This window comes from Tateyamaria sp. 7Alg 36 (assembly GCF_059882455.1).
Genome location: NZ_CM187613.1, coordinates 3,439,293 through 3,496,449, shown reverse-complemented (window position 1 = coordinate 3,496,449; position 57,157 = coordinate 3,439,293). Strand labels below are relative to the sequence as shown.

Below are 57,157 nucleotides of genomic sequence, written 5' to 3'. Positions count from 1 at the left end.
CAGCTTGGCCACCTCGTCCGGTGTCAGTTCGCCATCGCCATCCGCGTCCAGCCCCATATCCGAGAAGATCAGCAGCGAATAAAAGTCGTCATAGCTCCACTCGACCTCGACCCCTTCAAAGGTGCCATCGGCGCTGACCACAGCGCGCAAGGTCGTGTCGATGAAGATATGCGGATGCGCCTGCCCCGTCAGGGGCGCGGCAACCAGACCAAGGGCCAGCAAATGGGAACGCATGTTTTTCATGAGATTGATGTAGCGACGCACCCCGTTCCACTCAACCCCGCTTGGCAGAAATGCGCGCCTTGCCGCTGCCCCCGAATGGCGCCCTTTTGGCACCCTGCGTCACGGGTGGGGTTAAGGGTTGTATGAAGCCGCGTCTGTGGCACACTGACCGCGTAGATAGTGACCGCTCGGGCGTTGGAGAGCACTCAGGAAAATACGTTTTGCGCAGAAGGACAAGATTATGGCTTCCCCCTTTACCCCTCCGTTGGCTGCGGCCGCTGTAACGGCACTGGTCGCATCCGGTTCGGCCCTTGCGAACCCCATTGACAAGATCCGCCCCGACGCCCCTGCCCTTGCGCCCTTTGGCACTTATCCCATCGGGGTGCAGACCCTGACAACAGTGATCCCTGACAGCATTGACGTGCTGAACGTGAAGGGCACGAATGTGCCGCGCTATGACCGCCCGCTGACGCTCGAAGTCTGGTATCCCGCCGCCCTTGGCACGGTTCAGGGCGGAACCTATCAGGCAATGCTGCGCGACGGCATGACCGAGGTAACGCTGACAGGCCGCGCTGCACGGGACGCGGAACCGGCGAGTGGTGCACGCTTTCCACTGGTGGTGATCAGCCACGGCTATCCCGGCAACCGTTTTTTGATGAGCCATCTGGGCGAGAACCTTGCTTCCAAGGGTTATGTCACGGTGTCGATCGACCATACCGACAGCACCTATTCGGATCAGGCGGCGTTCGGATCGACCCTGCTGAACCGTCCACTGGATCAGGCGCATGTGATCGACCATATGGCACAGCTTGACGGTCCGTTGGGCGAGATTGTGGACGCCGACACCACAGGCGTGATCGGCTATTCCATGGGCGGCTATGGCGCGCTGATCTTTGGCGGTGCGGGGGTAACGCAGGCCTCCACCGAATACAGCTGGGGCACGCCCAACGGGCTGCTGTCGGCCCATATCGCCGGATCGGACAGCCACGAGGCGCTGATGGACCCGCGTGTCAAAGCGGTGATCGCCATCGGCCCGTGGGGCAACAATGCGGGGTTCTGGGATACCGAAGGGCTGGCAGGCATGCGCGTGCCACTGATGTTGATGGCGGGCAGTGCCGATGACGTATCGGTCTATGACGCGATGCGCGGTATCTTTGACGGCACCACCGGCACCGACCGCCACCTGCTGACCTTTGATGATGCCAACCACAATGCCGCCGCGCCGATGCCCGCCCCTGCCGAGGCTTGGCTGCCCTCGGCCAAGCCGGACGTGGTGCCCTTTGACCATTATGCCGACGCGGTCTGGGACACGACGCGCATGAACAACATCGCCCAGCATTTCGCGACCGCCTTCATGGGGCAGCATCTAAAGCAGGACAGCGACATGGCGCCCTATCTTGACCTGATCGCGGACTCCAACAAGGGCGTGATGGCACTGGCCGAGGACGGCACCCCGACCGAGGACCACACCTATTGGACCGGCTTTGCCCCCCGCACCGCCAAGGGGCTGCGGTTTGAAACCAAGGCCAAGGGCGAATGATGCGCGTTTCGCAACGCGATCTGAACGGGCACAGCTTTACGATCCGTGAATGGGGGGCCGAGGGGCTCCCCAAAATACTGATGCTGCACGGTTTTCCCGAATATGGCGGCGCATGGGACGGGCTGGCGACACGGCTGTCGGTCAGGTTCCACTGCATCGCACCGGACCAGCGCGGCTATGGCCAAAGCTATGCGCCCGACGCGGTCAAGGACTATGCTATGTCCGCCCTTGTCATGGATATGGCCGCGCTGATCGGGGATGACGCACCGCTGATCGTCATGGGCCATGATTGGGGGGCCTCAGTCGCCTACGGGCTGGCGATGTTTCGCCCCGACCTTGTCAGCCGCCTGATCATCGCCAACGGGGTACATCCCGTCCCTTTCCAGCGCGCTATGGCCGCAGGCGGCGCGCAATCGCAAGCCTCGCAATATATCAACACGCTGCGCGAGGACGGGTCCGAAGACCGCTTTGCCGCTGACGATTTCGCACGATTGATGAAACTGTTCTCGGCCAAGATGAACCTCGACTGGCTGTCGGGCGACGCCCTTGCCGCGCAAAAGGACATCTGGGGGCAATCGGGCCTGCGCGGCATGATCAACTGGTATCGTGCCTCGCCGCTGGTGGTCGCCGATCCGGGGCAGCCGGTGGACATGCCCGACCTGCCGCTGGACAGGTTGATGGTGCGCTGCCCGCACCTGCTGATCTGGGGGGATGGGGATACGGCATTGCTGCCCGTTTCAACCGAAGGGCTAGAGGAGTTCGCGCCCGATCTGACACGCGCCGCTGTGGCCGATGCCGATCACTGGCTGATCCACCAGCAACCCGATGCCATTGCCACGATCATCCGCGACTGGCTGTAGCCGCTGCAAATAGGAAGGCGCCCGATCAACGGGCGCCTTACCTGAGTTTCCGTGTTAGCCTACGTTGCGATCAAAACGCGCGCTGCGGTGATAGGCCTCTGCCACCGTTTGCGGGGGAAAACCCGCCACGTTGATCCCAGCCGGACCTCTTGGGCAGTCAATGACGCGGAAATAGTCATTCACCTTGCGAACACTGCCGTAGAACGCGCAGGCCTGCGCATCGGAGACATAGGGCGCGACAAGACATTGCTGGCCCTGATCCCAGTCCGCCGGCATGCCGACGCGGTGTTCTTCGGTCACTTGCAGGGCCGAGACCGAGCGCAAGAGTTCATCAATACTGCGACCTACGTTGATCGGGTACTCGTAACTCATCTTGATACGCATGCTGGGATCCAGAATGAAGGTCTTGCGGATCGCAAAGTCCGCGCCTTGCTTGGGGTGGATCATGCCGAACGCGGCACTCAGCTTGCCGTCTTTGTCCTCGATGGTGGGGAAATCGATATCCAGCCCCGACTCGGCGCTCAATTCGTCTTCCCAGCGGGCGTGGTTAACGGCCTGCTCACAGCAGAACCCCAAGACCTTTACACCAAGCGCTTCGATCTCGTCCTTGAGCGCCGCGATCCCCATCCATTCCGTCGCGCTGACGGCGGATTTGGTCGACGGGTGGCTCATCAGAACGGTCCAGCCGCCTTCGGCCCAATCGTGGAAGTTGATATGCCCTTGGGTCGAGTTTGCGCTGAAGTTCGGAAAGATATCGTTGATCTGCGGCAACCAGCTGACAGAGCGGTGATATCCCGCGGGAAACTGTATTTTCCCTGAGGTTTCGTTGTGGATGAAGTACTCGACGGGGCTTCTTTCGAACAGTTCCTTAAATTGCATTTTCTGTGACCTTGTGGAGGTGGGGCGGGAGGAGTTTGGAAGGAATTTCCCGCCGTGATTGTTTCTTGCTGAACGGGAAATAAGGCAGGAATGTGTCCAACCACTGATAATTTATGGGAAAAATTAACTTTTAACCTGCGGAAAAATTAACCTTTACACACGCATAAAGTGTGGGAATAGGCGGATTTTCGCCGTAAAATCAAACGTTTGTTAACCTTAACATCCCAATGAGCAGCCAATTGGGGCACTTTTATGCGCTCGGGTTTGATGCCATAGTGAAAACCTAATGAACAAAAAACGAGCAGCTGCCATGACCGATCTGTTGAGCGGAGCCGCCAAAGCCTCCGAATATGATGCCTCCTCGATTCAGGTTCTCGAGGATATGGAGCACGTCCGCCTGCGCCCCGGCATGTATATCGGCGGCAAGGACGACCGCGCGCTGCATCACATGGTGGCCGAGATCATCGACAACTCGATGGACGAAGCGGTCGCAGGCCACGCCACATGGATCGAGGTCGAGCTGCACGAAAACGGCCATGTGTCGGTGCGCGATAACGGGCGCGGCATCCCGACCGATCCGCACCCCAAGGATCCCAGCAAGTCCGCGCTCGAAATCATCTTTTGCACCCTGAACGCGGGCGGCAAGTTTTCCGGCGATTCCTACCAGACTTCGGGCGGTCTGCACGGGGTCGGCTCTTCCGTGGTCAACGCCCTGTCCGATCACCTGCGCGTCGAGGTGGCCCGTAACCGTGAACTCTATGCAATGGAATTCTCGCGCGGGTTGCCGCAGGGCAAGCTGGAGAAAGTCGGCGCAGCCCCGAACCGGCGCGGCACTGCCGTCACCTTCCACCCTGATCCTGACATCTTCGGCTCGCTCAAGCTCAAGCCTGCGCGCCTGTTCAAGATGGCGCGGTCCAAGGCCTACTTGTTCTCCGGCGTTGAAATCCGCTGGAAGACCGCGATCACCGATGGCGACACCCCGACCGAGGCGACATTCCACTTCCCCGGCGGTCTGGCCGACTACCTGACCGAAGTGATGGCCGGTGCGACCACCTATGCTGACGCGCCCTTTGCGGGGTCGGTCAGCTTTGAAAAGTTCAAGGTACCGGGCAAGGTCGAATGGGCGATCAACTGGACCCCTGCCCGCGACGGCTTCATCCAATCCTATTGTAACACCGTCCCCACGCCGGAGGGCGGCACCCACGAGGCCGGTTTCTGGGCCGCAATCCTCAAGGGCATCAAGGCCTATGGCGAGTTGGTCAACAACCGCAAGGCCAGCACCATCACCCGCGAGGATCTGACCACAGGCGCCGGTGCGCTGGTGTCCTGTTTCATCCGCGAGCCGGAATTCGTCGGCCAGACCAAGGACCGGCTGGCCACTGTGGACGCACAGCGCATGGTCGAAAACTCGGTGCGCGACCACTTTGACAACTGGCTGGCGGCAGACACGAAATCCGCCGGTGCGATTCTCGACTTTCTGGTGCTGCGCGCAGAAGAGCGCCTGCGCCGCCGTCAGGAAAAGGAAACCGCCCGCAAGACCGCGACGAAAAAGCTGCGCCTACCGGGCAAGCTGGTGGACTGTTCGGCCACCAACCGCGAAGGCACGGAACTGTTCATCGTCGAGGGTGACTCGGCTGGCGGGTCGGCCAAAATGGCGCGCGACCGCAAGACCCAAGCCCTGCTGCCCCTGCGCGGCAAGATCCTGAACGTGCTGGGCGCTGCCTCGTCCAAACTGGGCAGCAACGCGGAAATCTCGGACCTGACACAGGCGCTTGGTGTCGGTCTGGGCGCAAAGTTCAATCTGGACGACCTGCGCTATGACAAGGTCATCATCATGACCGATGCGGATGTTGACGGCGCGCATATCGCCGCCCTGCTGATGACGTTCTTCTTTACCCAGATGCGTCCGATGATCGACGGCGGCCACCTCTACCTCGCCTGCCCGCCCCTGTTCCGCCTGACCCAAGGCGCAAAGCGTGTGTACTGTCTGGACGAGGCCGAAAAGGCGTTGCACATGGAAAAAGGACTGGGCGGCAAGGGCAAGATCGACGTGTCGCGATTTAAAGGTCTGGGCGAGATGGACGCCAAAGACCTCAAAGACACCACCATGAACCCCGCCACCCGCAAACTGATCCGCGTGTCCGTGGACGATGACGAACCCGGTGAAACAGGCGATCTGGTCGAGCGTCTGATGGGCAAAAAGCCCGAGATGCGATACCAGTACATTCAGGAGAACGCACGGTTTGTGGAGGAGCTGGATGTTTGAGGGGAATGACCCGCACCACTCTTCCTAATAAACTGTGAATACAGCAGGCTTATTTTTCCGTTTGTAGCCCCCGACCGCGGGTCGGAGGCCGTATTGCATTTGATCCAGTGGATCAAATGAGGCCGCAGAGGGTCGCTAGACCCCGGGGGTGACGCAGTCGCCCCCGCCCATGGGGGCGCCTCTCATGCATTGCTGTGCAATGCAATTCCGGCCCCACGATAGCATAGCAATCGTTCGGGTCGGGGGCGGCGAAAACGCGAGGCGTTTCCGCTGAGTTGGGATCAATCGTTTATTAGAAATCAAAAGGGGGTATCAAGGGCCGCACCGCTAACCCTCTCGTGCGTTTCTGCGAAACACCCTGCCGGGTCGACGCGCCCGCGCAGCGGGCGCTTGGAAAAACGGGGGCTTTCGCCCCCGCCTGCACTCAATAACCAATAGTGTACTTGTTACCAAAACAACTGGACCAATACTGCGTCCGTATTGCTCCAATGTATGCCGCGCGAATAGTTAACAAGTCGTAACCCAAAAAAGGCATCATTAGGGCTATCTCTAAGCGGCCTCCCGCCGATGGGCTGCGTTCTGGGACAAGAACGCGCCATAGCAGCTTGATCCAACGGGATTTCTAACCCCTACTGAGGCGATGTATCTGCGCGCCTTTCTTCTATTAACCTTTCTGGCCACGTGCGGCCGTCCCATGACCGAGGCGGAAGTGGCCTTTAGTGCGACGATCCATGGCAGCGCGCTGGATACTTCAAAGGTGCGGCTGGTGGACGGTGCACCGACGCGGGCGGTGACCTTCCGGCGCAAGGCGCGGCCCCGCACCACCTGTCGCGAGTTGATCGTGCCCCCACCCAAGGACGAGATCGTCACCGCCAAGCCCGCCGCCGTAACCCTGTGGCAGCATGTGCTGTTCGACAAGGACTGGTATCTTGACGATTACGTCCCCGCCTATCCCGACCAGATCAACCTTGTTGCGGCCATGCTGCTGGCGCATGAGTTGACCCATGTCTGGCAGTGGCAGAACCGCAAGACCACCGGATACTCGCCCCTGCGCGCCGCCACCGAACACCAGTTCAGCGATGACCCCTATCTGTTTGAAATCGATAGCGACCGGCGCTTTTCCGAGTTCGGCTTCGAACAGCAGGGCTCCATCGTGGAGGAGTTCGTATGCTGCCGTGCGCTGGCCCCCCAAGCGCCGCGCACCAAGCGTCTGCACAGCCTGATTTCGCAGGCCATGCCGGTTGCCAAGCTGCCCCAGTCGCGCCAACATGACGTGCGATTGCCGTGGGATGGTGTCGAATTGAACGGCATCTGCGGCTGACCCCGACATAAGGACATAACGATGGCGCAATATGCACTGATCATGCTGCTGGCAGGGATCGGAATTCCGGTGCTGGCCGCATTGAACGCGGCCCTTGGCACGCGGCTGGGCAACCCTGCGGCGGCAGCGGCGGTGCTGTTTCTGGTGGCGATGGTGGCCTCTTGCCTCGTCTTTGCGGCGACCGGCGGGCATGGGTTGGCGCGGCTGGCGGCGGCGCCGAAACACCTGTTGCTGGCTGGGGTGCTGGTGGCCTTTTACGTGCTGTCCATCACCTATATCGCGCCGCATTTCGGGATCGGGAACGCGGTGTTCTTTGTGCTGTTGGGCCAGTTGATCAGCGCCGCCGCCATCGACCATTTCGGCCTGTTCGGCGCGCAGCCCGCAGCCCTAAGTGCGGCGCGCATGGGCGGTATCGCCCTGATGGCAGCAGGGGTCTGGCTGACCCAACTCGCCTGAACGCGGCTCAGTCCAGCGCGGCGAGCGCACGGGCCTGCGCCCACGCCTCGCCATCCACCTCTGCCGGATCAGACAGCACACGCCCCTGCCCGGGCATGCGGCTGCCCGCATCGGCTTGCACCATCTCGGCCAGTGCGCTCAGGCGGTCGGCAAAGTCCGGCGAGGTGGTCGGGTCGATCAGGATATAGAACTGCCCCAAATCATGCGGTGGCCCCTCGGGCGCTTTCAGCGGCTTTACATCGCGGCTAAGCACGCCGCCCGTCATGCCCGCGGCCAGCAGTTCGGCCATCAGGCCAAAGCCCCAGCCCTTGTACCCGCCCATCGACACGAGCGACCCTGCCAGCGCCGCCTCGGGATCAGTGGTCGGGTTGCCATCGCGATCCAGCGCCCAACCTTCGGGGATCGACGTGCCCGCCGCCTTGGCCATGGTAATCTTGCCCAAGGCCACGGTGGTGGTGGACTGATCGAACTGCATGGCCAGCCCGCCCGCCCCGTCCGGCACGGAAAAGGCAATCGGGTTGGTGCCGATCATGCGCGTCTTGCCCCCTGGCGGTGCGACAATGGGTGATGCGTTGGTCAGCCCGATGCCCATCAACCCCGCACGCGCGATCTGTTCGGTGAAATAGCCCAGCGAAGTGCACGTATGCGCATGGCCCACGGCCAGCGTCGCCACCCCGTACTGGCGCGCCGCATCCAGTGCGGGCGGCAACCCGTAGGCAAAGGCAGGCTGCGCAAAGCCCATGAGCGCGTCCACATGGATGGCCGCCGGTTTGGGCGCGGTAACCACAGGCACCACATCGCCCTGCACCCGCCCCGATTTCAACTGCGCGCAATAGCTCTCAAGATAGTACAGCCCGCAAATCCGGTTGCCCGTCGCCTCGGCCACGGCCACGGCGCGCGCCACCTCGGCGGCGGCAAAAGCCCCCGCGCCGTGGCGCATCAGGGCCGCCTGCACGGTGCGTTCAATCTCGGAAAGGGAAACAGATGTCATGGCGATGTCCTTGGCGCTGTGGGCCGCGCAGGATCAAACCGCGCCCTTCAGTCAGAACAAACACAACGGCGCGGGTCAAGCAGTGGTGGAGGTGCCCGCAGCCTCGATCCGGATCAGGGACAGGTCGACAGGATCGCTGAGCCCCGCCAACAGGATGCTGCCGCCCGATGACAGGGACACAAGGATACCGTCCGCCGTCGCCGTCTGCCCAAGGATAATCAGCGTGCTCGGATCCGCCGCTTCGATCACCAGCGCGTCGGTAGTTTCGTCATAGTCCCTGACCGTGACCACCGCGTCCACATCGGCGCGCAGGGCAAACGTGTCCGCGCCAGCGCCCCCCGTAGCCACATCGCCCGCCCCCAGCACCAGCGTGTCATCACCGGCACCGCCATCCAGCAGGTCGATCTGTTCATCCGACGCCGTCGCCGGATCCGCCCCTGTCGCAAACAGCAGGTCATCCCCGTCGCCACCCGTCAGCGTATCCGCGCCATCACCACCGGCGAGCGTGTCATCCAGTGCCCCGCCCGTGGCGCTGTCATCGCCGCCGCCCATGAACGCGTTCTGCGCCGTATTGGCAGGTGGCGCGGCCAGCGTTTCGCCCTCATCCGTACCGGCGAAATTCGCGACTTCCGGCGCGGCCTCTTCGATCTCGGACGGTAAGGTCAGAAAGCTTATGGCGCTGTCGGGCAATTCGGCGGTCAGTCCCGTTAATGTTACGGTTGCGCCGCTGTCGAGTGTGATCAGCAAGCCTGCCTCGGTCACTTCTTGGCTGGTGACTGCGATGGCGCCGTCTTCTTCCTGTTCGATGACCAGCAGGTCGCTCGCCACATCGAAATCGCTGATCGTGATCGCGCCGTCTTCTTCGTCGCGCAGGCGGAAGGCGTCCGCCCCGTCGCCACCCGTGCCCAGATCGCCGTCAGAGAGGTACAAAAGGTCCGCGCCCTCGCCCCCCAGCAACGTGTCGGGCGCATCGTCAAAGGGATTGTCGGCATCCGCGCCGTCCAGCGTGTCGTCGCCCGCGCCCCCGCTCAGCAGATCAACACCCGCACCGCCCAGCATCACATCATCGCCGTCGCCACCCGCCAGCGTGTCATCGCCCGATAGGCCGCTAATTGTGTCGTTAAGCGCGGAGCCCAGCAGATCATCGCCCACATCCTCTTTGCCGGTTACCGCCTCTCCGGTCAGATCGGGGTCGCCGGTTTCCTCGCCCGTATCCTCGTCTTCGACCGGATCGTACGAGGACGAGCCAAAGGCCCCGATCAACGGGGCAAGCGAGATCAGCAGCAAGGCGACAATCTGGGACATGGGGCAGGCTCCTGCACGTGGCGCACGTTAACCAAGATTAATAGCACAAGAGAAAGGCGCGCCCTATCGCAGAACGCGCAACACAGTGTTTCCACAGCGCAGGACAGCAGTTTAGACGGTGGTCAACTGCCCCGCATCCAGCCGCAAGGTACGGTCCATCCGCGCCGCCAGTTCAAGGTTATGCGTCGCGATCAGGGCCGACAGGCCGGTGTCACGCACCAGCCCCATCAGCGCGTCAAAGACCTGATCGGATGTGGCCGGATCAAGGTTGCCCGTCGGCTCGTCCGCCAGCAACAGCCGTGGCGCGTTGGCCAAGGCGCGGCAGAAGGCGACGCGCTGCTGTTCACCGCCCGACAGTTCGGCGGGACGGTGATCGGCGCGGGGGGCGACCCCGACACGGGCCAGCAGCGCGCTCGAACGCTCGCGCGCCTCGGCCTTGCCGACACCATTGGCCAGTTGCGGCAGGGTCACGTTTTCCAGCGCGCTGAATTCGGGCAGCAGGTGGTGGAACTGATAGATGAACCCCACATCCGAGCGCCGCGCCAAAGTGCGCCGCCGGTCGGACTGGCCGGTCATGTTTTGCCCACCCAGCGTGACCGATCCCGCATCGGGCGTGTCCAGCAACCCCGCAATATGCAACAGGGTCGACTTGCCCGCGCCCGAAGGGGCCACCAGCGCGACAATCTCGCCCTCCCCGACGCTCAGGTCCACACCGCGCAGCACATCCACCTGATTGGGTTTGCCCGCGTTGTAGGTTTTGGTGATGCCGCTCAGCGCCAGAACAGGATCGCTTGCTGGATTACTCATAGCGCAACGCCTCCACCGGATTCATCCGCGCCGCCCGCCGCGCCGGAAAGATGGTGACCACAAAGGACAGGCCCAGCGACAGGATCACCGCGCTTAGGACATCCGACAGGTTTAACTGCGCAGGCAGCGCATAGATGCCGCGAATGGACGGATCCCACACACCGCCCCCCATCACGTAGTTCACAAAGGAAAACAGCGGATCAATGTAGATCGCGAAAAGGCAGCCCAGCACCACGCCCATGGCCGTTCCGATGATACCGGTGAACGCCCCGCAGATGAAAAACACCCGCAGGATCGACCCTTCGGTCAGTCCCATCGTGCGCAGAATGCCGATATCGCGGCCCTTGTTCTTCACCAGCATGATCAGGCCCGACACGATGTTCATCGCCGCAATCAGCACAAGGATGGACAGGATGATGAACATCACGTTGTCCTCGACCTCAAGCGCGCGCAAGAACCCGCCCGACGAATCCCGCCATGTCCAAAGCTGCGCGCGCTCGCCAGCCGTTTCAAGCAAGGCAGGCGCATAGCGGTCCACCTGTTCGGGGTCTTCCACCATCACCTCGATCTCGTCCACGACGCCTTCGCGGTTGAAAAAGCTTTGCGCCTCGGCCAGCGGCAGATAGACCCGCACACGGTCAATGTCATAGCGCCCCGCCGAGAAGATATAGGTGACCTCGTAGGCGTTGATGCGTGGCGAGGTGCCAAAGGCGGTCTTGACCCCGTTGGGCGAGATCAGCTTGATCCGGTCGCCCACCTGCGCGCCCAGTTCCTGTGCCACGCCCGACCCGATGGCGACGCCCTGATCGAACCGTGCGATGTCGCCCTGCGCGGTTTCGGGGTCCGCGATGCGCGGCAATCCGGCAAGGTTTTCCGCCGTCATGCCAAAAACCTGAACGCCAGTGTTGCGGCTGCGCAGGTTCGCCATCACCTGCCCGCGCACCAAGGGGGCCACCCGTGTCACGCCGTCAATCCCGCGCAACGCCTCGGCGCGCGCGTCATAGTCGGAAATGGTGCGATCAATCCCGCCCGTCTCGGTCACCTCGCCGATCTGGTACACGGTGACATGGGCATTGGCCCCAAGGATCGTATCCACAAATTCCGCCCGAAAGCCCGAGCGCACTGAAAGCGTGGCAATCAGGGCGAACACCGCCAATGTGATGCCGATCAGGCTGATCCACGTCATGGTGCTGACGCCGCCCTCGGCGCGGCGCGCACGCAAATAGCGCCACGCGATCATCCATTCAAACGGGGCAAAGGGGGTGGTCTGGCGCGCCATCTATGGCTCCTGCTCGGGACTTTGCCCACAAGTGGCGGGCACACGGGCCAAGGTCAAGCCCCCGAGCCTTGCGCGGCCGTGCGCCGGCGGCGAAACGGCCAGACCAGCAGGCGCATCCCCGCCCATGTGGCCAGCAATCCCGCCAGAAATCCGGAGCCGCCAAAGATCATGCCCGCCATGTTGACCGGCACCGCAGGTTCATATGCTTTCAGCGCGGCGCGTGCCACGTCACCATCGCTCAACCGTGCGGCGTGATAGGCGCGCATGAACGGCCCCGCGCTTTCCAGCACCTGCAAATCCTCGCGCAGGGCGTCATAGCGGGCAAAGGTGCGGGTCATGTCGGCACGGCGCGCCTCAAGAAACGGCGCGCCCTGCATCTGCTCCAGCGCCTCGGCACGGTCCAACCCTGCGCGCTGCGCCGAGGTGTCGAAATCCGCCACCACTTCGGCCAGCGCATCCACAGCGCCCCCCAGACGCTGGGTGTATTGCTGCGAGAACTCGGGAAATTGCGACGCCCCCGCCCCGCCAAGCATCCCTCCGGCCAGCACCAGCACACGTAGGATCATGGCGCACCGCCAAGGGCCGCAGCGGCCAGCGCACCGTCAAGTTGCGCCATCACGTCCCAATCGACACAGCCGTCCCACAGCGCAAGTGCCGCAACACGCCCGTCCCAGATCACCGCGAAACTGCCCGCATCCATCCGGCGCGGAAAACACAGCGCGCCGAAATGCCAGAAGTTGTACCCGCCCCGAAAGGCGCGAAACACCATGCCCATCCCGTAATAAACGCCCGGCGCCATCTCCACATGCGGCAGCGCCATCGGATCGCGGCCAATCACGCTGTCGGGGCCGAAATGCGCCGTCAGGAACGCCAAATAGGCCGACGGTTCCGCCACCAAACCACCCCATGGCTGCATCGCACCAGAACGCGGGCTGGGCGCGATGTCCTCCGAAAGGTCCAGCGCCGCCTTGCAATATTCGAAATAGGGCTGACCCGAGACCGCCTCAATCACCAACCCCAACAGCGCATAGTTTTCGTTGTTGTAGAAAAACGCCCCATCCGCCGTATCCCCAGCGCCGCGCGCATTGACCGTCTTCAGCACCTGCGCGCTGAAATGCCCCGCCCCGTCCGGCGCCTTGTCCAGCCAGCGCGGCATCGCCTCTTGCGTCGCATCCGGTGTCAGGCCGGAACTGTGGGTGATCAGCGCCGCAATGCTCACATCCGGCGCATCGCCAAGGATATCGGGCAACCGGTCCGACCAGAACAGCCGCCCGTCTTGCACAAGGTGATGCACACAGACGGCAGTGATCAACTTGCTTACACTGGCCAGTTCACCACGGGACGCCACGGCATGCGCCTGCACATCCCACGCACCATCTGCCCCGCGCACGCCCGTGGCCAACTGCCCCGACAACGCGCCCTGCGACAGCCAGTGGTCAAACGCCCCCTGCACCGCGCCATGCACGTCCTCGGCACGCGCGGGCAGCGCCAGCAGTAGCACCGCCAAAATCGCCCCCGCATGCCGCATCTGGTTAGACCTCCGCGTAAATCTCCACGATGCGCTTCAGCGCCTCTTCAGGCGGCAGTTCCTCGCTCTGGCCCGTGCGACGCGAGGTCAACTCGACCACGCCGTTCTTCAGACCACGTGGCCCCACGGTGATGCGCCATGGCAGACCGATCAGGTCCATCGTCGCGAACTTGCCACCGGCACGCTCGTTGCGATCATCATAGAGCGGCTCCAGCCCCAGTACGCTCAACCCTTTATACAGCACCTCGCAAGCTGCATCTGCTTCTGCATCGCCCTGTTTCAGGTTCACGATCCCGCAGTGATACGGCGTCACGCCCTCGGGCCAGATGATGCCATTGTCATCATGGTTCGCCTCGATGATCGCACCCAACAGGCGCGACACGCCGATCCCGTGGCTGCCCATATGCACAGGCACAGGTTTGCCATCGGGGCCCTGAACAGTTGCATTCATCGCGTCGGAATATTTGGTCCCGAAGTAGAAGATCTGCCCGACCTCGATACCCCGCGCCACGCGGCGACGCTCTTCTGGGATCGCATTGAACAGGGCCTCGTCATGGGTCTCGTCCGTGCGCGCATAAAGGTTGGTAAACTCCTCCATCACGCCGGCACATTGCGCGACATCGTCGTAATCAATCTCGCGATCGCCAAAGGTCAGGTCCGTGACCGCACTGTCATAGAACACTTCCGACTCGCCTGTTTCGGCCAGCACAAGGAACTCGTGCGTATCATCGCCGCCAATCGGGCCGGAATCGGCACGCATCGGAATCGCCTGCAAGCCCATCCGCTCGTAAGTGCGCAGATAGCTCACCAGATGGCGGTTATAGGAATGCAGCGCATCCTCTTTGGTCAGATCGAAGTTATAGCCGTCCTTCATCAGGAACTCGCGGCCCCGCATGACGCCGAAACGCGGACGGATCTCGTCGCGGAACTTCCACTGGATCTGGTAGAGGGTCAGCGGCAGGTCTTTATAGCTGTTCACATGGGCGCGGAAAATGTCCGTGACCATCTCCTCGGCTGTGGGCGTAAACAGCATGTCACGCCCGCCGCGATCCTTGATGCGCAGCATCTCGTCGCCATAGGCGTCATAGCGCCCGCTCTCGCGCCACAGATCGGCGGACTGGATGGTCGGCATCAACATTGCCATGTGACCGGCCCGCGCCTGTTCCTCATGCACGATGTTTTCCAGCTTGCGCAGCACTTTGAACCCCAAGGGCAGCCACGAATAAATGCCGGCACTGGATTGCTTGATCATCCCCGCGCGCAGCATCAGACGGTGGCTGACAATCTGCGCCTCACTGGGGTTTTCCTTCAGAACAGGCAGAAAATAACGGCTCAGACGCACGGATGACACTCCTTTGAAATCGACACCCTGATTAGGGCAAAGCCCCGCGCCCCGCAACGCCCCATCTCTTTGGGTTCCAAATACCTCGGGGGAGGCCGCAAGGCCGGGGGCAGCGCCCCCATCCCAGACTGTAATGCGCGCAGCGCTCCGTTTTCGCGGCGCTCAATCGCGCAGGGGTCTTGAAGCCACGGCCAAAACCCCGCATCTGTAGGCAAACCGCAGCTTTCTTCCGGAGACCCCATGGCCCTGCCAGTGCGCGAACAGTTCAAATATTGGGGCGCGGCGGCGGCGGTGTTTTTCCTGTTGCTCTACGCGCTCGGGGATCAGCTCTTGCCCTTCTTCCTCGGGGCGGCCGTGGCCTATTTCCTTGATCCGGTGGCCGACTGGCTCGAAGCGCACGGGTGCAGCCGCGGCCTTGCCACGGGGATCATCACCGTTACGGCCATTCTGGTCTTTGTCATTCTGGTGCTGCTGGTCATTCCGACGCTGGTGCAACAGGCAGTGCAACTGTTCAACGCCGCGCCTGAAATCGCGCAGAATGTGGGGACTTTCCTTGCCGAACGTTTCCCCAGCTTGCTGGATGACGATTCCACCGTGCGCAAATCGCTGGACGCGTTGGGCCAGACGATCTCCGAACGCGGCGGCGCACTGCTGAATTCGGCGCTGACCTCGGCGGCAAGCCTGCTGAACATCCTTGTGCTGTTTGTCATCGTGCCAGTGGTGGCGGTCTATATGCTGCTTGACTGGGACCGCATGGTGGCGCGCATCGACCGCCTGCTGCCCCGCGACCACGCCCCCACCATCCGCCATCTGGCCAAACAGATCGACGCGACGCTGGCCGGCTTCATCCGTGGCATGGGCACGGTCTGTCTGATCCTCGGGGCCTATTACGCGGTGGCGCTGATGCTAGTGGGGCTGCAATTCGGCCTCGTGGTCGGCTTTGTCGCGGGCCTGCTCACCTTTATCCCTTATGTCGGCGCGCTGGTCGGCGGCGCGCTGGCCATCGGGCTGGCCCTGTTCCAGTTCTGGGGCGAATGGGCGTGGATAGCCGCCGTCGCGGGCATCTTCATGCTTGGCCAAGTGGCCGAGGGCAATTTCCTGACCCCCAAACTGGTGGGCGAAAGCGTCGGGCTGCACCCCGTCTGGCTGATCCTGTCGCTGACCGTGTTCGGCGCGCTGTTCGGCTTTGTCGGGATGCTGGTCGCGGTGCCGATGGCGGCCTCGCTTGGGGTAATCGTGCGCTTCCTGATCCAGCAATACCAGCACAGCCGCCTTTATACCGGCCTGTCACACGATCAAAAAGACGAGGCGCAGGGGTAGTCGTGACCAAACAACTCGGACTGGACCTGCCAGCGCAAAACGCCTGGGGGCGCGATGACTTCATGGTTGCGCCCTCGAACGCGCTGGCCTTGGCAATGATCGACAGCTGGCCCACATGGGAAAAGGGCAAGCTGGTCCTGAGCGGCCCCAAGGGCGCGGGCAAGACCCACCTGACCCACATCTGGGCCGATGCCACTGGTGCGCGGATCATCAATGCATGCGACCTTGACCCCGACACCGTGGATACGCTGGCCACAGGCCCCGTCGCGGTCGAGGACGTGCCCGACATCCGCGACGCACCACAACAGCAAACCGCCCTGTTCCACCTGCACAACCTGCTGCACGGGTTGCGCCACCCGCTGCTGATGACGGGTGCGGCAGCACCGTCGCACTGGGCCATGACCCTGCCCGATCTGCAAAGCCGCATCGACGCGGCGGGCAATGCCACCCTTGATCCCCCAGATGACAGCCTGCTGGCCGTGGTGCTTGCCAAGCTGTTCAACGACCGCCAACTGACACCGCGCCCCGACGTGATCCCCTATCTCGTCAGCCGGATGGAGCGCAGCTTTGACGCGGCACGGCGCATTGTCTCTGCCCTTGATGCCGCCAGCCTTGCGCAGAAAAAACCCGTCACGCGGCCCCTCGCCGTTCTAGTGCTGGACAATGACCTGTCCGGCGAAGGATAGTCGTCACTTAACTTTCATATTTGATCGCCATACCCCCGCCATGACCAACGCCGATTTCCTCGCCTCGCCCTTCCCCGACGCCATTGATCTGCCCGATGTGGACACCGCGGGGCCGGGACGGTTTTTCAACCGCGAACTCAGCTGGCTGGGCTTTAACTGGCGCGTGCTGGAAGAGGCCGAGAACCCGCGCGTTCCGCTGCTTGAGCGGTTGCGCTTTCTGTCGATCTCGGCGGGCAATCTCGACGAATTCTATACGGTGCGGGTCGCGGGCCTGCGCGAACTGGCGATTGCGGGCAACACCACCCCTGCGGCGGACGGGCTGTCGCCTGCCGAACAACTGGTGTTGATCAACGAAAACGCCCGCGCCCTGCTGCGCGAACAGCAGCGTGTTCTGGCCGATCTGCTGAACGAGATGGAAGTCGCGGGCATCAACGTTCTCACCCGCGACGAACTCACCGAAGAAGACCTCGCCTATCTCGAAGAGGTGTTTCTGGCCGAGGTGTTCGCGGTTCTGTCGCCACTGGCAATCGACCCCGCGCACCCGTTCCCCTTTATCCCCAACACCGGCTATGCGCTGGCGCTGCAGATGGAACGGAAATCCGACAAGCGCGTCTTGCAGGCCCTGCTGCCCATTCCCGCCCAGATCGACCGTTTCATCGCCCTTCCGGGGCCGGACCAGCGTTTCCTGCCGCTTGAGGAACTGTTGATCGTGCACGTGCCCAGCCTGTTCCCCGGATACAAGCTGAAGGCACATTTCGAATTCCGCGTGCTGCGCGACAGCGACCTCGAGGTCGAGGAAGAGGCCGAAGACCTCGTGCGGGAATTCGAGGTGGCCCTGAAACGGCGGCGGCGCGGCGAGGTTGTGCGCCTGACCCATTCCGCGGGCGCGCCCGAGGCGCTGAAATCGGTCATCATGGAAGAACTCGGCGTCAGCGAGGCCGAAGTGGTCGAGGTGAACGGCATGATCGGCCTGTCGGACCTGTCCGCGCTGGTGCTCGACAACCGGCCCGACCTGCTGTGGCCCAGCTTCACCCCGCGCGTGCCCGAACGGGTCAGCGACTTTGACGGTGATATGCTGGCCGCGATCCGGCAAAAGGACATGCTGCTGCACCACCCTTACGAGACGTTCGATATGGTGGTCCGGTTCCTGCAACAAGCGGCGCGCGATCCCGATGTGGTGGCGATCAAGCAGACGCTGTACCGCACTTCGAAAAACTCTCCCATCGTCGAGGCGCTGTGCGAAGCCGCCGAAGACGGCAAATCCGTCACCGCGCTGGTGGAACTCAAGGCCCGCTTTGACGAGGCCGCCAATATTCGCCAGTCGCGACGGCTGGAACGGGCGGGCGCGCATGTGGTGTACGGGTTCCTCGACCTCAAAACCCACGCCAAGATTAGCACTGTGGTACGCCGCGAGGGCAAGAAACTGGTGACCTACACCCACTTCGGCACCGGCAACTACCACCCTGGCACGGCGCGTATCTATACCGACGTGTCGCTGTTCACCTGCGATCCGAAACTGGGGCGCGACGCCACCAAGGTATTCAACTACCTGTCGGGCTATGCCCCGCCCGAGGGGCTGGATAACCTCGCCATCTCGCCCACCACACTGAAACCGCGCCTGCTGGAAATGATCGCCGCCGAGGCGGATCATGCCGCCAATGGCAAACCGGCTGAAATCTGGGCCAAGATGAACTCGCTGATCGACGCCGAAGTGATCGACGCGCTCTATGCCGCCGGACAGGCAGGCGTAAAGATCAGCCTTGTGGTGCGCGGCATTTGCGGCCTGCGCCCCGGTATCAAGGGCTTCTCGGAAAACATCCGCGTCAAATCCATCGTCGGGCGGTTTCTGGAACATTCGCGCATCGTCTGTTTCGGCAACGGCCACGGGTTGCCGTCGAAAAAAGCGCGCGTGTTCATCTCGAGCGCGGACTGGATGGGCCGCAACCTGAACCGCCGCGTGGAATCGCTGGTCGAGATCGACAATGCCACCGTGAAGGCACAGATCGTGTCGCAGGTCATGGCCGCCAATCTGGCCGATGTCGCCCAAAGCTGGGTGATGGCCCCCGATGGCACATTCACCCGCCCACCACTGGCCGAGGGCATGTTCGCCTTTAACTGCCATCGCTTTTTCATGGAAAACCCGTCGCTTTCGGGGCGCGGCTCTGCCGGTGCGTCGGACGTGCCGAAACTGACCCATACCGAAGACTAGGGCCATGGCGCACGGGGTCAGCGCCGCATTGACCCCGTGCACCCGCTGGTCCATCACTGACTTAAAGACAACGGCACCACGGGGGCTCTATGAGCGCATCGGTCAAACCGCAAAACGACACAGGTCTGTTTGACCGCCCCCTTTTTGCAGATGCATCGGCCCGCGCCCTGTCGCGAGTGGGCGTTGTCGATGTGGGATCGAACTCGGTCCGGTTGGTGGTGTTTGACGGCGCGGCACGCTCGCCTGTCTATTTCTACAACGAAAAGATCATGTGCGCCCTTGGCGCGGGCCTGTCGGTCACGGGGCACCTGAACCCGACGGGCCGCGTGCGGGCGCTAAACGCGCTGCGCCGGTTCCAGCGGCTGGCCGAGGGCATGGGCCTTGCCGACCTGACCGTGGTCGCCACCGCCGCCGTGCGCGATGCCAGCGATGGCGCGGATTTCCGTGCGGATGTGCTGCGCGAAACCGGCCTGACCGTGCGCATCATCGACGGGCGCGAAGAGGCGCGGCTGTCGGCCCAAGGGGTGTTGCTGGGCTGGCCCGGATCCTACGGGCTGGTCTGCGATATTGGTGGGTCGTCCATGGAACTGGCCGAAATCTCGGGCGGGATCGTCGGGCGGCGCGAAACCTCCGACCTTGGCCCGCTCAAGCTGCAAACGATGAAAGGCGGCAAGAAGGCCCGCACTGCCTTTATCAAGGACACGATGGCCAAGCTGGAAAACGCCCTTGGCAGCCAGCGCGACCGCCTGTTCCTTGTGGGCGGGTCGTGGCGCGCCATTGCCAAGGTCGACATGCACCGGCGCGGCTATCCGCTTCAGGTGCTGCACGAATACCGCATGTCGCCCAAGGCGGTCCGCGCCACCGCCAAATACATCGCCGAACATGACGATCACGAGGCACTGCGCGCCGATTGCGGGATTTCGTCCACGCGTATGGCGCTGGTCCCGCTTGCCGCCGAGGTGCTGGTCCGGCTGGTCAAGACGTTCAAGCCCAAGGATATCGCCGTCTCAAGCTATGGCATCCGCGAAGGGATGCTGTACGAACAGATGCCCCAGAAACTGCGCGACCGCGATCCGCTGATCGAGGCGTGCTATTTCGCGGAATCCAAAGACGCCCGCATGCCCGGTTTCGGCAAATCCCTGTTCAAGTTTATCGAACCGCTGTTCAAATCCGCCCCGTTCGCGCGCAAGCGTCTGATCAAGGCCGCCTGCCTGCTGCACGACGTCAGCTGGCGCGCCCATCCCGATTACCGCGCCGAGGTCTGTTTTGATAACGCGACCCGCGCCAACTTGGGCGGGCTGAAACACTCCGAACGTATCTTCCTCGGGCTGGCGCTGCTGCACCGCTATACCAACAAGCGCGAAGGCACCCATTTCGAAGACCTCTATGATTTGATCGACTTCAAAATGCAGAACGACGCCGAAATCGTGGGCAAGGCGATGCGTTTCGGCGCGATGCTGTGGATGGAGAAAGACGCCAATATGGGTGAATTCCGCTGGTTCCCCAAAAAGCAATTGCTGGAACTGCACCTGTCACCCCGTGCCATTCCCTTGTTCGGTGAAGTGGCCGAGGCGCGGCTGAATTCCCTTGCCGCGTCGCTTCAGGCCGAGGTGAAGGTCAAGGAACGCCGCCGCTAGATCTCGATTTGCTCGCCCGCGTCGGGAACCGGTTTGGCGGGCGACGGTGCATCCGGTTTGCGGCGGATGATAATGTCGCCGTTCTCCAACATCTCGGGGGGCGCATAAACGCTCCAGTCCTCGACCTGCTCCAGCAGATCGCGCAAGGCAGGGCCCATTTGCGCGGTGAACGCGTCAAGCGCGGGGCCGAATTTCTGCGCCAGCCCTTCAAGCTCGTCCAGCGCCGGTTCCATGTCCTTCAGGAACCCGTCCAGCAGCATCTGCATGCCGCGTTCGATCAGGCTCAGCCCTTCGTCGGGCGCGCGGTCCTGCGCCACCACGGGCTGCGCCACGGCAAGAAAAACAAGGGTCAGGGCGGTTTTCATAGACGTCATATGGGGCCGTCCAGATCAATATCCAAGGTCACCGGAAAATGGTCCGACGCGGTCACCAGCGCATCGCGCAAGGCGGGGTTGGCCCAGCAGTCGGGATCGTCCAGCGGGTGCCAGATGCGCCAGCGTGCGCTGCGCGCCGCAAGGTCCGGCGACACCATGATATAGTCCAGAAGCGCCTGCAAATACCGCTTTTCCGGCCTGATCCAGAACCGCGCCGTGGTCGGCATCGCCCCAAGGCGGCGCTGCAGACCCAGCCGCGCATGGGGATCGAACAGGGCGCGGTCCTCGGTGCCCATAATAATCTCGACAGAGGAACGCCCGAACAGGTTTTCGTATTCATCCAGTCCGGGACCATCGTTCAGATCACCCATCAGCATCAGCGGCGTACCCGCATCCAGCAGCGCATCGATCCGGCCCCGCAGCCAGATGGCTTGGGCCAGTTGTTTGCGCCGGTTCGCGATCGAGATGCGCAAAACCTCGTCCCGCGAGGTGGCGCCATGCGGTGCCTTCGATTTCAGATGTGCGCCGATGATGCGAAAGGCAAAACCACCCTTGGTGCGCACGGCCAGTTCCAGCGGCGGCTTGGAAAAGCGCACCTTGTCCATGGTCGCATCCACATCCAGATCAATGGCAAATTCGCCATCAAAGGACGGCACATTTTCGTGCACCTGCGGATCATGCGCTACGTCCAGAACATCAGGATCATACAGCAGCGCGATTTCCTGCTGTGTGTCATTGGCAAACCCGATCACCGCCTTGCGCGCACGCAGCCCTGCATGGGCGGCAAAGCTTTCCAGCGCAGGCACGGCGCTGCGTTTGCGGCTGGTATCGGGGGCCTCGATGATCAGGACCGCATCCGCATCCATCGCGCCAAACACGGTGCCAAGGGCCGCGATCTGGGCCGCGCGGGAGATGTCATAGCGCGCCGACCAGCCATCATCGTTCAGCAATCCCCCCGCATCGTCAAACAGGCTGTTCATCCATTCGACATTGTAGGTGGCGATGCGCATCAGCTATGCGCGCTCTGGATGTCGTCCCATGCGCGGTTGATGTCGATCATCCGCTTTTCGGCCAGCCGCACGGCCTCTTCCGGCACGCCACGGGCCATCATAGCGTCAGGGTGGTTCTCGCGCACCAGCTTGCGCCAGACGGTGCGCGTATCCTCAAGCGGGGTATCGGGGCTGACCCCCAGCACCGAATAGGGGTCCGGCACCGCGTCGGGTACGAAACGCGCACGCAAGGCGCGGAATTCGGCGTCGGGAATGTCGAAAATCTGTGCGACCTGCTCAAGGAAAGCATCCTCGTTCGGGTGATAGAAACCGTCGGCCATGGCGATATGGAACAGCCCCTCCATCAGGTCGGTCAGGGTTTCGGGTTCGTCACGGAACATGGAATGGATGCGCGTCGCATAGTCCCTGAACCCCGCGACGTCCTGCCGCGCAAGGTTGAAGACCCGAGCAGCACCGGCCTCGTCCTCGGCGGCGATGTGGAACACGTCGCGAAAGGCGGTCACCTCGTCGCGGGTCACCTGCCCGTCCGCCTTGGCCATTTTCGCGCCCAGTGCGATCACCGCAATGGCAAAGGCCACGCTGCGTTCCGGCGGGGCGCGCAGGCGGTCAAAGACGGCTGTCAGCCCTTCCCCTGCGGACAGGGCGGCAAGCGCGTCGGATATGCGGGTCCAAAGTGACATGGGACCATTTTATAGGCCAAGGCGCGGCGCGATGTTAGGGCTATCCGCCCCTCATAACCGCTTTTGCATCAGGATAAGGTCCAGCCACTGCCCCGCCTTGCGCCCCACCTGCGGCAAATGCCCGACACGGTCAAAGCCAAGCGCGCTGTGAAAGGCGACCGCGTCCGGATTCGCGCCACTGATTCCGGCGACCATGATGTGATGGCCCGCCTCGCGTGCCTGCCGCTGCAATGCCTCAAGCAGCGCACGCCCCTGCCCCTGCCCGCGGGCGCGCGGATCAAGGTGGATCGTATGTTCGACCGTCGCGCCATAGCCCGGACCGCCGCGAAACGCGCCATAGGTGGCAAAGCCGCCCTGATCCGGCAGCAGCAACACAGGGCGCGCGTCGATCATCGCCTCGATCTCGGCCTGTGACTTGAGGTCGGTGGTAAAGGTGATGAGCGTGTCGGCAATCACCGTGTTCCACAGGGCCGCGATCCACGGGGCATCAGACGACTGCGCGGGACGGATCACAGGCTGCGCTCTCCGTGCGGGGTGTCAAAGACCGCGTTCATTGCGACAGGCCCCACCTCGACCGAAACGCGGGGATCGTTCAAGTGGCGCGTGACGGCCTGCAAGGCGGAATCGGGGTGGACCAGCGTCAGCCGCTTCAACACCGCGCCCGTGGGGGTAAGCCGCGCGGCGGGATGTACGCCCGCTGGCCATTCGATCAGCGCGGGCCACAGGTTGTCACAGGGCGTCGTGCCCGCCGCCGATACCGCCATGCGCCAACTGAGCGCGCCACGGCTAACCGCAACGGGCGCGCCAACGCCGTCGGGCATGTCGCGCAAGGCGGCGTCCATATCCGTGACCGCACAGGCCCAGTTCGACAGGCGCGCAGGCCCCGCGAACCGGTCAAGGTCGTACCAGCGCGGCCGCGCAGGCGGTGGTGCGTCGGGATCGGGCGCAATCGCTTCAAGATACAGCCCATCGCCCAAGCCCATCAGCGCGTTATGGGTGTGAAAGACACTATGCGCGCCCCCCGCCTGCATGGGCAGGCCAAGCGCCTCTTCCACAGCCGCCTGCGCCTCGGCCAGTGTCTGGCCGCCCACGACAAGGTGGTCAAACAGCACCCGCGTTACCCGCGTGCGCTGCGCAACAGCGTCAGGATGTCCTGCGCGGCGGCGGGAATGTTCGTCCCTGGCCCGAAGATCGCCTTGACCCCTGCGTCATAGAGGAACTGGTAATCCTGCTGCGGGATCACGCCGCCGCAGATCACGATGATGTCTTCGGCATCTGCATCCTTCAGCGCCTGAACAAGTTGCGGCGCGAGGGTCTTGTGCCCCGCCGCCTGACTGGAAATGCCGATCACGTGCACATCGTTGTCCACCGCGTCCTGCGCGGCTTCGGCGGGGGTCTGGAACAGCGGGCCAACATCCACGTCAAAACCGATATCGGCAAAGGCGGTCGCAATCACCTTAGCGCCGCGATCATGCCCGTCCTGCCCCATCTTCACCACCAGCATGCGCGGGCGGCGGCCTTCTTCCTCGGCAAAGGCATCCACCGATTTCTGGATCGCGGCAAAGCCTTCGTCGCCTTCATAGGCAGCACCATAGACGCCCGCCAAAGTCTTGACCTCGGCGCGGTGACGCCCGAACACTTTTTCCATCGCCATGCTGATCTCCCCTACCGTGGCGCGGGCGCGTGCCGCCTCGACCGCGAGTTCCAAAAGGTTGCCATCCGACGCCGCCCCTGCCCCAAGCGCATCTAGCGCGGCCTGACAGGCGGCTTCGTCACGGATGGCGCGGATTTTTTCCAGCCGCGCAATCTGGCTGTCGCGCACGGCGGCATTGTCGATATCCAGAATGTCGATCGGGTCTTCTTTATCGAGGCGATACTTATTCACGCCCACGATCACCTCGTCGCCCTTGTCTATCAGCGCCTGACGGGTGGCGGCGGCCTCTTCGATGCGCAGCTTGGGCATGCCAGAGGCAACGGCCTTGGTCATGCCGCCCATCTCTTCGACCTCTTCGATCAGCTTCCACGCGGCCTCGGCCAAATCATGGGTCAGCTTTTCGACATAATAACTACCCGCCAGCGGATCGACGACATTGGTCACGCCCGTTTCATTTTGCAGGATCAACTGGGTGTTGCGCGCGATGCGGGACGAAAACTGCGTCGGCAGGGCAATCGCCTCGTCAAAGGAGTTGGTGTGTAGCGACTGCGTGCCGCCCAGCACTGCCGCCATCGCCTCGTAAGCGGTGCGCACCACGTTGTTGTAGGGATCCTGTTCGGACAGGGACACGCCAGACGTCTGACAATGGGTGCGCAACATGGATGATTTCGGGTTCTTTGGTTCGAATTCCGACATGATGCGGTGCCACAGCAGGCGCGCGGCCCGCAGCTTGGACGCCTCCATGAAAAAGTTCATGCCAATGGCGAAAAAGAACGACAAACGCCCCGCGAACGCATCCACATCCATGCCGCGCGCAATGGCCGCGCGCACATATTCGCGCCCGTCAGCAAGGGTGAACGCCAGTTCCTGCACTAGGTTCGCGCCCGCTTCCTGCATGTGGTAGCCCGAGATCGAGATGCTGTTGAACTTGGGCATCTCCGCCGAAGTATAGGCGATGATATCCGCAATGATCCGCATGCTCGCCTCGGGCGGATAGATGTAGGTGTTGCGGACCATGAATTCCTTGAGGATGTCGTTCTGGATCGTGCCGGACAGCGCCTTACGGTCCACGCCCTGTTCCTCGCCCGCGACGATGAAACTGGCCAGAATGGGGATCACCGCCCCGTTCATGGTCATCGATACCGACACCTTGTCCAGCGGGATGCCGTCGAACAGGATTTTCATGTCCTCGACACTGTCGATGGCGACACCGGCCTTGCCCACATCGCCCTGCACACGTTCATGATCGCTGTCGTAACCGCGGTGCGTGGCCAGATCGAAGGCGACCGAGACACCCTGCTGGCCCGCCTCAAGCGCGCGACGGTAAAAGGCGTTGGATTCCTCGGCCGTGGAAAAGCCTGCATATTGCCGGATCGTCCATGGACGGCCCGCATACATCGTGGCCTTTACCCCCCGCGTGAACGGCGCCTCACCGGGGATAGAGCCGAGGTGATCGACGCCTTCAAGATCTTCTTGGGTATAAAGCGGAGCGACATCAATGCCTTCCAGCGTTTTCCACGTCAGATCCTCGACCGGTTTGCCTCGCAATTCGCCTTCAGCAAGGCTGCGCCACGCGTCTTTCTTCGATGTCATGTCCTTGTCCTTTTGTCATTGGGCCCATCGGCAGGGTTTGCCCCGCGCTTTTATGGTCCAGATCCTCTGTCAAAGTGGCCAACCCGTCCGCACCGGCGATCAGCCAGTGCATGTCGTCGGCATAGTTTTCGCGCAATTGCGCCCGCGTGGCGGCGTCAAACGGAGTCCAGCGCCCCGCGCCATCGGGCACCTGATCGGGGTCTTCGCCCCTGTCGGCAAGAATGGCGCGCAGGGTTGCCGCATCCGGCGCACGGTTCAGCCATTCGGGCGCGCCATCGCGCGGCGTGTCTAGTCCTGTGCATGCCGACACCACCGCATCCGCCCGCCCGATGGCCCGTTCGAACGGGATGACCACGATCCGCGCCTTCGGAGCGGCGCAGGCCACATCGACAATCACGTCCTGCCATGTACGCCGCGCCGCCGCGATATCGCGGCAGGCATCCGCATCCGGCACACAATGGCCCCGCGCCACGCCATAGCTGATCGCGGACCCCCAATAGGCATCCAGCCCGCGCACCGACAGCACCACCGTGTCAACCTGCCCGTCAAAGGCATGGACATAGCGCGACAGCCGCTGTCCGATATCGCGGTAAAGCCGTCGCGTGCGGATGTTCAGCCGGACCGAGCCCATCATATTCTCTTCGCTCACCAGCAGCGCGCTGGCCCCGTTGCGGGCGGCCTTGTCCATCTGCAACAGGATACGGCCCCGCGCGCGCCGTGCCGCGTGCAGATCAAGGTGGGGGGCGGGCTGGATTCCGGCAAACAACCCCTTGCGCGTACGCGCCGGCCCCCAATAGGCAAGCCCCGCATCCCGCAAGTCCCCCCGATGCCGATGCACATAGGATTGCAGGCTGGTGGTTCCGGTACGATGCGCGCCAATATGCAAAATAACTTTCATGTCCGCCCTTTTTGCTGCCCTATAGGGCGACGGGCGCATCGGACAGCGACGCGCCGTGACACAGGCTGGCACGCAAGGCCTTGAAGAGCGATTAAAGCTAAAAATGATGTGATGGGCCGTCGCAATCGGGTGAAAAGCCGCTACATAAGGGTCAACAGGAGAGCGCATGAAATACCTACGACCCATTGTTCTTGCAGTACTTTTAGGGGGCACCATGGCAGCGGCCCAAGCGGTGGAAGAACCCGAAACCTCGATCTTTCTGGACGATGACGTCGAGGATTTAACGCAATTTGTCTGGGAAAAACGCCCCATCGTCGTGTTCGCGGACAGTCCGGCAGACCCCAACTTTGGCCTCCAGATGGAATATCTGGAACTGCGGGCCGAAGAACTGGCCGAACGCGACGTGGTGGTTCTGACCGATACGGACCCGTCCGCGCAAAGCGCGCTGCGCACGAAACTGCGACCGCGCGGGTTCATGCTGGTGCTGATCGGCAAGGATGGCAGCGTCAAACTGCGCAAACCATACCCGTGGGACGTCCGCCAGTTGATGCGCAGCATCGACAAGATGCCGGTGCGGCAACGCGAAATCCGCGAGAACCGCAAAGAGGCCGAAGCAGACTGAGCATCGGCCCCCTTATGGTGGCGTGACCGGATCACTCGAATTCCAGAATGATCTCGTCAACGGCCAGACTGTCGCCCGCAGACGCGTTCACCTTGGACACGATGCCCTTCCGCTCGGCGCGCAGGATGTTTTCCATCTTCATCGCCTCGATGGTGCACAGGGCCTGACCTTCCTGCACCTCTTCGCCCGCTTCGACATGGACGTTCACGACCAGCCCCGGCATCGGGCAAAGCAATAGCTTGGACGTATCAGGCGCGACCTTGACCGGCATCAGGCGGGCCAGTTCGGCCTGACGCGGGCTGCGCACATGCACGATAAGGTCGGCACCGCGGGTGCGGATGCGGAACCCGCCCGACACTTTGCCAACCTTCAGAACCAGCGGCGCGCCATCCACGGTCATCACGGCCAGTTGGTCCCCCGGCGTCCACGGGCCAGACACCCGCAAATCCGCCCCGTCGGCAAAGCGTACATTGGCCCCGTCATGGTCCGCGTTGATGGTCACATCAAAGCTGTGATCCTGAAGCGCGACATTCCAGTCAGTGCCTACCTTGCGTTCGTGATTGTCCATCCGGCCCGACACGCGGGTGCGGCGGATTTCCGCAACGCGGTGCATCGCGGCACAGGCGGCGGCGACACGTTGCAACTCGGCCTCGGGCAGGGTCACGCCCTCGAACCCGTCGGGGTATTCATCGGCGATAAAGGCGGTCGTCATGGTCCCGTCGATAAAGATCGGGTGATCCATCACCGCGCTCAGGAACGGCAGGTTGTGCCCGATGCCTTCGACCTCGAAACTATCAAGGGCCACGCGCATTGCCTCGATCGCGCTGGCGCGGTCAGGGCCCCATGTGCACAGCTTGGCGATCATCGGGTCGTAATACATGCTGATCTCGCCGCCCTCGTAGACGCCGGTATCGTTGCGCACCGCCGTCTCGCCCGAGGGCGCTTCGCCCTGCCATTTGCCCGTCTCAAGCAACGGTCCCGCTGCAACTTCCTGTGGCGGGCGATAGCGGGTCAAACGCCCGATGGACGGCAGGAACCCGCGATAGGGATCTTCGGCATAAAGGCGGTTCTCGATGGCCCAGCCGTTCAGCTTTACGTCGTCTTGGGTGATGGACAGCTTCTCTCCGGCGGCGACGCGGATCATCTGCTCCACAAGGTCCACACCGGTGATCAGTTCCGTCACAGGGTGTTCCACCTGAAGGCGGGTGTTCATTTCGAGGAAATAGAAATTCTTGTCACCATCGACGATGAATTCCACCGTACCGGCACTGGCATAGCCCACCGCATGGGCCAGCGCGACGGCCTGTTCGCCCATCGCCTTGCGCGTCGCCTCGTCCAGAAACGGGCTGGGCGCTTCCTCGACCACTTTCTGGTTGCGGCGCTGGATCGAACATTCGCGCTCGCCCAGATAGATGCCGTTGCCATGGGCATCGCACAGCACCTGAATTTCGATGTGGCGCGGTTGGGTGACAAACTTCTCGATAAAGATACGGTCGTCGCCAAAGCTGTTGGCCGCCTCGTTCTTCGATGACTGGAACCCTTCGCGGGCCTCGTCATCGTTCCACGCGATGCGCATCCCCTTGCCGCCGCCCCCGGCAGACGCTTTTAGCATGACGGGATAGCCGACATCGTTCGAGATTTTGACAGCCTCGTCCGCATCCGCGATCAGGCCCATATAGCCGGGAACCGTGCTGACCCCCGCCTCTTGCGCGATCTTTTTGCTGGTTATCTTGTCGCCCATCTTTTCGATGGCCCCGACAGGTGGCCCGACAAAGGCGACACCGGCGGCATCCAGCGCCTCGGCAAACTTCGCGTTTTCTGAAAGGAAGCCGTATCCGGGATGCACCGCCTGCGCGCCCGACCCCTTAATCGCCTCCATCACCTTGTCGATGACGATGTAGGACTGGTTGGCCGGTGCGGGGCCGATATGCACCGCCTCGTCCGCCATCTGCACATGCAGCGCCTGCGCGTCCGCGTCCGAATAGATCGCAACGGTCGCGATCCCCATCTTGCGCGCCGTCTTGATAACACGGCAGGCGATTTCGCCACGGTTGGCGATCAACAGCTTTTCAAACATGGGGCCTCACTTGTTTGGGGATTAGAACGCAAAACACCGCCATGCAGCAAAGCATGACGGCGTCTTGTGTGAATATAACGGGGCGCTGAGCGCGATGTCAGATCAGCGGCATTTACCCGGGTTGAGTTCGCAATACAGCACGTTGGCACCAGCGCCAACTGCGGCCCCTGTAACAACGCTGCCAGAGGTGACAGCCGCTGCGCCAGCGCCGACGGCGCCACCGATGACAGCGCGGTCTGTAACCGTGTCACCACAGGCGGCAAGGCCAAGGGAGGCGACAACTGCGAGGGCAATTGGTTTAAGTGCCATGTGAATATTCCTTTGCTCGTTTTCTGTCTTGCTAAGCTAACGCGCAAAGAGGTCAATCGTTCCCTTACCCAAGGTCGCAAATGCGCGTGACGTTGCCGATGACGGCCTGCCATGGGCGCAATTCCCCCGTCAGGGACAATGCGGCGCGCAATGTGGGGTGGGGAAAAAAAGACGGGCAGCAGAGCGTCGAAAAACGACTGCTGCCCGCGAGGGGAAGGGGTACGGAAATAATACGTAGCGATGGGGTACTTCTGGGGATCCAGCGCTATGCCATCAGCGTTGCACAGGATGTCGCACCCCGCAAAGCCCGCCGTTCGGGGGTCGCGCAAATGGGCTGTCTTCCGCCAAAACCGCACAACCGACGGCAGAAATGCGCCGATCCGCGTGACGGTGATCGCCCCGTGCCTCATCTGCCCGTTCCCTTGTCGAACAGGTCGGGAAAGGAGGCGCGCGCCGCCGTTTCGTCAATTACCAGAAGTGCTTCGTAATCGGCGACATCAAACGGATCGGTGGCGGGGATGACCTCGCGCCCGAACAGCCACGATAAACGTCCCGCATCCAGATTACCGCGCTCGAACGGCTCGGTCCCGAAATGGTCCCACAGTGCCGCCATAAACGCCGCATCCGCCCGCTTGTCCGGTGGACGACGGTCGGGGAACCGCTCGCGACGGGTCAGCGGCGTTACCCCTTTGGGGTTCGGGCGGCGAATTGTGAATTGGAAGTCGGTGCCGGAGAGACGTCCGGGAAATCCGCGATGTTTCAGCATGGGCTGCCCCCCGCGGCGAGGGGTGTCAGGGCGGGCGTGACGGCCCGCCCTGCGAAATTATTTGTATTTGCCGGTGTAGACTGGCTCTTGGCTAACGGGCTCTGGATCAACGACAACGAACTCTTCTTCGTTGTTGCGGCCGCAAGCGGCTGCCAGAACCATGAGGCCAACCAGCCCGAATACTTTGATGCTCTTCGACATCTGTCTCTCCTGTAATCAACTTGTGAGCGTGCGACATCGCACGCCTTCTGCGAGGTAAGGACGTAATCGTAACGCCTTGGCTCGCATATACGTGATTTTGCGTGCAAAAGAAACGATATTGCAACGGCTTGAGCGGTATGTGGCCGCAATGCCGCAACGCGGTTTTCGGTGCCAGATATAGCGGTGAGCATCAAAAGCCCTCCCAAGTGCATGTGTTTTCCGCGACGCTGAACCCTTCGATAAACTGCGTCGCATCAGGGTCAAACGCGCCGAATGTGACGACTCGGTCCATCAAGGTCACCACGACGCGCTCCGGTGAAAGGGCGTGTTCGGCGACATAAGGCAAGGCCACAACCTCGCACAAATGGATAAAATCATCCTTGGCATCAAAGAAGGAGATGTCGCCGTTTTCGCGATCGATCCGCGGCGCCACAAAGCGGAAGCGCAGCCAGTCGCCTCCCCCCACCGCTTCGGCCAGAACCTCGTGCAATTCGACCGTCTGGCCGGATGGCAGAACCTTTTGCGCCATCGCGCCGCTTGCACAGATAAAGAGTATGACGCAGCCCCAGACCCCGCGGCGTTGCCGCACGCTGGCTCCTCCCTCTGGGGCTGCCGCGCGGGCGAACGAAACACCACCCGCGAACCTTTGGCGCATCTTGAGCATAATACGCGGTAACATCAAAGGACTTCTTTCTGTGATTTATCAGGGGCGCACTTAAGCGCGCTGTGCCGCGCCATCGGGGCGGGCAGGTTCTGGTCCGCGAGGGCGGATGCATAGGCAGCAATGAGTGGGTGCAATGGTCGCTGTGTCATCGCACACCTCCGGCATGTCTGATCCAGCGCGCGCGGTTCGTGGGGCTTTCGAGGACAGCAAGCGCCCGCGTATAAACAGCCTCCGGCACAGAGGACGCCACACGCCCACCGGCACTCACGGCCCAGCCTTCGGGTACAGGATCAAGCCGCACCACCGGAGAGAACCCGCGCAGGTTCTGCAAGGCACGCCACAGGTCTTGTCGGATCTGATGTGCAAGCCGCTGCGGGTCCACGCGGGGCAAAGTGGTCTGCACCGCGAATTCCAGCTTGGGCGGCAATTGGCGCGCCAAGGTCAGGCTGTCGCCATCGCGCAGGATATGCCAGCGCGCACTCATGTCCGCGACCCCTGACCGGCTGTCAGCACGCGCGCCATGCATAGGGTCGGGCCAGCCGCTAGTTGTTGCGCAGCGCCTCGATCAGCGCGTCCTTGTCCATGTCCGACCGCCCCTCGATCTCCAACTCCTGCGCGCGCTCGTAGAGTTCGTCCTTGGTCCATTCCTCGTAGGGGGGCGCCTTGCCGCCCTTCTTGGACGGCGATTGATCGTCCGAGGCTTGGGCGTTCGCAATCCGCGCCGCCTTCTCCTTGGACGCGCCATCCTTGCGCAGCGCCTCGTAGGTATCCTCGTCCTTGATGCTGGGTCTGTCGGTCTTGGCCATGGGTGTCTCCTTTGCCGGAAAACGCCGCCGCAGCGTCATTGGTTCCCGTCCACCCCGTTGGCAATGAATCGAGCCGCATCATCCGAAGAACCTGATCCCGCGGCAATGCGCGCTGGAAAACCCGTGCTGCACCGCCACTTTCGTCACGTCCTTGGCCACATACTTCCCTGTGTTCTCGACGCGGGGCCAGACCATGGCCACCACGATGCGGCTGTATTTCTGCCCCGCCAGTTCCGCCTGCAACGCGGGCAGGAAGGTCTTGCAGATCGTCTTGAGCCGGTTACCCGCGACGCGCTTGCCACGGCATTCCCGCTCCTGCTGCGCGGCGGCAGGCATGGCGAGGCACATGAACAGGATCAGCAGAAGACGGGACATCAAGGGCCTTTCAGGCAGAAAACCGGCGGATAGAGCGGATTACAGCGGGATATTGTCGTGTTTCTTCCACGGGTTTTGCAGCGATTTGCCACGGAGCGATGCAAAAGCGCGGCTAACCCGCCGACGGGTCGAACGCGGCAAGATCACCTCATCCACGAACCCTTTTTCCGCCGCGACAAACGGGTTCGCAAAACGGTCTTCGTAATCCTTGGTGTGGGCTGCGATCTTTTCGGGGTCGCCCAGATCGGCGCGGTGAATGATCTCGGTCGCGCCTTTTGCGCCCATCACCGCAATCTCGGCCGTGGGCCACGCATAGTTGAAATCGCCGCGCAGATGCTTGGACGCCATCACGTCATAGGCCCCGCCATAGGCCTTGCGAGTGATCACGGTCACCTTCGGCACCGTCGCCTCGCCATAGGCGAACAACAGCTTTGCACCGTGTTTGATCACCCCGCCATATTCCTGCCCCGTGCCGGGCAGGAAACCGGGCACGTCGACCAGCGTCAGGATCGGGATTTCGAACGCATCGCAGAACCGCACAAAGCGCGCGGCCTTGCGGCTGCTGTCAATGTCCAGACAACCTGCCAGCACCATGGGCTGGTTCGCCACCACACCAACGGTCTGCCCCTCAAGGCGGATAAAGCCGGTGATGATGTTCTTGGCGAACTCTTCCTGAATTTCGTAAAAGTCCGCCTCGTCCGCGACCTTGAGGATCAGCTCTTTCATGTCATAGGGGCTGTTCGGGTTCGCGGGGATCAACGTATCAAGCGATGTCTCGATCCGGCCCGGTTCGTCAAAGAATGGGCGCACCGGCGGTTTCTGCCGGTTGTTGAGCGGCAGGAAGTCCACCAAGCGGCGCACTTCGGCCAAGGCCTCTACATCATTCTCGAACGCGCCATCCGCAACGCTGGACTTGCGGGTATGGGTGCTTGCGCCGCCCAGTTCCTCGGCGGTGACGACTTCGTTCGTGACGGTCTTCACCACGTCGGGGCCGGTCACAAACATGTAAGAGGTGTCTTTGACCATAAAGATGAAATCGGTCATCGCGGGGGAATAGACCGCCCCGCCCGCACATGGCCCCATGATCAGGCTGATCTGCGGCACCACACCGCTGGCCATGATGTTGCGCTGGAACACCTCGGCATATCCAGCCAGCGACGCGACACCTTCCTGAATACGCGCCCCGCCGGAATCGTTGATCCCGATCAGCGGCGCACCGTTCTGCATCGCCATGTCCTGAATCTTGCAGATTTTCTGCGCGTGGGTTTCGGACAGCGATCCGCCGAACACGGTGAAGTCCTGCGAGAATACATAGACCATGCGCCCGTTGATGGTGCCCCATCCGGTGATCACCCCGTCGCCCGCAGGCTTCTGGTTCTGCATGCCGAAATCGGTACAGCGGTGGGTGACGAACATGTCGAACTCTTCGAAGGAGCCTTCGTCAAGCAGCAACTCGATCCGCTCGCGGGCGGTCAGCTTGCCACGGGCGTGCTGTGCCGCAACCCGCTTTTCGCCGCCCCCCAGACGCGCCTCGGCACGCCGCGCTTCCAATTCGGTCAGAATATCGTTCATGCTGTCCCCGCTGGTCATTTTGCGCAATCATAGAGCGGCGCCGCCCCTGCGGGAATAGCGATTTGGCATATTTGCAAACTCTATTCACCGGTCGTATTGCAAACTGCAAATCGGCAAATATTTGTCCAAACATAAAACTGTACTGGACAGTTTAGTTGCCCCGACTTACTTCCATCGCATGACAACCAAGCACAAGGTCCGCTTTCTGGACCGCTCGACCCCGCCACATCTTGCTACGCTGATCCTGCTCGCAGGGGTTTCGGCCATGGTCATGAACATGTTCCTGCCCAGCTTGCCGAATATGACCGCCTATTTCGACACGGATTACAGCGTTATGCAGCTTTCTGTTGCGCTTTATCTGGCCGTGTCTGCCGTGACGCAGACCATCATCGGGCCGGTGTCGGACAATCTGGGCCGCCGCAAGGTTCTGATGTGGGGGATTGGTCTGTTCATGGTGGCCACATTGGGCTGCATCTATGCGCCAAATGCCACGGTATTCCTTGTCTTCCGCATGTGTCAGGCGGTTGTCGCCGTCGCCATGGTTCTCAGCCGTGCGGTCATCCGTGACCTTTACGATCAGGATCACTCGGCCTCGATGATCGGCTATGTGACCATGGGTATGGCCGTTGTCCCCATGATCTCCCCCGGTTTGGGCGGCATTCTGGACGAGATGTTCGGCTGGAAATCCGTGTTCTGGTTCTTCTTCGCCACGGGCGGGTTGATGCTGTGGCTGGTCTATGCCGACCTTGGCGAAACGGCCAAGAAATCCTCCAAAAGCTTGATCGGCCAGTTCAAGGAATACCCCGAATTGCTGCGCTCGCCGCGCTTCTGGGGCTATTCGCTGGCGGCGGCATTCTGTTCGGGGTCGTTCTTTGCATATCTCGGCGGCGCGCCTTTTGTCGGCACCGTCGTCTTCGGCATGGGCCCGTCAGAGCTTGGCTTTTACTTCGGTGCACCTGCTATCGGCTATTTCCTCGGCAACTTCTTTTCAGGGCGCTTTGCCACGCGGATCGGCGTGAACAAGCTGGTCCTGTGGGGGTCCATCGCCAATGCGGTCGGCACCTTCCTGTCGCTGGGTATCTTCGTTGTGGGCCTCGGCTCGCCGCTCAGCTTTTTCGGGATGATGATGTTTGTCGGCTTGGGCAACGGCCTTGTGATCCCCAACGCCACGGCGGGCATGCTGTCGGTGCGCCCCCACCTTGCGGGCACCGCATCGGGCCTTGGCGGGGCGATCATGATCGGCGGCGGCGCGGGACTGTCCGCGCTGGCGGGCCTGTTGCTGACACCCGACACCGGCGCGTTCCCCCTGCTTATCCTCATGTGCACCACGGGCGTCTGCGCGCTGTTGGCCATCGGCAGCGTCTATCGCCGCGAACGGCGTATCGCCGCCCTCTGACACTTGCGCGCAGCGCTTTGCAAACCTAGCCTGTAGCCACTGCAAAGCTGCAAAGGCGGGATTCGCATGGCCAACCCCAAACTCTATGCTGGCGCGAAGCTGCGCGAGGTCCGCACACGTGTCGGCATGACCCAAAAGGATTTCGCCGCCAAGCTGGGCGTATCCCTGCCCTATCTGAATCAGATGGAGAATAACCGCCGCCCCGTCAGCACCGCCGTGGTCCTTAGCCTTGCGCAGGATTTCGGGCTGGACGTGACCGAACTCAGCGCGGGCGATGGCGAACGGCTTGTGTCCGACATGCGAGAGGCTTTGGCCGACCCGATCTTTGCCAAGGACATCCCGCCCCTTGCCGATCTGCGCCTTGCCGCATCTAACGCGCCGGCCTTGGCCCGCGCCTTTCTGGACCTGCACCGCAGCTACCGCGAAACCCATGAGCGGCTGGCCTCGCTGGACGAGGCACTAGGGCGCGAAGACGCCCGCGCCCGCCCAAGCGCGTGGGAGGAAGTGCGCGATTTCTTCCATTACTGTGACAACTATGTGGACGCCGTCGACCGCGCCGCCGAACATTTCGCCACCGCCCAAGGGCAGCACGGCAACATCCGTGTTGCCGCCGTTTCGGCGCTGGCCAATGCAGGCATTACGGTCGAATTTGCCGACACCGACACGCTGCGCCGCTATGATCACGACACACAAACGGTGCAAATTTCGACGCGAGCGGCGCCCCAGTCCCAGACCTTTCAACTGCTGCTGCAAGTCGCGCTGGTCCGGCAGAATGCGCTGCTGGAGGCGACGCTGGATTTCGCCCGCTTCCAGACCGACGAGGCGCGCGCCATCGCCAAGATCGGGCTGGCCAACTATTTCGCGGGGGCCGCATTGATGCCCTACTCCGCCTTCCTGAAGGCCGCGCAGACAACGCGCCACGATCTGGAGCAATTGGCCACAGGTTTCGGTGCCTCGATCGAACAGGTGTGCCACCGCCTGTCCACGCTGCAACGTCCCGGTGCCAAGGGGATACCGTTCTTTTTCGTCCGCGTGGATCAGGCAGGCACGATCACCAAACGCCACTCGGCCACGCGGCTGCAATTTGCGCGCTTTGGCGGGGCATGCCCGCTGTGGAACGTACACCGCGCCTTTGAAACACCGGGGCAGTTCCTGCGCCAACTGGCCGAAACGCCGGACGGGGTGCGCTATGTCAGTCTGGCGCGTGATGTGTCCAAAACCGGCGGGCGGTTCGGTGCGCCGGTGCGGCGCTATGCCATCGCGCTTGGGTGCGAGGTGAAACATGCGGGCCAGTTGGTGTTTGCCGACGGTCTGGATATCTCGCGCGATGCCAGTTTCGAACCCATCGGGATTTCCTGTCGCATTTGCGAGCGGAAGGAATGTCACCAGCGGTCGGTCCCCCCGCTTGAGCGGCAACTGTCCGTCGATCCGGACCGGCGCGGGGTGCTGCCCTACGCGCTGAACTAGCGTCTGGCCCGTCGCCACCCTGCGCGCACGGCCTCACTTTCGGAACAGAACCACCGCTCGCCGCGCTTTTCGTTGATGCCGGTCTGTTCGTAGAACTCCTGCCCCGGCACGTGGTAGATCTGACCGTTTTTCGAGATATTTCCCTTGATCCGGCAGCGCGGGTCAATCGGAATACGGCCCTTGGCGCGGGTCTTGCGGAATTGTGCGGGCGACTGGACGCGAAACCCGTGCAAGCCACGATCAGTGACGCTCGCGCCCTTTTCATCCAGATCGTAATCCATGCCATATTGGCGATAGGCAAAGGCCCAGCCATTGGCGACGATCTGTTGGCCCATGTCGCGCCCGTTCACCTGACAACGCGCAACGGTGCGGCCATATTTGTCGATATCGGTGGGCGCGCAACGGGCCTGCGCCCCTTCGAACGTTTGCGCCACCTGCGCGCTGGCCCATGCGCCACAGGCAAAGGGCACGCCGTGTTCTGTCTCGCACATCTGGTCCTGTTCGGGCGCGTCGATGGCATGCAGTCGCACGCGGGTGCCGCCCACGTCAATCGTATCGGCATCAATCACATGCACGCGCCCCGACACTTGCGCCGAGACCGGCAGCGCAAGTGACAGAAGAACAACTATCGAACAAATCCTTAACATTTCGTTTATATGCAGACGAAATGCTTAAGGTGCAAACGGGTTCGCGCCAGATACTTAACGCTGCGTGGTTTCCCAGTCGGGGTGAATCCACGGTGCATCGTTGCTGCGCGCCAGCGGATCACGGCCAAGGATGTGGTCCGACATCTTCTCGCCCGTCATGATCGACGGCGCATTCAGGTTGCCATTGGTGATGCGCGGGAACACCGAACTATCCACCACGCGCAGCGCGTCGACCCCGATCACGCGGCCCTGCGGATCGACGACCGCATCCGGATCATCCGCACGCCCCATCCGGCAGGTGCCGCAGGGGTGATAGGCGCTCTCGGCATGTTCGCGGATCACGTCGTTCAGTTCGTCATCGCTTTGGGCCTGCGCACCGGGCTGAATTTCGTGCTTCACATATGGCTCGAACGCGGGCTGGGCAAAAATCTCGCGCGTCAGGCGAATGCAGCGGCGGAAGTCTTCCCAGTCCTGCTCGGTGCTCATGTAGTTAAAGCGGATCACTGGATCGTCGGCGGCATCGGCACTGCGCAGCGTCACCGACCCGCGCGAAGGCGAGCGCATCGGCCCCACATGGGCCTGAAACCCGTGCCCCTCGGCAGCCGCCTGCCCATCATAGCGCACCGCGATGGGCAAGAAATGGTACTGGATATCGGGATAGGCCACGCCCGCCTTGCTGCGGATAAAGGCGCAGCTTTCGAACTGGTTTGATGCGCCCATGCCCGTCTTGGTGAACAGCCATTGCGCGCCAATCATCGCCTTGGACACAAGGTTCCAGTGCTTATACAGCGTGATCGGCAGCTTGGAGGCCATCTGGATATACATCTCGAGGTGGTCCTGAAGGTTCGCCCCCACCCCGCGCCGGTCGGCCACCACGTCGATCCCGTGTTCGGCCAGATGCGCGGCAGGGCCGATGCCCGACAGCATCAGGATCTTGGGCGAGTTGATGGACGACGCGGCAAGGATCACCTCGCGCCGCGCACGCACCACTTTGCCGCCCTTCAGGGCGACACCGACGGCGCGCCCGTCCTCGATCACCACCCGTTCGACCAGACCGCGCAGAATGTCGCAATTCTCGCGCTTGAGCGCGGGTTTCAGATAGGCATTGGCCGCGGACCAGCGACGCCCCTTGTGCACCGTCTGCTCGAACGGGCCAAACCCTTCCTGCTTGTGGCCGTTATAGTCGTCCGTGACCTCGTAGCCCGCCTCGCGGCCTGCCTCGACAAAGGCGTGGAACAGAGGGTTCTTGCGCGGCCCGCGCGAGACATGCAGTGGCCCGTTACCGCCACGCCACGCAGGATCGCCGCCATGGCCACCGTCGTGCCAAGTCTCCATCCGTTTGAAATAGGGCAGCACGTCAGCATAGGACCAGCCCGAGGCGCCGGATTCGTCCCAGTGGTCGAAGTCCATCGCATGACCGCGCACATAGACCATGCCGTTGATCGACGACGACCCGCCGACAACCTTGCCACGCGGGCAGACAAGGCGGCGGTTGCCCAGATGCGGTTCGGGTTCGGACATATAGCCCCAATCATAGCGCGACATGTTCATCGGATATGACAGGGCCGCAGGCATCTGGATCAGCGGGCCTGCATCGGTGCCGCCATGTTCGATGACAAGAACAGACTGGCCCGCCTCGGCCAGACGGTAGGCAACAGCGCAGCCTGCGCTGCCCGCTCCTACGATTACAAAATCCGCTTCCATGATCTGTGGTCTTTCCTTCGGCAGTCGTCAGTCGGTCGGGATGGGCGCATGGCAGCGCGGGGCCGCCACGGCGCGGGGGTCAGAATGGCGCTCCGACATCGCCCATGCGCACATATACCGACTTGAGCTGGCTATAGTGGTTGATTGCAGCCTTCGAATTCTCGCGCCCCACACCCGAGAGTTTGGAGCCGCCAAAGGGCGCTTCGACAGGGGCGTCGTTATAGGTGTTGATATAACATGTGCCGGCCTCGAACGCAGCCGCGACGCGGTGGGCGCGGGTCAGGTCACGGGTAAAGACGCCCGCCGCCAGACCGAATTCGGTATCATTGGCGCGGGCCATCACCTCGGCCTCGTCTTCGAAATCCAGCACTGCCATGACGGGGCCAAAGATTTCCTCGCGCGCGATGGTCATGTCGTCGGTCACATCCGCGAACACGGTCGGTTCGATAAAGAACCCGTCGCGCGCGATGCGTTTGCCCCCACAGACCAGCCGCGCACCTTCGGCCTGCCCCTTGGCGATGTAGCCTTCGACAATCTCAAGCTGGCGGGCCGAAACCATGGGACCAAAGGAGGTCTCGGGGTCTTGCGGATCACCGATCACCGCTGTGGCCAACCGTTCGCTGAGGCGGGTCAGAAACGCTTCTTTGATGTCCTTGTGCACAAAGACGCGCGTGCCGTTGGAACAGACCTGCCCCGAGGAATAGAAGTTGCCCAGAATGGCACCGGACACGGCGTTTTCGATATCCGCATCCTCGAACACGATCATCGGGGATTTGCCGCCCAGTTCCATGGTGACATGTTTGATGCCAGCGGCAGCGGCGGCATAGACCTTGCGCCCCGTCGGCACCGATCCGGTCAGCGACACCTTGTCCACGCGCCCGTCCGACACAAGCGCCGCGCCCACATCGCCAAGGCCCTGAATGACGTTATAGACGCCCGCAGGCGCGCCTGCTTCGTGCAGGATTTCGGCGACCTTGAGCGCGCAGAGCGGCGTGGTTTCGGAGGGTTTGAACACCATCGTGTTGCCGCAGGCGAGCGCAGGCGCGCCCTTCCAGCTGGCAATCTGGGTGGGGTAGTTCCATGCGCCGATGCCGACGCAGACGCCCAATGCCTCGCGGCGGGTATAGACCCAATCCTCGCCCAGCTGGATATGTTCGCCGGTCAGGGTCGCGGCCATGCCGCCGAAATATTCCAGCGCATCCGCCCCGCTGGTCGCATCCACCACGGACGTTTCCTGATAGGGTTTGCCGGTGTCAAAGGTTTCAAGCACCGACAGATCGTGGTTGCGTTCGCGCATGATGTCGGCCGCGCGGCGCAGGATACGGCCCCGTTCGGTGCCTGTCATCGCGGCCCAAGCCGCCTGTGCCGCCCGTGCCGAGGACAGGGCCGCGTCAATGATCGCGGGCGTGGCAGAATGAACCGTTGCGATCACTTCGCCCGTTGCGGGATAGATCACGTCGATCGGCGTGCCTGCGGTGTCTTCGACATAGGCGCCATTGATAAAGTGGCTGGCGGTAGGTTGGGTTTCATAGGTCATTTTATTTTCGCCTCCGGCGGCAGTATTTTTGGCCAAAAGAAGATCACTCGCCCCGTGGGAAGCGTTGTTTTTCTTCGACGGTGTTGAGGTCCATGTGGTTGCGCATAAAGCGTTCGGACGCTTTTTGCAGGGGCTGGTAGTCCCAAGGGTAATATCCGCCCTGCCTGAGGGCCTCGTAGACGACCCAGCGGCGGGCCTGACTGGCGCGCACCTCGGCGTCGAATTTGGCAAGATCCCAGCGGGCTTCGGATTTGGCGCGCAGTTGCTGCAACGTGCCTTGATGTTCGGACACATCCGCGAGGTTGCGCAATTCGTGCGGGTCGGCATCAAGGTCGAACAACTGGTCGGGATCAAGGGCGCAGCGGTTGTATTTCCACTTGCCATAGCGCAGCGATACCATTGGCGCATAGGACGCCTCGGCGGCGTATTCCATTGCGACGGGTTCGCTGCGTGCGACCCCCTGCCCTTGCGGAACCACCGATTGGCCCGTGGTCCATGGGGCGACCTCGCTCATGTCGACACCGGCCAGATCGCACAGGGTCGGGCAGACGTCGATATTGCTGACCGGATCGCTGACCAGCCCAGGTTCCATGGTGGGGGCGCTGATCATCATCGGCACCCGCGCCGATCCTTCAAAGAAGGACATCTTGAACCACAGCCCCCGTTCGCCCAGCATGTCGCCGTGATCCGACACGAAAAGGATGATCGCCTCTTGCCGCGTGGCCTCCAGCGCCTCCATCACCTCGCCGATTTTATCGTCGAGATAGGAGATATTGGCGAAATAGGCGCGGCGGGCGCGGCGCACGTCCGCATCCGAGATGTCAAAGCTGCGCCAGTCATTGGCGTCGAAGATGCGCTTGGAATGCGGGTCGTGATCCTCGTAAGGGATCGGCGCGACCGTGGGCATCAGGTGGTCGCAATCCTCGTAAAGATCCCAGTATTTCTTGCGCGCCACGTAAGGATCGTGCGGGTGGGTAAAGCTGACCGTGAGGCACCAAGGCCGCGCATCGGCCCCGCGTGCCAGATCATAGACCTTGCGTGTGGCGTGATAGGCGACCTCGTCATCATATTCCATCTGGTTGGAGATTTCGGCCACGCCTGCCCCCGTGACGGACCCCATATTATGATACCACCAGTCGATCCGCTCGCCCGGTTTGCGGTAATCCGGTGTCCAGCCGAAATCGGCAGGATAGATGTCGGTGGTCAGGCGTTCCTCGAACCCGTGCATCTGGTCGGGGCCGACAAAATGCATCTTGCCCGACAGGCAGGTCTGGTAGCCCGCGCGCCGCAAATGGTGGGCATAGGTCGGGATGGACGAGGCAAATTCCGCCGCATTGTCATAGACGCCCGTGGCGCTTGGCAACTGGCCGGACATGAACGCCGCCCGTCCGGGCGCACAGAGCGGCGAGGCGGTATAGCAGTTGGCAAAGCGGGTCGAACGCGCTGCCAGTTTTTTGAGGTTTGGCGCATGCAGCCAGTCGGCAGGCCCGTCGGGAAACAGGGTGCCGTTCAACTGGTCCACCATGAAAATCAGGATGTTGGGCTGGCTCACATCTCACCTCCGGTCAAAGTGTTCAGGGCGGATTGCGCGGTCGTCTTGGCCGAATCCACCGATCCGTCCGCCGACAGGGCCGCGCGCAGATACAGCCCGTCGATCAGCGCCCCCAGCATGGCGGCATCCGCCGCAGGGTCACGCGACAAGGGCCGCAGCGCGTGGGTCAGGTTCGAACGCAGCCGCCGCTGGTAAAGCGTCAGCAACCGGTGCGTTTCGGGATGGGTGGTCGCCTGCGCATATAGGGTCATCCACGCACTGACCGTGGCGGGCGCAAAGCAGGAGGGCGCAAAACTGGCCGCAATCACCGCCTCGGCGCGGGCCCGCGGGCTGCGCGCGTTGCGCAACCCTGCCACCACTTCGTGCCCGAAATCGCGCAGGATCTGGCGCATGGCGGCCAAGAATATCTGATCCTTGCCACCAAAGTAGTGGTGCGCAAGTGCCGTGGACATGCCCGCCCGCTTGGCGATCTGTCCCACGGTCACATCCAGCGATCCGGCCGCGCCGATTTCGGCAATGGTCGCTTCGACCAATGCAGCCCGCCGGATCGGTTCCATCCCCAGTTTTGGCACGTTTACACCCTCAAGTAGATTGGCATCCTACCTGATGGTTTTTTATTGACCCGTCAATCAATAAAAATGTCAGAGCTTGGTCGCAGGGGCTGGCGGGGTCATCGGCCTGCGGTTCAACACCGCCTCGCGCCATGTGATGAAGGTGACCGAGGCAAGGATCAGACCACCGCCAAGGACAACCCAAAGGTCGACAGGCTCGCTAAAGACCAGCGCGCCAAGGGCGACGGCCCAGACCAGTTGCAGGAAGGTGATGGGCTGCGTCACGGTCACGGGCGCGGCGGCAAAGGCCATGGTCATGGTGTAATGCCCCGCCGTGGCAAAACAGGCGACGGCGAACAACAGGCCCAGATCCTGCCATGTGGGCGTAACCCAATCGGCCAATGCAAAGGGCGCAAGGCCGATGGTGACAAAGATCGACAGCATCGCGACCACCACGGCAGGCTTTGCCTCGTCCGCGACGATCTTGGCGATCAGGTAGGATCCCGCAAAGGTCACCGCACAAAACAGCATCGCGATATGGCCGGGTTCGACCACCCGAAACCCCGGACGCAGGATGATTGCCGTGCCGATCAGCGCCACGACAATCGCCGCAATCCGCCGCATGGCCAGCTTTTCGCCCAGAAAGATCGCCGCCCCGATGCTGACATAGACCGGCGCAAGATAGTTCATCGCCGTCACCTCGGCGATGGGGATGCGCGTCATGGCAAAGAACCACAGGATCACGCCGCCCGTATGGAACACGCCGCGCGCGGAAAACAGCGCCCACTGCCGCTTGGTCAGATGCGCCTGTCGCACGGCGGGCAGCATGGGCAGCAAGAACACCAGCCCCAGAAGATAGCGCAGGAACGCCGCCTCGGCCGGTGGGACACGCGGCCCCATATATTTCACCAGTGCCGTCACAGCGACAAAGCACAGGCCCGTCACCAACATCCAGAATATGCCCGTCAGGGGCTTGGTATTTTCGCGTTGCATGGCGCCATCAATGGGCCGATGGCGCAGCGGGTGCAAGCCCCGCCACCGCGCAAGATGGCCCGAACCGCGCCACCCAGCCTAAAGGTACAGCAACTTCACCGCGATGGCCCACATGGTCAGCGCAATCAGCCCGTCCAGCACCTGCCACGCGCGCGGGCGTGCAAATAACGGCGCCAGCAGGCGCGCCCCGTATCCCAGCGAAAAGAAGAAGACAAAGCTGGCCAGCACCGCCCCGATCCCGAACCCCAACCGCGTCGGATACTGGGCCGAGATCGACCCGATCAGCACCACCGTATCCAGATACACATGCGGGTTCAGCCACGTGAGCGCCAGCAGGGTCAGGATGGCGCTTCGCAGGCTCTGGCTGTCCCCGCCGCCCGCATCCAGCGCCCCGCCCCCGCGCCATGCAGAGCGCGCGTTCTGCCAGCCATACCACAGCAAGAACGCCGCCCCGCCATAGCGCATCACCGGCGCAAACCACGGCAGCGCCTCGGCCAGCGCGCCAAAACCCGCAACCCCGCCCGCGATCAGGATCGCATCGGACAGCGCGCACGTGAGGCACACCCAGAACACATGCGCCCGCCGCAGCCCTTGCCGCAACACAAAAGCATTCTGCGCCCCTATGGCCAGAATAAGCGACAGGGACAGAAAGAATCCCGCAAAGAATGAAGTCATCACAACGCCTTGACTAGGGTCGCTTACCCTAGGCGGGGCTTTGCCGACGGACAAGACCGACAGGCTATATCGGCGCACAACCGCCCTGCGAAAAAAAACGAATGCATTCTTCTCAAACACCCTCTATGTCCGCCCAACGCCGACCCGAGGCTGTTTGTGCAGCGGCGACTCTCCGGAATTCACAGTGATCTGATCGCGGAACTCTGGCGTATCTCTAAAGACACCCCATATGTGGTGAATAAAAATAAGGAAGCAATCAATGCTTGACGACACTCACAGCGTGGATTTGACCACGCGCGACCTCGAATTGATCGAGTCAGCCCTGCAAACGCAGGAAAAAATCCTGAGCGTGCAAAGCCGCGCCGGCGGTTCTGCGGCGCGTGCGCGCCTGAACGACCTCAAGGGGTTGATGCGCCGTTTGCGTCGCCAGACCCCTGCGACGCAAAGCGCCCCCTCGCCCAGCTGGACTCAGGTTGCGCGCCAGTTCTTCTTTTAAGACGCCGCATATTTCTTAAGGGGGGCGTTGTGCCCTCGCCCGAAATGAAAAACGCCGCACCTGAATGTCAGGGCGGCGTTTTCTATTCTGTGCTGATGGCAGTGCCGGATCAGTCGTCGTTCAACTGCGCCATGACCTCGTCGCTGGCCTCGAAGTTTGTGGTGACCTGCTGAACATCGTCATCGTCCTCCAGCGCATCCACCAGCTTCATCAGCTTTTGCATCGCCTCAAGGTCCATCTCGGTTGTGGTGGTGGGGCGCCAGACCAGCTTGGTGCTGTCCGATTCGCCCAGTTCCGCTTCAAGCGCGGTGGACACTTCGTTAAGGTCCGTATCCGCACACCAGACGATATGCCCGTCCTCGGTCGACTCGACGTCCTCGGCCCCTGCTTCGATTGCGGCCATCATGACCGTATCCGCATCGCCGACTTCGGCGGGATAGCTTACCGCGCCCTTACGGTCGAACATGAAACCAACGCTGCCGGTCTCACCCAGATTGCCGCCGTTCTTGGTAAAGGTCGACCGCACGGTGGACGCGGTGCGGTTGCGGTTGTCGGTCATCGCCTCGACAATCACCGCCACACCGTTGGGGCCATAGCCCTCATAGCGGATTTCCTCGTAATCGTCCCCGTCACCCGCCTGCGATTTCTTGATCGCGCGGTCGATCACGTCCTTGGGCACGGAATTCGACTTGGCCTCTTTCACCGCCAGACGCAAACGCGGGTTCTTGTCCGGATCGGGGTCGCCCATCTTGGCGGCCACTGTGATCTCCTTGGACATCTTGGAAAACAGCTTGGCACGGATTTTGTCCTGCCGCCCTTTACGGTGCTGGATGTTTGCCCATTTGCTGTGGCCTGCCATGATTACGCGCTCCCGAATGCCGTTTTGTCGCCTGCTGATAATCCAAACCCCGCCACCCCCGCAAGCCCGCACCACCTTTGCACCCTCAAGACCTTCTTTTGGCCCGAAATACTGCGGGGGAGCGTCAGCGGGGGCAGCGCCCCCTCTGCCCTCTCCATTCTGCTCTTGCGCCCGCTGCACGCGCGCAACATGCTGCCCGCATGACACAGGATCAAATCATCATCTTCTGCCTGTTCGGCGCAGTCTTCGGCCTGCTGCTGTGGGGGCGGTTCCGCTATGACCTCGTGGCGTTCAGCGCGCTCATGGCGGGGGTGGTGCTGGGCGTTGTGCCCAGTGCCAATGCGTTCTCGGGCTTTGGCCATCCGGCCACGTTGGTGGTGGCGCTGGTGCTGGTCGTTTCGGCGGGGCTGGTGCGGTCGGGTGCGGTGTTCCTGATCACCCGCACGCTGGTGGACTCCTCGCGCAGCCTCGGGGCGCATATCACGCTGATGGGGGCGATTGGCGGCGTCTTGTCAGCCTTTATGAACAACGTCGCCGCCCTTGCCCTGCTGATGCCCGTCGACATCCAGACCGCGCGCAAGGCAGGCCGCAGTCCGGGTCTCAGCCTGATGCCGCTCAGCTTTGCGACCATCCTTGGCGGCATGGCCACGCTGATCGGCACGCCGCCCAATATCATCATTGCCGCGATCCGGCAGGAAAGTCTGGGCGAGCCGTTTTCCATGTTCGACTTCGCCCCCGTAGGCGGGCTGGCGGCGCTGGCGGGGTTGCTTTTTGTGGCGCTTGTCGGCTGGCGGTTGATACCCGCGCGCGGCGACACGACCAGCGCACAGGATGACGTTGCGCAATATATCGCAGAACTGACCGTGCCCGAAGACTCCAAACTGATTGGCAAACGACTGGGCGAACTGGACGAGGACGCCGAAAAGGCCGACGTCGCCATCATCGGCCTGATCCGCGACGGCAAACGCCGCTATGGCCGCGCCCGCAGCGCGATCTTGCGCGCAGGCGACGCGCTGGTGCTTGAGGCGACGCCGGACGCGCTCGACGAATTCCGCGCCGCCCTGTCCCTTGCCGTGGCCGAGGCCAAGCGCGACGAACAGTTGCGTGCCGCCGGTGAAGGGGTCGAAATCATCGAAGTGGTCGTCACCGACCAGTCCCGTCTGATCGGGCGCACCGCGCAATCGGTCGGGCTGAGCTGGCGGCAATCCACGGTGCTGATGGGGATCTCGCGCCAAGGCACCCGCATCACCCAGCAGATCCGCAAGACCCCTGTGCGCGCGGGCGATATCCTGTTGCTGCTTGTCCCGCGCGACACCGGCGCGGATGTCACACAATGGCTGGGCGCCCTGCCCCTCGCCGAACGCGGCCTTGCCGTGACCGCGGACGAAAAAGTCTGGCTCGCCATCGGTCTGTTCGCAGGGGCCGTGGCCGCGGCCAGCTTTGGCCTGATCTACCTGCCCGTCGCCTTGGGCATGGTGGTCGTCGCCTTTGTCCTGTCAAAAATCGTGCCGCTGTCCGAGCTTTATACCCATATCGAGTGGCCCGTGATCGTGCTCTTGGGGTCGATGATCCCGCTGGGCGCCGCGCTCGAATCCTCGGGCGGGACCGAACTGATCGCGGGGTGGCTTGTCACGCTGACCAATGGCATGCCCGCTTGGGTCGTACTGACCGTGCTGATGGTTGTCACGATGAGCTTGTCTGACGTGCTCAACAACACCGCCACCACCATCGTCGCCGCCCCCGTGGGCATCCAGATGGCACAAAGCCTCGGCGTCTCGCCCGATCCGTTCCTGATGGCCGTGGCGGTCGCTGCCTCTGCGGCGTTCCTGACCCCGATCGGGCACAAGAACAACACGCTGATCCTCGGCCCTGGTGGCTATCACTTTGGAGATTACTGGCGCATCGGCCTGCCGCTGGAGATTATCGTTGTCGCCGTGTCCATCCCTGCGATCCTTGTGTTCTGGCCGCTCTAGGGCGACGCCCCCGATCCACCCTCCCACTGCTTGACGGTGCGAAACAGTTGCGCGGGGCGCGCCTGTCCGCTTACGCTTTGAAAGAATTTCGGGGGGATATTCATGGACATACTTCTTAACGTGGTTCTGCCACTGTCGCTGGCGGTCATCATGCTCAGCCTTGGCATCGGGCTGACGGTGGGCGACTTTGCCCGCGTGCTGCGCGCGCCACGGGCTTTTGGCATCGGCGCGGTGTCGCAGGTGGTCCTGTTGCCGCTGGCCGCCTTTGTCACGGTGACCCTGTTCGGCCTGCCCCCCGCCATCGCGGTCGGGTTCATGCTGCTCAGCTTTTGCCCCGGTGGGGTGACGTCCAACATCATCGCGAAGCTGGCCAATGGCGACGTGGCACTGTCTGTCTCGCTCACTGCCGTGATCAGCCTGCTTAGCTTGCTGAGCGTGCCGGTACTGGCCGCGTGGTCCGTGGTCTATTTCATGGGCGACACCACGCCGCGTGTCTCTGTCGCCTCTCTCACCCTCGCGGTGTTCCTGATCACCACCCTGCCGGTGCTGATCGGCGTGGCGATCCGCCACTTCGCCCCGTCCTTTGCGCGCGCGGTCGAGCCCGTTTTGTCGACACTCGCCACCGTCCTGTTCATCGTGATCGTGCTGGCCGCCCTAGCAGGCAACTGGGACGTGTTCATCGAAAACCTGCCCACACTCGGCCCCGCGCTAATCACCCTGAACATCGCATTGCTGCTGATCGGGCTGGGCATCGCGCGCATGGCCAAGCTGAACTGGGCACAGGCCAAGACAGTCGCCGTGGAAACCGGAATCCAGAACGCCACGCTTGGCATCACGCTCGCCACGCTGATCTCCGGCCCCGCCGAAGGGTTCAGTGCCATGGCCCTGCCCTCGGGCGTGTACGGCATCACCATGTACCTTGTCGCCGCGCCGTTTCTGGTGTGGTTCCGCAGAACCTGAGGGCACCGCAATGGATCAAGCCGACGTCATCATCGTAGGCGCGGGCCTGTCGGGCCTTGCCGCCGCCGCCGAACTCGGGGATCGCGGCAAACGGGTCATCATCGTCGATCAGGAACCGCGCAGCTTTCTGGGCGGTCAGGCGTTCTGGAGCCTTGGTGGGCTGTTCATGATCGACACGCCCGAACAACGCCGGATGGGCATCCGCGACAGCCGCGAACTTGCGCTGAACGACTGGATGGGCAGCGCGCAGTTCGACCGCGACGTGGATGCATGGCCGCGCAAATGGGCCGAAGCCTATATCGACTTTGCCGCGACCGATATGCGCCCGTGGCTGCACGAGATGGGCCTGCGCTGGTTCCCGATTGTGGGCTGGGCCGAACGCGGCGGCGGCTTTGCTGACGGGCATGGCAATTCGGTGCCGCGTTTTCACCTCACATGGGGCACGGGGCCGGGCATCATCGAACATTTCGTGCGCCGCTGCCTTGCCCACGAACAGGCCGGATTGCTGTCGTTCAAATTCCGCCATCAGGTCGACCGGATCGAGATGGAGAACAACGCGGCCAAAGGCATCAGTGGCACGATACTGGCCGAGGATACCGCCCAGAGAGGCCAGAAAACCAATCGCGACGCTGTGGGTGATTTCACCCTGCGTGCGGCCTCGGTCATCGTGACCTCGGGCGGGATCGGCGGCAATTTCGACATGGTGCGCAAGGTCTGGCCGACCGACCGCCTTGGCCCCGCGCCCAAAAACATGATCGCAGGCGTGCCCGCCCATGTGGACGGGCGCATGATCGCCATCAGCGAGGCGGCGGGCGGCCATGTCATTAACGGTGACCGCATGTGGCACTATACCGAAGGGGTGCGGAACTGGGATCCGATCTGGCCCGCCCACGGCATCCGCATCCTGCCCGGGCCGTCCTCTCTGTGGTTTGACGCGCGCGGCAACCGCTTTGCCCCGCCCGCCATGCCTGGTTTCGACAGCATGGGCACCCTGCGCGACATCCTGAAAACCGGCTATGATTACAGCTGGTTCGTGCTGACCCAGAAGGTCATCAAAAAGGAATTCGCCCTGTCCGGTTCGGAACAGAACCCCGATCTGACGTCCAAGAAATGGGCCGAAGTCATCCGCCAGCGCGTCCTTTCCGGCAAGAAGGCGACCGCGCCCGTCGAGGCGTTTAAAGAACATGGCGAGGATTTCGTCGTGGCCGATGACTTGACCGCATTGGTCGCAGGCATGAACCGCATCACCGGCGACAACCTGATCAACGAGGACCACCTGCGCGCCCAGATCACCGCCCGCGATGCGCAAATCGACAACCCGTTCTCCAAAGATGCCCAGATGATGGCCATCCACGCGGCGCGCAACTATCGCGGCGACCGCCTGTTGCGCACAGCCAAGCCGCACAAGTTCCTCGACCCTGCCAACGGGCCGCTGATTGCCGTGCGTTTGCATGTGCTGACGCGCAAGACATTGGGCGGGCTGCAAACCAACCTCGACAGCCAAATGATCGGTGCCGATGGTACCCCTGTGCCTGGCCTGTTCGCTGCGGGCGAGGTCGCAGGCTTTGGCGGCGGCGGCTATCACGGGTACAACGCGCTTGAGGGCACGTTCTTAGGCGGGTGCATCTTTTCGGGCCGCAACGCAGGGCGCAGTGAGGCGATTGCCTGAGCCGTGTCGCGTTGGGGCGATGAGCCATGAGCCATGAGCACCAGTTGTTCGCCCCGCTGGCGTGACTACCGTAAATCCGGCGCGGTCCAGTACATCGCTGTTTCGGACTGATGGAGCCCCGTCACGCGATCCGGTTTTTCCTGTCGCTGACCAGCCCAGCGCGCTATCCGTACCCGCATCTGCAATTTCCGACACACAGGCCTTGCCATGGTGTTCCTTCGACGAGCGGCTTTTATCGTCGCGCTACTCCTGCCCTTCTCTGTCTGCGCCGCCGACCTGAGCCGGACCATCGACCGGCTTGAACGCAACCTCGGCGCGCGCATCGGCGTGGCCATCCACCACAGCGCCACGAATGAAACATGGACCCACCGCGCGGACGAGCGGTTCCCCATGAACAGCACGGTCAAAGTGCTGGTCTGCGCCGCCGCACTCGCGCAGGACGATTTGGCCCTTACCGACCTTTTTGCGCATCCGCGCCGAACATGTCGTCGGCCACGCCCCCGTGACGCAATCGCGTGTCGGAGAGCACATGACAGTCGCCGACCTCTGCTTTGCCGCGATCGACCAAAGCGATAACGGCGCCACCAACCTGTTGTTCGACGCCCTTGGTGGGCCTGCGCAGGTGACTACGTTCCTGCGTCGCATCGGTGATGACACGACCCGATCAGACAGAACCGAGCCTGAATTAAACAGGTTTGCCCGAGGCGACCCGCGCGACACCACCACCCCCGCCGCCATGGTGCGAACGCTCGAAACCTTGCTGATCGGCAACGCTCTGTCACCTCAACACCAACAACTGCTCACCGCCTATATGCGTCCGGGAAGCTGGACCGGCACTTTGATCCGCCCGTCTGTCCCCGAGGGTTGGGCCGTGGCCGACAAATCCGGCAGCGGCAAAAACAGCCGCACCCTGATCGCAATGCTGACCCCACCAAGCAAAGAACCAATCTTCGTCAGCCTGTCGATCTCCGACACAAACGCAGATTTCGCCACGCGCAGCGCCGCATTGGCGCAGTTGGGGGCGGCAGTGATGGACCAGCTGGTGGAGCACTGATCCAGTAAACAACATATGGTGTTTCACTGGGTTTAGAACATCCGCCTCATACGCGTCCTACGCGGCGCAGGTTTTTTGGATGTTAGCAGCATACAACCACCGAAAAGCGGATGGAGTTGGGAGCACAAACCGTCAGCTAAATCCTCCGCTCCACATCGTCATTCGTCGTCACGATAAGATCCAGAATTAGCGCGCCGAGACCGTCGTTGATCTGTAATTATGTCCCTTTCTACGTGGGTCATAAAGCTACATGCCAAGAACGCAGCTTCCATCCCGCTTACCGGAAATTCTCGGCAAAACTCCCGCAGCACGGAAATTCGATAGCCTCCTATTCACTTCGGAATGGATAGAGTCCGCTACCACCTAGCTAAATGTTTTTAACGCCCCCATAAACAACGGAACCTATTCGGCCTCCCGCACCCTCCGCTACTTAAGCGGCCACCGAACCATTATCCTCCTCCGTCTGCCAATCACTGGTCACAGCGTCGACTCGGAAGCCCGCTACAATCTGGGCAAGTTTGGACGCCTCTTCGGTCAACAACTGGTTAGAAGCAGTCGTCTCTTCGAACATGGCCGCGTTCTGCTGGGTAGAACGGTCAAGATGCTCCACGGCGATGTTAATTTCACTGATGCCGGTTGATTGCTCATGCGCCGACGCGGCAATTTCGGACACGTTTTTCGCCACATCATTGATGCCACTGATGATCGTGCCAAGCGCTTGGCGCGTTTCGTCCATGAGCGACGCGCCCTCCCGCACGTGGGAGGCAGAGTCGGTGATCAAGCCATTGATCTGCGTTGCGGCTTCGGAACATCGCAGCGCGAGGCCTCGGACTTCGGAGGCGACAACGGCAAATCCTCTGCCCGCTTCGCCCGCGCGCGCGGCTTCCACGCCCGCATTCAGCGCCAACAGGTTGGTCTGGAAGGATATCGCATCGATCACTTCAACAATCTTCGTGATTTCTTTGGAAGACCCTTCGATCTTGTCCATGGCCAGCACCGCGTTTTCCATCACGGCGCGGCTGGCTTCGGCGTCTTTCTGGACGGTTCCCACCGTCGACGACGCGGCAGATGCGCCTTTGGCGGCGGAAGACACACTGCGCGTCAGTTCACTCAACGCGACAGAGGTTTCTTCGAGCGTCGCCGCCGCAGCCTCTGTCCGGCGCGACAGGTCAATGGACGATGCGGCGATCTCTGCACTACTTGAATCGATTGTGCTGGAACTGTCACCGATCTTGCGCACCAGTTCGGCCAGAATGTCGATAGCGGCGTTATAATCCATGCGCAAAGTCCGGTAATCCGCTGGAAAGTCCGCAGAAATGCGGTGGGTAAAGTCGCCATCGGACAAACGCTGCAAGCTGGTGGCGATTTCATTCACAACCAGTTCCTGCTCTGCCGCGCGCTCTTTTCGCTCTGCCTCGACCGCGGCGCGTTCTTGTTCTTTGCGCGCGCGCTCTTGTTCCTCGCGCAGACGGTCCTGTTCGGCGCGCTTTGCCTCGGCGGCGCGGGATTGTTCTTCGGCGGCGCGTTTTGCCTCATCGGCCTTGCGCTCGGCCTCCAGCGTTGCAGCCTCCCGCTCTTTCTCCTGTTCCTGCAACTTGATCCGCTCAAGCGCGCCATGGCGGAAGACCTGCAGCGCATCCACAAGACGGCCCAGTTCCCCTTTGTAGGTGCTAACCCCTTCGATCTCATTCAGATCACCTTCGGCAAGGCGGGCGGTAATCGCCGTGACGCGGTTGAGCGGACGCGTGATCATGATCCAGATCAACAGCGGCGCCAACGCGACGATTGCCACGCTGATCCACCCGATTTGCTGAACCCAAAGCCGTGCCTGCGCGACCTCGGCATTCAAGGCGGCTGACGTGGCGCCGATCTGCGTTCTGGAGGCGTCGGCAATGTCACTCGCCATGGCACCGATACTTTTCACCACCTCCGTTGCGCGTTGCGTCGCCATCATGGCCTTGGTCTGGGCGTCAAAAGCGGCAGCGCGGGTGGCCATGATACCTGTGTCGGGGGCCGCGAATGCCAGAAGGGCGTCGAGCCGTTCACTGATTTCGGGGCTGGCCGAGGCACTTGCTTTGGTGAGGTGCGTCGCCATAAGCGTCAGATCCTCACCCCGCAAGCCCAGTTCAACTGGATCACGGGCAAGTGCGACCTGCATGACAGAGGCAAAGAAATTCTTTGTGGCGACGTCGACGGCGGATTGCGTGCGGATGCGTTCAACCTGATCGTCCAGAAGGGATTGGATCGCTTCGGAATTGGCGGTTTTCGCGTCATCGCTGTTGATTACCAGCTCGAAATAGATGTCGTCCAGCGCGAGGGACAGGCCGGCATCCGCGTCCTGTCTTGAAGCCAAGACAGACTGGGCGGGCATCGCCCCAGTGTTGCTGTTCAAGGCGCGCATGAACACCTCGCGCGCCTCGTTGACCACCGCCGCAACTTCTTGCGTTGTCGGTGCCTCGGCCAGCACAAGCATCAACTCGGCCAAGCGATCATCGGCGGCCTGCCCCAGATCGCGCAGGATGCTTTTCATCGCGCTATCGCGGGTTTTGAGAACGCTGAAAGAGACGCCGGACAACAGGTTGATTTCGGATCGCACCGCCAGCGTTGCCTGATAAAGTGCAAAGTCGCGTTCGATCAGGTGGGTCAGCGTTTCATCTATGCGTGTAATCGTATCCTCACCGCCGATGGCCAGATCGAAATAGGCGTCATCGGCCGCTTCGGTCAGCAATTCCGCCGCCCGCACTGCAAGCTGTTGCGCATGCTCGACCGAGGCCGCGACCCCGGCGGCACTGGCAAACTCTTCAGAGCGTGCCTTGGCCAGATTGGCCAGTGAATTCCGGACATCCTGAAACTGGTCGCTGAGGGCGGAGGCTTCTTCCCCGTTTGCCTCAAATTGCGCGGAGATTGTCGCAGCATGGTCAATGACCACGCGCGTTTCGCGGTTGATCTCTTCGATCTGCTCGGGCGTTTCGGCGATCAGCAGGTCGGCAAGGATGCCGTGCAAACGCTCTGTCACCTTGATGACATTTGCACTGCGGTTCAGTTCGGGCATCCGTTCTTTCGACAGCACGGTCATATTGTCCGCAATCGACTGGAACACGAACCAGCTGACCACAATGGCCGCTGTGGTCATGGCCGCAAGCGCACCAAAGATAAGCGCCAACCGGACGAGGATCGATCCGAAAATATGTGAGAGGAGACCGCGCATTAAGACACCTGTTTCTGTAAAGCTGTTCGAAAACTTCTAGGAAGCCCGCCGTGAATGGTGCCCGCCCAAGACGGGCAGGCACCCGTCTTGTTCAGCTGCCACGCGGCACGGCGGTGAAGGAGCCGTCTGCCTCGATCCGCGTCAGGAACACGTCATCCGATCCCTGATTGTCACCAGGCCCGAAGTTGAGCACCATGCCCCCCAGATCGACCGTGCCAAGGCCCTGCATGGCCGCGATCAGGCTGGCGCGGGTCAGATCCTGCCCCGCATTGCGCAGCCCTTCGATGGCGAGCCGTCCGGCAACGTACCCTTCGAGAGAGACAAAGCTGGGTTCAGCCGCGGCATCCAGCGCAGACAGGGCCGCCTGATATTCGGCCACAATGGGCAGCGACGTATCCCACGGGCGCGGCACGACCTGACTGATGATCACCCCTTCGCCAGCAGTGCCAAGCTCGGACGCCAGCGCCTTGGACCCCACAAAGGAGATTGTTACAAAAGTCGGGTCCATCTTCATCTTGCGGGCAAGTTTGATGAATTCGGCCAACGGCTTATAGGCCCCCACCATCACAACCGCCTGCGGTTTGGCCTTGCGGATTTCAAGCAGCGCGGACTTCACTGCGACGGTGTTACGGGTATAGGTGCCTTCGGCGACAAGGGACATGCCGCGCGCCTCTAGCGCCTTGGTCACGCCCGACAGGCCAACGCGGCCAAAGCCGTCATCCTGATAGAGGATCGCGATATCGCTCAGCCCCTCCACATCCACCAGATGGTCGATCCACGCCTGCGTTTCCGCGTCATATGTGGCGCGCACGTTGATTACGTTGGTTAGTTCCGGCGCGCGCAAGAAACCGGCACCGGTAAAGGGCGCGATCATCGGCATCTGCGCCTCGGTCGCGATGGGCTGGATCGCCTTGGTGGTGGGCGTGCCCACTGGGCCGACAAGGGCCAGATAGTTGTCGCCCGCGATAACCTTGCGCACCTCGTTCACCGAACGGTCCGGTTCATAGCCGTCGTCGATACTGGTCAGGTTGATCTGACGCCCTGCGATACCGCCATTGCGGTTCGCCTCTTCAAAGGCGGCAAGCATCCCTTGCCGCATCCCCGTGCCTAAGGCCGCCGCGGGCCCCTCCATGGCGGCCACTTGGGCCAGATTGATGCTGTCATCGGTGACACCCTGCTGCGCCAGCAACGGCGTGGCGGCGCACAGCATGGCGATGCATGCGAATAGTCGTGTTTTCTGAATCATGATGGCTCTCCCGGATTCGGCTGGTAGGCCCACAAGAAACAGAGAGATGTTTAGAAAGGCTTTAAACGCGCTGACTTGCGCCAGACGCGTTTAACCTGATGTCCGTCGAAACAGTGGCCTATAGCGGCCAGATGAACGGGATCACAAAGGACGCAAGCAGCGCGACGCTGATGTTCAACGGAATGCCGATGCGCATGAAATCGCTGAACTTATACCCGCCCGGCCCGTAGACCAGCGTGTTCGTCTGATAGCCGATTGGCGTCGCAAAGGCGCAGGATGCGGCGATCATCACCGCGACCACCAAGGGGCGCGGATCCAGCCCCAAGGCAACGCCAAGCGAGATCGCCAGCGGCGTCATGATCACCGCAACCGCGTTGTTGGACACAATCTCGGTCAGGGTCGAGGTCATGAAGAACACCACCAGCACCACCAACGGCGCAGGCAACGCCGCCAGACCGGGTGCGACACCGTCCACAATCAACGAGATCGCGCCGGAATTCTGCAACCCTGCCCCCACAGCCAACATGCCGAAAATCAGCGCCAACAGCTGCCCGTCGACAAAGGAAAACGCCTCGTCCGCGTCGATACAGCCTGTGACCAGCACCAGCGCCACGGCCAGCACCGCCAGCAACAGGATCGGCGCCACGTTCAGCGCGGCCAGCACCACGATGCCCAGAAGGGCGGCAATGGCAATCGGCGCGTGCGAACGACGGAATGCGCGCGCCGAAGGTTGCGATACGTCCACCATCTCCATCTCCGAGGCGAGGCGCTGGATATCTTCCGGCGCCCCTTCCAACAGCAGCGTATCCCCGACCTTGACCACCAGCGTATCGAGCTGCCGCCCGATATTCTGGTTCCGCCGGTGCACCGCCAGCGGATAGACGCCATAGCGCCGCCGCAACCGCAGCGCACCAAGCGACC

At 62.3% G+C, this 57,157-nt stretch carries 54 protein-coding genes (2 of these 54 only partly in view); 18 read left to right on the top strand and 36 right to left on the bottom strand.

From position 1 onward, the window contains the following. Positions 1–234, bottom strand: the start of a protein-coding gene (locus AC6GQJ_RS17015) for a DUF1007 family protein (protein WP_500770420.1). It extends 393 nt beyond the left edge of the window; the window shows 234 of its 627 coding nt (coding positions 1–234); it begins with the start codon at positions 232–234; its stop codon lies off the left edge, out of view. Positions 235–463: 229 nt separating this feature from the next. Here AC6GQJ_RS17015 and AC6GQJ_RS17010 point away from each other — a divergent pair, with 229 nt between their 5' ends. Next, a complete protein-coding gene (locus tag AC6GQJ_RS17010; RefSeq protein WP_500770418.1) occupies positions 464–1,762 on the top strand; it encodes an alpha/beta hydrolase family protein in 1,299 nt (432 codons plus the stop codon). Then, on the top strand, positions 1,762–2,622 hold the full coding sequence (locus AC6GQJ_RS17005; protein ID WP_500773968.1) for an alpha/beta fold hydrolase: 861 nt from the start codon (positions 1,762–1,764) through the stop codon (positions 2,620–2,622). The genes AC6GQJ_RS17010 and AC6GQJ_RS17005 overlap by 1 nt, the downstream gene beginning before the upstream one ends. 54 nt (positions 2,623–2,676) lie before the next feature. Here AC6GQJ_RS17005 and AC6GQJ_RS17000 read toward each other — a convergent pair whose 3' ends face one another. Continuing rightward, entirely contained in the window at positions 2,677–3,501 is an 825-nt protein-coding gene (locus AC6GQJ_RS17000; protein ID WP_500770416.1) for a redoxin domain-containing protein, read from the bottom strand. A gap of 310 nt (positions 3,502–3,811) precedes the next feature. On the opposite strand from AC6GQJ_RS17000, the gene AC6GQJ_RS16995 reads away from it, so the two are divergent. The 3 genes from AC6GQJ_RS16995 (at position 3,812) to AC6GQJ_RS16985 (ending at position 7,544) form a co-directional block, all read left to right on the top strand. After that, a complete protein-coding gene (locus tag AC6GQJ_RS16995; protein ID WP_500770414.1) occupies positions 3,812–5,767 on the top strand; it encodes a DNA topoisomerase IV subunit B in 1,956 nt (651 codons plus the stop codon). Positions 5,768–6,461: 694 nt separating this feature from the next. Beyond that, positions 6,462–7,088, top strand: coding sequence for a hypothetical protein (locus AC6GQJ_RS16990; RefSeq protein ID WP_500770412.1), 627 nt, complete (start codon positions 6,462–6,464; stop codon positions 7,086–7,088). Positions 7,089–7,109: 21 nt separating this feature from the next. Then, positions 7,110–7,544, top strand: a complete 435-nt coding sequence (locus AC6GQJ_RS16985; RefSeq protein ID WP_500770410.1) for a DMT family transporter — start codon at positions 7,110–7,112, stop codon at positions 7,542–7,544. A 7-nt stretch (positions 7,545–7,551) separates the two neighbouring features. Here the strand turns inward: AC6GQJ_RS16985 and AC6GQJ_RS16980 are convergent, their stop codons facing one another. From AC6GQJ_RS16980 to proS, 7 genes are all read right to left on the bottom strand, one after another. After that, positions 7,552–8,535, bottom strand: coding sequence for an Ldh family oxidoreductase (locus AC6GQJ_RS16980; RefSeq protein WP_500770408.1), 984 nt, complete (start codon positions 8,533–8,535; stop codon positions 7,552–7,554). Positions 8,536–8,610: 75 nt separating this feature from the next. Next, the gene (locus AC6GQJ_RS16975; protein WP_500770406.1) at positions 8,611–9,840 is read right to left on the bottom strand and encodes a calcium-binding protein; all 1,230 of its coding nucleotides are present in this window, start codon (positions 9,838–9,840) and stop codon (positions 8,611–8,613) included. A gap of 111 nt (positions 9,841–9,951) precedes the next feature. Continuing rightward, a complete protein-coding gene (locus AC6GQJ_RS16970) occupies positions 9,952–10,647 on the bottom strand; it encodes an ABC transporter ATP-binding protein (protein WP_500770404.1) in 696 nt (231 codons plus the stop codon). Beyond that, complete coding sequence (locus AC6GQJ_RS16965; RefSeq protein WP_500770402.1) at positions 10,640–11,926, bottom strand: lipoprotein-releasing ABC transporter permease subunit; 1,287 nt, start codon at positions 11,924–11,926, stop codon at positions 10,640–10,642. Before AC6GQJ_RS16965 ends, AC6GQJ_RS16970 begins: the two co-directional genes overlap by 8 nt. A gap of 53 nt (positions 11,927–11,979) precedes the next feature. Beyond that, the gene (locus AC6GQJ_RS16960) at positions 11,980–12,492 is read right to left on the bottom strand and encodes a DUF2937 family protein (RefSeq protein WP_500770400.1); all 513 of its coding nucleotides are present in this window, start codon (positions 12,490–12,492) and stop codon (positions 11,980–11,982) included. Further along, positions 12,489–13,454 (bottom strand): serine hydrolase domain-containing protein, encoded by a 966-nt coding sequence (locus tag AC6GQJ_RS16955; protein ID WP_500770398.1) that lies wholly within the window; start codon positions 13,452–13,454, stop codon positions 12,489–12,491. Before AC6GQJ_RS16955 ends, AC6GQJ_RS16960 begins: the two co-directional genes overlap by 4 nt. Before the next feature lie 4 nt (positions 13,455–13,458). Then, positions 13,459–14,796, bottom strand: coding sequence for a proline--tRNA ligase (proS, locus tag AC6GQJ_RS16950; RefSeq protein WP_500770396.1), 1,338 nt, complete (start codon positions 14,794–14,796; stop codon positions 13,459–13,461). Positions 14,797–15,036: 240 nt separating this feature from the next. Here proS and AC6GQJ_RS16945 point away from each other — a divergent pair, with 240 nt between their 5' ends. From AC6GQJ_RS16945 to AC6GQJ_RS16930, 4 genes are all read left to right on the top strand, one after another. Further along, positions 15,037–16,116: an AI-2E family transporter gene (locus tag AC6GQJ_RS16945; protein ID WP_500770394.1), complete on the top strand. Its 1,080-nt coding sequence runs from the start codon at positions 15,037–15,039 to the stop codon at positions 16,114–16,116. A 2-nt stretch (positions 16,117–16,118) separates the two neighbouring features. Further along, the gene (locus tag AC6GQJ_RS16940) at positions 16,119–16,802 is read left to right on the top strand and encodes an HdaA/DnaA family protein (RefSeq protein WP_500770392.1); all 684 of its coding nucleotides are present in this window, start codon (positions 16,119–16,121) and stop codon (positions 16,800–16,802) included. A 40-nt stretch (positions 16,803–16,842) separates the two neighbouring features. Continuing rightward, the gene (locus AC6GQJ_RS16935; protein WP_500770390.1) at positions 16,843–19,011 is read left to right on the top strand and encodes an RNA degradosome polyphosphate kinase; all 2,169 of its coding nucleotides are present in this window, start codon (positions 16,843–16,845) and stop codon (positions 19,009–19,011) included. A gap of 89 nt (positions 19,012–19,100) precedes the next feature. Next, a complete protein-coding gene (locus AC6GQJ_RS16930) occupies positions 19,101–20,648 on the top strand; it encodes a Ppx/GppA family phosphatase (RefSeq protein ID WP_500770388.1) in 1,548 nt (515 codons plus the stop codon). On the opposite strand, the gene AC6GQJ_RS16925 is transcribed toward AC6GQJ_RS16930, so the two are convergent. From AC6GQJ_RS16925 to AC6GQJ_RS16895, 7 genes are read right to left on the bottom strand one after another with little or no spacing between them, the layout of a single operon-like run. Beyond that, the gene (locus AC6GQJ_RS16925) at positions 20,645–21,022 is read right to left on the bottom strand and encodes a hypothetical protein (RefSeq protein WP_500770386.1); all 378 of its coding nucleotides are present in this window, start codon (positions 21,020–21,022) and stop codon (positions 20,645–20,647) included. The two genes, AC6GQJ_RS16930 and AC6GQJ_RS16925, sit on opposite strands and share 4 nt — an antisense overlap. After that, positions 21,019–22,032, bottom strand: a complete 1,014-nt coding sequence (locus AC6GQJ_RS16920; protein ID WP_500770384.1) for an endonuclease/exonuclease/phosphatase family protein — start codon at positions 22,030–22,032, stop codon at positions 21,019–21,021. Before AC6GQJ_RS16920 ends, AC6GQJ_RS16925 begins: the two co-directional genes overlap by 4 nt. After that, complete coding sequence (locus tag AC6GQJ_RS16915; protein WP_500770382.1) at positions 22,032–22,712, bottom strand: TerB family tellurite resistance protein; 681 nt, start codon at positions 22,710–22,712, stop codon at positions 22,032–22,034. Before AC6GQJ_RS16915 ends, AC6GQJ_RS16920 begins: the two co-directional genes overlap by 1 nt. A 51-nt stretch (positions 22,713–22,763) precedes the next feature. Continuing rightward, positions 22,764–23,225, bottom strand: coding sequence for a GNAT family N-acetyltransferase (locus AC6GQJ_RS16910; RefSeq protein WP_500770380.1), 462 nt, complete (start codon positions 23,223–23,225; stop codon positions 22,764–22,766). Continuing rightward, a complete protein-coding gene (locus AC6GQJ_RS16905; protein WP_500770378.1) occupies positions 23,222–23,824 on the bottom strand; it encodes a VOC family protein in 603 nt (200 codons plus the stop codon). Before AC6GQJ_RS16905 ends, AC6GQJ_RS16910 begins: the two co-directional genes overlap by 4 nt. 5 nt (positions 23,825–23,829) lie before the next feature. Beyond that, positions 23,830–25,959, bottom strand: coding sequence for a methylmalonyl-CoA mutase (gene scpA, locus AC6GQJ_RS16900; protein WP_500770376.1), 2,130 nt, complete (start codon positions 25,957–25,959; stop codon positions 23,830–23,832). After that, positions 25,922–26,857, bottom strand: a complete 936-nt coding sequence (locus AC6GQJ_RS16895; RefSeq protein ID WP_500770374.1) for a hypothetical protein — start codon at positions 26,855–26,857, stop codon at positions 25,922–25,924. The genes scpA and AC6GQJ_RS16895 overlap by 38 nt, the downstream gene beginning before the upstream one ends. Before the next feature lie 166 nt (positions 26,858–27,023). Between AC6GQJ_RS16895 and AC6GQJ_RS16890 the strand changes: the two genes are divergently transcribed. Further along, positions 27,024–27,479: a DUF4174 domain-containing protein gene (locus AC6GQJ_RS16890; protein WP_500770372.1), complete on the top strand. Its 456-nt coding sequence runs from the start codon at positions 27,024–27,026 to the stop codon at positions 27,477–27,479. A 31-nt stretch (positions 27,480–27,510) separates the two neighbouring features. Here the strand turns inward: AC6GQJ_RS16890 and AC6GQJ_RS16885 are convergent, their stop codons facing one another. From AC6GQJ_RS16885 to AC6GQJ_RS16845, 9 genes are all read right to left on the bottom strand, one after another. Continuing rightward, entirely contained in the window at positions 27,511–29,556 is a 2,046-nt protein-coding gene (locus AC6GQJ_RS16885; protein ID WP_500770370.1) for an acetyl-CoA carboxylase biotin carboxylase subunit, read from the bottom strand. A 102-nt stretch (positions 29,557–29,658) separates the two neighbouring features. Further along, a complete protein-coding gene (locus tag AC6GQJ_RS16880; protein WP_500770368.1) occupies positions 29,659–29,865 on the bottom strand; it encodes a hypothetical protein in 207 nt (68 codons plus the stop codon). 406 nt (positions 29,866–30,271) lie between these two features. Beyond that, positions 30,272–30,631 carry a hypothetical protein gene (locus tag AC6GQJ_RS16875; RefSeq protein ID WP_500770366.1) on the bottom strand — a complete coding sequence of 120 codons (360 nt, stop codon included), beginning with the start codon at positions 30,629–30,631 and terminating at the stop codon, positions 30,272–30,274. 57 nt (positions 30,632–30,688) lie between these two features. After that, a complete protein-coding gene (locus tag AC6GQJ_RS16870; RefSeq protein WP_500770364.1) occupies positions 30,689–30,832 on the bottom strand; it encodes a hypothetical protein in 144 nt (47 codons plus the stop codon). A 190-nt stretch (positions 30,833–31,022) separates the two neighbouring features. Then, positions 31,023–31,421 (bottom strand): DUF6497 family protein, encoded by a 399-nt coding sequence (locus AC6GQJ_RS16865; protein WP_500770362.1) that lies wholly within the window; start codon positions 31,419–31,421, stop codon positions 31,023–31,025. Positions 31,422–31,641: 220 nt separating this feature from the next. Further along, positions 31,642–31,980, bottom strand: a complete 339-nt coding sequence (locus AC6GQJ_RS16860) for a hypothetical protein (protein ID WP_500770360.1) — start codon at positions 31,978–31,980, stop codon at positions 31,642–31,644. Positions 31,981–32,038: 58 nt separating this feature from the next. Then, positions 32,039–32,302, bottom strand: coding sequence for a DUF7218 family protein (locus AC6GQJ_RS16855; protein ID WP_500770358.1), 264 nt, complete (start codon positions 32,300–32,302; stop codon positions 32,039–32,041). Positions 32,303–32,380: 78 nt separating this feature from the next. Continuing rightward, entirely contained in the window at positions 32,381–32,677 is a 297-nt protein-coding gene (locus tag AC6GQJ_RS16850; protein WP_500770356.1) for a hypothetical protein, read from the bottom strand. Between the two features lie 39 nt (positions 32,678–32,716). After that, positions 32,717–34,249: an acyl-CoA carboxylase subunit beta gene (locus AC6GQJ_RS16845; protein ID WP_500770354.1), complete on the bottom strand. Its 1,533-nt coding sequence runs from the start codon at positions 34,247–34,249 to the stop codon at positions 32,717–32,719. A 178-nt stretch (positions 34,250–34,427) separates the two neighbouring features. Here AC6GQJ_RS16845 and AC6GQJ_RS16840 point away from each other — a divergent pair, with 178 nt between their 5' ends. Both AC6GQJ_RS16840 and AC6GQJ_RS16835 read left to right on the top strand, forming a co-directional pair. Beyond that, positions 34,428–35,645 (top strand): multidrug effflux MFS transporter, encoded by a 1,218-nt coding sequence (locus AC6GQJ_RS16840; protein ID WP_500770352.1) that lies wholly within the window; start codon positions 34,428–34,430, stop codon positions 35,643–35,645. 66 nt (positions 35,646–35,711) lie between these two features. Then, a complete protein-coding gene (locus tag AC6GQJ_RS16835; RefSeq protein ID WP_500770349.1) occupies positions 35,712–37,112 on the top strand; it encodes a helix-turn-helix domain-containing protein in 1,401 nt (466 codons plus the stop codon). Here the strand turns inward: AC6GQJ_RS16835 and AC6GQJ_RS16830 are convergent. From AC6GQJ_RS16830 to AC6GQJ_RS16800, 7 genes are all read right to left on the bottom strand, one after another. After that, entirely contained in the window at positions 37,109–37,687 is a 579-nt protein-coding gene (locus AC6GQJ_RS16830) for a thermonuclease family protein (RefSeq protein ID WP_500770347.1), read from the bottom strand. The two genes, AC6GQJ_RS16835 and AC6GQJ_RS16830, sit on opposite strands and share 4 nt — an antisense overlap. A 126-nt stretch (positions 37,688–37,813) precedes the next feature. After that, the gene (gene betA / locus AC6GQJ_RS16825; protein ID WP_500770345.1) at positions 37,814–39,463 is read right to left on the bottom strand and encodes a choline dehydrogenase; all 1,650 of its coding nucleotides are present in this window, start codon (positions 39,461–39,463) and stop codon (positions 37,814–37,816) included. 79 nt (positions 39,464–39,542) lie between these two features. Next, complete coding sequence (betB, locus tag AC6GQJ_RS16820) at positions 39,543–41,000, bottom strand: betaine-aldehyde dehydrogenase (protein WP_500770343.1); 1,458 nt, start codon at positions 40,998–41,000, stop codon at positions 39,543–39,545. A gap of 43 nt (positions 41,001–41,043) precedes the next feature. Further along, the gene (betC, locus tag AC6GQJ_RS16815; protein WP_500770341.1) at positions 41,044–42,552 is read right to left on the bottom strand and encodes a choline-sulfatase; all 1,509 of its coding nucleotides are present in this window, start codon (positions 42,550–42,552) and stop codon (positions 41,044–41,046) included. After that, complete coding sequence (gene betI, locus AC6GQJ_RS16810; RefSeq protein ID WP_500770339.1) at positions 42,549–43,124, bottom strand: choline-binding transcriptional repressor BetI; 576 nt, start codon at positions 43,122–43,124, stop codon at positions 42,549–42,551. The genes betC and betI overlap by 4 nt, the downstream gene beginning before the upstream one ends. A 69-nt stretch (positions 43,125–43,193) precedes the next feature. Beyond that, positions 43,194–44,096: a DMT family transporter gene (locus AC6GQJ_RS16805; protein WP_500770337.1), complete on the bottom strand. Its 903-nt coding sequence runs from the start codon at positions 44,094–44,096 to the stop codon at positions 43,194–43,196. A gap of 78 nt (positions 44,097–44,174) precedes the next feature. Then, complete coding sequence (locus AC6GQJ_RS16800; RefSeq protein WP_500770335.1) at positions 44,175–44,771, bottom strand: LysE/ArgO family amino acid transporter; 597 nt, start codon at positions 44,769–44,771, stop codon at positions 44,175–44,177. A 259-nt stretch (positions 44,772–45,030) separates the two neighbouring features. On the opposite strand from AC6GQJ_RS16800, the gene AC6GQJ_RS16795 reads away from it, so the two are divergent. Beyond that, a complete protein-coding gene (locus tag AC6GQJ_RS16795) occupies positions 45,031–45,267 on the top strand; it encodes a hypothetical protein (protein WP_500770333.1) in 237 nt (78 codons plus the stop codon). Between the two features lie 109 nt (positions 45,268–45,376). Here the strand turns inward: AC6GQJ_RS16795 and AC6GQJ_RS16790 are convergent, their stop codons facing one another. Further along, on the bottom strand, positions 45,377–46,126 hold the full coding sequence (locus tag AC6GQJ_RS16790) for a YebC/PmpR family DNA-binding transcriptional regulator (RefSeq protein WP_500770331.1): 750 nt from the start codon (positions 46,124–46,126) through the stop codon (positions 45,377–45,379). 200 nt (positions 46,127–46,326) lie between these two features. Between AC6GQJ_RS16790 and AC6GQJ_RS16785 the strand changes: the two genes are divergently transcribed. The 5 genes from AC6GQJ_RS16785 (at position 46,327) to AC6GQJ_RS16765 (ending at position 51,782) form a co-directional block, all read left to right on the top strand. Next, the gene (locus AC6GQJ_RS16785; RefSeq protein ID WP_500770329.1) at positions 46,327–48,099 is read left to right on the top strand and encodes an SLC13 family permease; all 1,773 of its coding nucleotides are present in this window, start codon (positions 46,327–46,329) and stop codon (positions 48,097–48,099) included. A 102-nt stretch (positions 48,100–48,201) separates the two neighbouring features. Further along, positions 48,202–49,059 (top strand): bile acid:sodium symporter family protein, encoded by an 858-nt coding sequence (locus tag AC6GQJ_RS16780; protein ID WP_500770327.1) that lies wholly within the window; start codon positions 48,202–48,204, stop codon positions 49,057–49,059. A 10-nt stretch (positions 49,060–49,069) separates the two neighbouring features. After that, complete coding sequence (locus AC6GQJ_RS16775) at positions 49,070–50,728, top strand: FAD-binding dehydrogenase (protein WP_500770325.1); 1,659 nt, start codon at positions 49,070–49,072, stop codon at positions 50,726–50,728. A 207-nt stretch (positions 50,729–50,935) separates the two neighbouring features. After that, a complete protein-coding gene (locus AC6GQJ_RS16770; protein WP_500770323.1) occupies positions 50,936–51,304 on the top strand; it encodes a serine hydrolase in 369 nt (122 codons plus the stop codon). After that, on the top strand, positions 51,231–51,782 hold the full coding sequence (locus tag AC6GQJ_RS16765; RefSeq protein WP_500770321.1) for a serine hydrolase: 552 nt from the start codon (positions 51,231–51,233) through the stop codon (positions 51,780–51,782). Before AC6GQJ_RS16770 ends, AC6GQJ_RS16765 begins: the two co-directional genes overlap by 74 nt. Before the next feature lie 430 nt (positions 51,783–52,212). Here the strand turns inward: AC6GQJ_RS16765 and AC6GQJ_RS16760 are convergent, their stop codons facing one another. The 3 genes from AC6GQJ_RS16760 to AC6GQJ_RS16750 form a co-directional block, all read right to left on the bottom strand. Beyond that, positions 52,213–54,990, bottom strand: a complete 2,778-nt coding sequence (locus tag AC6GQJ_RS16760; RefSeq protein WP_500770319.1) for a methyl-accepting chemotaxis protein — start codon at positions 54,988–54,990, stop codon at positions 52,213–52,215. Between the two features lie 91 nt (positions 54,991–55,081). Next, entirely contained in the window at positions 55,082–56,236 is a 1,155-nt protein-coding gene (locus AC6GQJ_RS16755; RefSeq protein ID WP_500770317.1) for an ABC transporter substrate-binding protein, read from the bottom strand. Between the two features lie 118 nt (positions 56,237–56,354). Further along, on the bottom strand, positions 56,355–57,157 hold the final stretch of the coding sequence (locus AC6GQJ_RS16750) for an SLC13 family permease (protein WP_500770315.1). It continues 976 nt past the right edge of the window; only the last 803 of its 1,779 coding nucleotides appear in the window; its start codon lies off the right edge, out of view; the stop codon is at positions 56,355–56,357.

Coding starts and splice junctions, on each gene's coding strand:
- AC6GQJ_RS17010 (WP_500770418.1), top strand. CDS start 464: ATGGCTTCCCCCTTTACCCCTCCGTTGGCTGCGGCCGCTGTAACGGCA.
- AC6GQJ_RS17005 (WP_500773968.1), top strand. CDS start 1,762: ATGCGCGTTTCGCAACGCGATCTGAACGGGCACAGCTTTACGATCCGT.
- AC6GQJ_RS17000 (WP_500770416.1), bottom strand. CDS start 3,501: ATGCAATTTAAGGAACTGTTCGAAAGAAGCCCCGTCGAGTACTTCATC.
- AC6GQJ_RS16995 (WP_500770414.1), top strand. CDS start 3,812: ATGACCGATCTGTTGAGCGGAGCCGCCAAAGCCTCCGAATATGATGCC.
- AC6GQJ_RS16990 (WP_500770412.1), top strand. CDS start 6,462: ATGACCGAGGCGGAAGTGGCCTTTAGTGCGACGATCCATGGCAGCGCG.
- AC6GQJ_RS16985 (WP_500770410.1), top strand. CDS start 7,110: ATGGCGCAATATGCACTGATCATGCTGCTGGCAGGGATCGGAATTCCG.
- AC6GQJ_RS16980 (WP_500770408.1), bottom strand. CDS start 8,535: ATGACATCTGTTTCCCTTTCCGAGATTGAACGCACCGTGCAGGCGGCC.
- AC6GQJ_RS16975 (WP_500770406.1), bottom strand. CDS start 9,840: ATGTCCCAGATTGTCGCCTTGCTGCTGATCTCGCTTGCCCCGTTGATC.
- AC6GQJ_RS16970 (WP_500770404.1), bottom strand. CDS start 10,647: ATGAGTAATCCAGCAAGCGATCCTGTTCTGGCGCTGAGCGGCATCACC.
- AC6GQJ_RS16965 (WP_500770402.1), bottom strand. CDS start 11,926: ATGGCGCGCCAGACCACCCCCTTTGCCCCGTTTGAATGGATGATCGCG.
- AC6GQJ_RS16960 (WP_500770400.1), bottom strand. CDS start 12,492: ATGATCCTACGTGTGCTGGTGCTGGCCGGAGGGATGCTTGGCGGGGCG.
- AC6GQJ_RS16955 (WP_500770398.1), bottom strand. CDS start 13,454: ATGCGGCATGCGGGGGCGATTTTGGCGGTGCTACTGCTGGCGCTGCCC.
- AC6GQJ_RS16945 (WP_500770394.1), top strand. CDS start 15,037: ATGGCCCTGCCAGTGCGCGAACAGTTCAAATATTGGGGCGCGGCGGCG.
- AC6GQJ_RS16935 (WP_500770390.1), top strand. CDS start 16,843: ATGACCAACGCCGATTTCCTCGCCTCGCCCTTCCCCGACGCCATTGAT.
- AC6GQJ_RS16930 (WP_500770388.1), top strand. CDS start 19,101: ATGAGCGCATCGGTCAAACCGCAAAACGACACAGGTCTGTTTGACCGC.
- AC6GQJ_RS16925 (WP_500770386.1), bottom strand. CDS start 21,022: ATGACGTCTATGAAAACCGCCCTGACCCTTGTTTTTCTTGCCGTGGCG.
- AC6GQJ_RS16920 (WP_500770384.1), bottom strand. CDS start 22,032: ATGCGCATCGCCACCTACAATGTCGAATGGATGAACAGCCTGTTTGAC.
- AC6GQJ_RS16915 (WP_500770382.1), bottom strand. CDS start 22,712: ATGTCACTTTGGACCCGCATATCCGACGCGCTTGCCGCCCTGTCCGCA.
- scpA (WP_500770376.1), bottom strand. CDS start 25,959: ATGACATCGAAGAAAGACGCGTGGCGCAGCCTTGCTGAAGGCGAATTG.
- AC6GQJ_RS16895 (WP_500770374.1), bottom strand. CDS start 26,857: ATGAAAGTTATTTTGCATATTGGCGCGCATCGTACCGGAACCACCAGC.
- AC6GQJ_RS16890 (WP_500770372.1), top strand. CDS start 27,024: ATGAAATACCTACGACCCATTGTTCTTGCAGTACTTTTAGGGGGCACC.
- AC6GQJ_RS16885 (WP_500770370.1), bottom strand. CDS start 29,556: ATGTTTGAAAAGCTGTTGATCGCCAACCGTGGCGAAATCGCCTGCCGT.
- AC6GQJ_RS16880 (WP_500770368.1), bottom strand. CDS start 29,865: ATGGCACTTAAACCAATTGCCCTCGCAGTTGTCGCCTCCCTTGGCCTT.
- AC6GQJ_RS16875 (WP_500770366.1), bottom strand. CDS start 30,631: ATGCTGAAACATCGCGGATTTCCCGGACGTCTCTCCGGCACCGACTTC.
- AC6GQJ_RS16870 (WP_500770364.1), bottom strand. CDS start 30,832: ATGTCGAAGAGCATCAAAGTATTCGGGCTGGTTGGCCTCATGGTTCTG.
- AC6GQJ_RS16860 (WP_500770360.1), bottom strand. CDS start 31,980: ATGAGTGCGCGCTGGCATATCCTGCGCGATGGCGACAGCCTGACCTTG.
- AC6GQJ_RS16855 (WP_500770358.1), bottom strand. CDS start 32,302: ATGGCCAAGACCGACAGACCCAGCATCAAGGACGAGGATACCTACGAG.
- AC6GQJ_RS16850 (WP_500770356.1), bottom strand. CDS start 32,677: ATGTCCCGTCTTCTGCTGATCCTGTTCATGTGCCTCGCCATGCCTGCC.
- AC6GQJ_RS16845 (WP_500770354.1), bottom strand. CDS start 34,249: ATGAACGATATTCTGACCGAATTGGAAGCGCGGCGTGCCGAGGCGCGT.
- AC6GQJ_RS16840 (WP_500770352.1), top strand. CDS start 34,428: ATGACAACCAAGCACAAGGTCCGCTTTCTGGACCGCTCGACCCCGCCA.
- AC6GQJ_RS16835 (WP_500770349.1), top strand. CDS start 35,712: ATGGCCAACCCCAAACTCTATGCTGGCGCGAAGCTGCGCGAGGTCCGC.
- betA (WP_500770345.1), bottom strand. CDS start 39,463: ATGGAAGCGGATTTTGTAATCGTAGGAGCGGGCAGCGCAGGCTGCGCT.
- betB (WP_500770343.1), bottom strand. CDS start 41,000: ATGACCTATGAAACCCAACCTACCGCCAGCCACTTTATCAATGGCGCC.
- AC6GQJ_RS16805 (WP_500770337.1), bottom strand. CDS start 44,096: ATGCAACGCGAAAATACCAAGCCCCTGACGGGCATATTCTGGATGTTG.
- AC6GQJ_RS16800 (WP_500770335.1), bottom strand. CDS start 44,771: ATGACTTCATTCTTTGCGGGATTCTTTCTGTCCCTGTCGCTTATTCTG.
- AC6GQJ_RS16795 (WP_500770333.1), top strand. CDS start 45,031: ATGCTTGACGACACTCACAGCGTGGATTTGACCACGCGCGACCTCGAA.
- AC6GQJ_RS16790 (WP_500770331.1), bottom strand. CDS start 46,126: ATGGCAGGCCACAGCAAATGGGCAAACATCCAGCACCGTAAAGGGCGG.
- AC6GQJ_RS16785 (WP_500770329.1), top strand. CDS start 46,327: ATGACACAGGATCAAATCATCATCTTCTGCCTGTTCGGCGCAGTCTTC.
- AC6GQJ_RS16780 (WP_500770327.1), top strand. CDS start 48,202: ATGGACATACTTCTTAACGTGGTTCTGCCACTGTCGCTGGCGGTCATC.
- AC6GQJ_RS16775 (WP_500770325.1), top strand. CDS start 49,070: ATGGATCAAGCCGACGTCATCATCGTAGGCGCGGGCCTGTCGGGCCTT.
- AC6GQJ_RS16770 (WP_500770323.1), top strand. CDS start 50,936: ATGGTGTTCCTTCGACGAGCGGCTTTTATCGTCGCGCTACTCCTGCCC.
- AC6GQJ_RS16760 (WP_500770319.1), bottom strand. CDS start 54,990: ATGCGCGGTCTCCTCTCACATATTTTCGGATCGATCCTCGTCCGGTTG.
- AC6GQJ_RS16755 (WP_500770317.1), bottom strand. CDS start 56,236: ATGATTCAGAAAACACGACTATTCGCATGCATCGCCATGCTGTGCGCC.